At 74.3% G+C, this 47,400-nt stretch carries 44 protein-coding genes; 21 read left to right on the forward strand and 23 right to left on the reverse strand.

Annotated elements, in window-relative coordinates:
* The first annotated feature begins 308 nt into the window (after positions 1 to 308).
* Entirely contained in the window at positions 309 to 722 is a 414-nt protein-coding gene (locus IF01_RS0137945) for a universal stress protein (protein ID WP_045943418.1), read from the forward strand.
* A gap of 124 nt (positions 723 to 846) precedes the next feature.
* On the opposite strand, the gene IF01_RS0137950 is transcribed toward IF01_RS0137945, so the two are convergent.
* The gene (locus tag IF01_RS0137950; RefSeq protein WP_037782745.1) at positions 847 to 1,152 is read right to left on the reverse strand and encodes a chaplin; all 306 of its coding nucleotides are present in this window, start codon (positions 1,150 to 1,152) and stop codon (positions 847 to 849) included.
* 374 nt (positions 1,153 to 1,526) lie between these two features.
* Here IF01_RS0137950 and IF01_RS0137955 point away from each other — a divergent pair, with 374 nt between their 5' ends.
* The 8 genes from IF01_RS0137955 (at position 1,527) to yidD (ending at position 11,573) form a co-directional block, all read left to right on the forward strand.
* Positions 1,527 to 1,814, forward strand: a complete 288-nt coding sequence (locus IF01_RS0137955) for a hypothetical protein (RefSeq protein WP_030398194.1) — start codon at positions 1,527 to 1,529, stop codon at positions 1,812 to 1,814.
* 154 nt (positions 1,815 to 1,968) lie between these two features.
* Complete coding sequence (pdxR, locus tag IF01_RS0137960) at positions 1,969 to 3,648, forward strand: MocR-like pyridoxine biosynthesis transcription factor PdxR (protein ID WP_078880681.1); 1,680 nt, start codon at positions 1,969 to 1,971, stop codon at positions 3,646 to 3,648.
* A 163-nt stretch (positions 3,649 to 3,811) separates the two neighbouring features.
* Positions 3,812 to 4,321 (forward strand): hypothetical protein, encoded by a 510-nt coding sequence (locus IF01_RS0137965; protein WP_030398196.1) that lies wholly within the window; start codon positions 3,812 to 3,814, stop codon positions 4,319 to 4,321.
* Positions 4,322 to 4,615: 294 nt separating this feature from the next.
* The gene (locus tag IF01_RS44685; RefSeq protein WP_030398197.1) at positions 4,616 to 5,476 is read left to right on the forward strand and encodes a DUF1963 domain-containing protein; all 861 of its coding nucleotides are present in this window, start codon (positions 4,616 to 4,618) and stop codon (positions 5,474 to 5,476) included.
* A 134-nt stretch (positions 5,477 to 5,610) separates the two neighbouring features.
* A complete protein-coding gene (locus IF01_RS43005) occupies positions 5,611 to 6,693 on the forward strand; it encodes a hypothetical protein (protein WP_051757023.1) in 1,083 nt (360 codons plus the stop codon).
* A gap of 507 nt (positions 6,694 to 7,200) precedes the next feature.
* The gene (locus tag IF01_RS0137980; RefSeq protein ID WP_030398199.1) at positions 7,201 to 8,607 is read left to right on the forward strand and encodes a family 2B encapsulin nanocompartment shell protein; all 1,407 of its coding nucleotides are present in this window, start codon (positions 7,201 to 7,203) and stop codon (positions 8,605 to 8,607) included.
* 1,458 nt (positions 8,608 to 10,065) lie between these two features.
* Positions 10,066 to 10,839: a bestrophin-like domain gene (locus tag IF01_RS0137990; protein WP_030398201.1), complete on the forward strand. Its 774-nt coding sequence runs from the start codon at positions 10,066 to 10,068 to the stop codon at positions 10,837 to 10,839.
* Between the two features lie 113 nt (positions 10,840 to 10,952).
* Positions 10,953 to 11,573: a membrane protein insertion efficiency factor YidD gene (yidD, locus tag IF01_RS51480; protein WP_244215764.1), complete on the forward strand. Its 621-nt coding sequence runs from the start codon at positions 10,953 to 10,955 to the stop codon at positions 11,571 to 11,573.
* A gap of 95 nt (positions 11,574 to 11,668) precedes the next feature.
* On the opposite strand, the gene IF01_RS0138000 is transcribed toward yidD, so the two are convergent.
* The gene (locus IF01_RS0138000; protein WP_051742779.1) at positions 11,669 to 14,056 is read right to left on the reverse strand and encodes a glycosyl hydrolase family 18 protein; all 2,388 of its coding nucleotides are present in this window, start codon (positions 14,054 to 14,056) and stop codon (positions 11,669 to 11,671) included.
* Between the two features lie 398 nt (positions 14,057 to 14,454).
* On the opposite strand from IF01_RS0138000, the gene IF01_RS0138005 reads away from it, so the two are divergent.
* The 3 genes from IF01_RS0138005 (at position 14,455) to IF01_RS0138015 (ending at position 17,130) form a co-directional block, all read left to right on the forward strand.
* Positions 14,455 to 15,102, forward strand: a complete 648-nt coding sequence (locus tag IF01_RS0138005) for a class I SAM-dependent methyltransferase (protein ID WP_030398204.1) — start codon at positions 14,455 to 14,457, stop codon at positions 15,100 to 15,102.
* Positions 15,103 to 15,290: 188 nt separating this feature from the next.
* A complete protein-coding gene (locus IF01_RS0138010) occupies positions 15,291 to 15,875 on the forward strand; it encodes a TerD family protein (protein ID WP_030398205.1) in 585 nt (194 codons plus the stop codon).
* Positions 15,876 to 16,044: 169 nt separating this feature from the next.
* Complete coding sequence (locus IF01_RS0138015; protein ID WP_051757024.1) at positions 16,045 to 17,130, forward strand: DUF5954 family protein; 1,086 nt, start codon at positions 16,045 to 16,047, stop codon at positions 17,128 to 17,130.
* 181 nt (positions 17,131 to 17,311) lie between these two features.
* On the opposite strand, the gene IF01_RS0138020 is transcribed toward IF01_RS0138015, so the two are convergent.
* The 9 genes from IF01_RS0138020 to IF01_RS44690 all read right to left on the reverse strand — a co-directional run bounded on the left by IF01_RS0138020 (position 17,312) and on the right by IF01_RS44690 (position 27,706).
* Positions 17,312 to 17,962: an SIMPL domain-containing protein gene (locus IF01_RS0138020; RefSeq protein WP_030398207.1), complete on the reverse strand. Its 651-nt coding sequence runs from the start codon at positions 17,960 to 17,962 to the stop codon at positions 17,312 to 17,314.
* A 107-nt stretch (positions 17,963 to 18,069) separates the two neighbouring features.
* Complete coding sequence (locus IF01_RS51270; RefSeq protein ID WP_063764410.1) at positions 18,070 to 19,665, reverse strand: lytic transglycosylase domain-containing protein; 1,596 nt, start codon at positions 19,663 to 19,665, stop codon at positions 18,070 to 18,072.
* A gap of 232 nt (positions 19,666 to 19,897) precedes the next feature.
* Positions 19,898 to 20,956 carry a pyrroloquinoline quinone biosynthesis protein PqqB gene (gene pqqB, locus IF01_RS0138030; protein WP_244215766.1) on the reverse strand — a complete coding sequence of 353 codons (1,059 nt, stop codon included), beginning with the start codon at positions 20,954 to 20,956 and terminating at the stop codon, positions 19,898 to 19,900.
* Positions 20,868 to 22,430 carry a pyrroloquinoline quinone biosynthesis protein PqqE gene (gene pqqE / locus IF01_RS0138035; RefSeq protein WP_063764411.1) on the reverse strand — a complete coding sequence of 521 codons (1,563 nt, stop codon included), beginning with the start codon at positions 22,428 to 22,430 and terminating at the stop codon, positions 20,868 to 20,870. The genes pqqB and pqqE overlap by 89 nt, the downstream gene beginning before the upstream one ends.
* Positions 22,427 to 23,227 (reverse strand): pyrroloquinoline-quinone synthase PqqC, encoded by an 801-nt coding sequence (gene pqqC, locus IF01_RS0138040; protein ID WP_078880684.1) that lies wholly within the window; start codon positions 23,225 to 23,227, stop codon positions 22,427 to 22,429. The genes pqqE and pqqC overlap by 4 nt, the downstream gene beginning before the upstream one ends.
* Positions 23,224 to 23,382: a pyrroloquinoline quinone precursor peptide PqqA gene (gene pqqA / locus IF01_RS45100; protein ID WP_063764412.1), complete on the reverse strand. Its 159-nt coding sequence runs from the start codon at positions 23,380 to 23,382 to the stop codon at positions 23,224 to 23,226. The genes pqqC and pqqA overlap by 4 nt, the downstream gene beginning before the upstream one ends.
* Positions 23,383 to 23,668: 286 nt before the next feature.
* Entirely contained in the window at positions 23,669 to 25,327 is a 1,659-nt protein-coding gene (locus IF01_RS0138050; protein ID WP_030398212.1) for an outer membrane protein assembly factor BamB family protein, read from the reverse strand.
* Positions 25,328 to 25,626: 299 nt separating this feature from the next.
* Positions 25,627 to 26,655: a DUF4185 domain-containing protein gene (locus tag IF01_RS0138055; protein WP_208624399.1), complete on the reverse strand. Its 1,029-nt coding sequence runs from the start codon at positions 26,653 to 26,655 to the stop codon at positions 25,627 to 25,629.
* Between the two features lie 364 nt (positions 26,656 to 27,019).
* Positions 27,020 to 27,706 carry a hypothetical protein gene (locus tag IF01_RS44690; RefSeq protein WP_030398214.1) on the reverse strand — a complete coding sequence of 229 codons (687 nt, stop codon included), beginning with the start codon at positions 27,704 to 27,706 and terminating at the stop codon, positions 27,020 to 27,022.
* A gap of 453 nt (positions 27,707 to 28,159) precedes the next feature.
* On the opposite strand from IF01_RS44690, the gene IF01_RS0138065 reads away from it, so the two are divergent.
* Together IF01_RS0138065 and IF01_RS0138070 are read left to right on the forward strand one after the other, a co-directional pair.
* The gene (locus IF01_RS0138065) at positions 28,160 to 28,543 is read left to right on the forward strand and encodes a hypothetical protein (protein WP_030398215.1); all 384 of its coding nucleotides are present in this window, start codon (positions 28,160 to 28,162) and stop codon (positions 28,541 to 28,543) included.
* Between the two features lie 117 nt (positions 28,544 to 28,660).
* Positions 28,661 to 28,969, forward strand: coding sequence for a hypothetical protein (locus IF01_RS0138070; protein ID WP_157855464.1), 309 nt, complete (start codon positions 28,661 to 28,663; stop codon positions 28,967 to 28,969).
* A 61-nt stretch (positions 28,970 to 29,030) separates the two neighbouring features.
* Here IF01_RS0138070 and IF01_RS0138075 read toward each other — a convergent pair whose 3' ends face one another.
* The 5 genes from IF01_RS0138075 to IF01_RS0138095 all read right to left on the reverse strand — a co-directional run bounded on the left by IF01_RS0138075 (position 29,031) and on the right by IF01_RS0138095 (position 32,493).
* Complete coding sequence (locus tag IF01_RS0138075; RefSeq protein ID WP_030398217.1) at positions 29,031 to 29,762, reverse strand: ribonuclease H family protein; 732 nt, start codon at positions 29,760 to 29,762, stop codon at positions 29,031 to 29,033.
* Between the two features lie 55 nt (positions 29,763 to 29,817).
* A complete protein-coding gene (locus IF01_RS0138080; protein WP_051757027.1) occupies positions 29,818 to 30,531 on the reverse strand; it encodes an AAA family ATPase in 714 nt (237 codons plus the stop codon).
* Positions 30,532 to 30,612: 81 nt separating this feature from the next.
* The gene (locus IF01_RS0138085; RefSeq protein ID WP_051757029.1) at positions 30,613 to 31,428 is read right to left on the reverse strand and encodes a class I SAM-dependent methyltransferase; all 816 of its coding nucleotides are present in this window, start codon (positions 31,426 to 31,428) and stop codon (positions 30,613 to 30,615) included.
* Positions 31,371 to 31,787: a ribosomal protein L7/L12 gene (locus IF01_RS46425; protein WP_341845525.1), complete on the reverse strand. Its 417-nt coding sequence runs from the start codon at positions 31,785 to 31,787 to the stop codon at positions 31,371 to 31,373. Before IF01_RS46425 ends, IF01_RS0138085 begins: the two co-directional genes overlap by 58 nt.
* Positions 31,788 to 31,893: 106 nt before the next feature.
* The gene (locus IF01_RS0138095; protein ID WP_078880687.1) at positions 31,894 to 32,493 is read right to left on the reverse strand and encodes a MarR family winged helix-turn-helix transcriptional regulator; all 600 of its coding nucleotides are present in this window, start codon (positions 32,491 to 32,493) and stop codon (positions 31,894 to 31,896) included.
* A gap of 47 nt (positions 32,494 to 32,540) precedes the next feature.
* Here IF01_RS0138095 and IF01_RS0138100 point away from each other — a divergent pair, with 47 nt between their 5' ends.
* Together IF01_RS0138100 and IF01_RS0138105 are read left to right on the forward strand one after the other, a co-directional pair.
* Complete coding sequence (locus IF01_RS0138100; RefSeq protein WP_078880688.1) at positions 32,541 to 33,563, forward strand: DMT family transporter; 1,023 nt, start codon at positions 32,541 to 32,543, stop codon at positions 33,561 to 33,563.
* A 196-nt stretch (positions 33,564 to 33,759) separates the two neighbouring features.
* Entirely contained in the window at positions 33,760 to 34,659 is a 900-nt protein-coding gene (locus tag IF01_RS0138105) for a spherulation-specific family 4 protein (protein WP_030398222.1), read from the forward strand.
* 87 nt (positions 34,660 to 34,746) lie between these two features.
* On the opposite strand, the gene IF01_RS0138110 is transcribed toward IF01_RS0138105, so the two are convergent.
* Entirely contained in the window at positions 34,747 to 35,058 is a 312-nt protein-coding gene (locus tag IF01_RS0138110) for a hypothetical protein (protein WP_030398223.1), read from the reverse strand.
* 237 nt (positions 35,059 to 35,295) lie between these two features.
* Positions 35,296 to 36,081, reverse strand: coding sequence for a GNAT family N-acetyltransferase (locus IF01_RS0138115; protein ID WP_030398224.1), 786 nt, complete (start codon positions 36,079 to 36,081; stop codon positions 35,296 to 35,298).
* 646 nt (positions 36,082 to 36,727) lie between these two features.
* Here IF01_RS0138115 and fusA point away from each other — a divergent pair.
* From fusA to IF01_RS0138135, 3 genes are all read left to right on the forward strand, one after another.
* On the forward strand, positions 36,728 to 38,899 hold the full coding sequence (gene fusA, locus IF01_RS0138125) for an elongation factor G (RefSeq protein ID WP_078880689.1): 2,172 nt from the start codon (positions 36,728 to 36,730) through the stop codon (positions 38,897 to 38,899).
* 276 nt (positions 38,900 to 39,175) lie between these two features.
* A complete protein-coding gene (ypfJ, locus tag IF01_RS0138130) occupies positions 39,176 to 40,078 on the forward strand; it encodes a KPN_02809 family neutral zinc metallopeptidase (protein WP_030398226.1) in 903 nt (300 codons plus the stop codon).
* Positions 40,079 to 40,211: 133 nt separating this feature from the next.
* Positions 40,212 to 40,577, forward strand: a complete 366-nt coding sequence (locus tag IF01_RS0138135; RefSeq protein WP_030398227.1) for a hypothetical protein — start codon at positions 40,212 to 40,214, stop codon at positions 40,575 to 40,577.
* Positions 40,578 to 40,811: 234 nt separating this feature from the next.
* Here the strand turns inward: IF01_RS0138135 and IF01_RS0138140 are convergent, their stop codons facing one another.
* From IF01_RS0138140 to IF01_RS0138155, 4 genes are all read right to left on the reverse strand, one after another.
* Positions 40,812 to 41,810 (reverse strand): PLL family lectin, encoded by a 999-nt coding sequence (locus tag IF01_RS0138140; RefSeq protein ID WP_157855465.1) that lies wholly within the window; start codon positions 41,808 to 41,810, stop codon positions 40,812 to 40,814.
* Positions 41,811 to 41,914: 104 nt separating this feature from the next.
* Positions 41,915 to 43,519, reverse strand: a complete 1,605-nt coding sequence (locus tag IF01_RS0138145) for an alpha/beta hydrolase (protein ID WP_078880692.1) — start codon at positions 43,517 to 43,519, stop codon at positions 41,915 to 41,917.
* A gap of 233 nt (positions 43,520 to 43,752) precedes the next feature.
* Complete coding sequence (locus tag IF01_RS0138150; RefSeq protein WP_030398230.1) at positions 43,753 to 44,391, reverse strand: NAD(P)-dependent oxidoreductase; 639 nt, start codon at positions 44,389 to 44,391, stop codon at positions 43,753 to 43,755.
* 68 nt (positions 44,392 to 44,459) lie between these two features.
* Entirely contained in the window at positions 44,460 to 45,407 is a 948-nt protein-coding gene (locus tag IF01_RS0138155; RefSeq protein WP_051757035.1) for an EamA family transporter, read from the reverse strand.
* Between the two features lie 101 nt (positions 45,408 to 45,508).
* Between IF01_RS0138155 and IF01_RS0138160 the strand changes: the two genes are divergently transcribed.
* Complete coding sequence (locus IF01_RS0138160; protein WP_030398232.1) at positions 45,509 to 46,015, forward strand: MarR family winged helix-turn-helix transcriptional regulator; 507 nt, start codon at positions 45,509 to 45,511, stop codon at positions 46,013 to 46,015.
* Positions 46,016 to 46,039: 24 nt separating this feature from the next.
* Here IF01_RS0138160 and IF01_RS0138165 read toward each other — a convergent pair whose 3' ends face one another.
* The gene (locus IF01_RS0138165; protein WP_078880693.1) at positions 46,040 to 46,957 is read right to left on the reverse strand and encodes a methyltransferase domain-containing protein; all 918 of its coding nucleotides are present in this window, start codon (positions 46,955 to 46,957) and stop codon (positions 46,040 to 46,042) included.
* 28 nt (positions 46,958 to 46,985) lie between these two features.
* On the opposite strand from IF01_RS0138165, the gene IF01_RS0138170 reads away from it, so the two are divergent.
* A partial coding sequence (locus tag IF01_RS0138170; protein WP_244215765.1) for a GntR family transcriptional regulator occupies positions 46,986 to 47,400 on the forward strand: 415 nt, incomplete at its 3' end.

The raw sequence follows: 47,400 nt of genomic DNA on the forward strand, positions 1-47,400 counted from the left end.
CGGCGGAAAGTGGTCCGGGCCACTCCGGGGGGCCTGTGAGGCCGGGCACACGGTCGACGGGGCGTGGCGGTCCGGCTGCGGCGGGTGCCGGAATCGGGGTGCCGAGCGGGGTGCGGCGGTCGCGTCGGGTGGTCCGGGCCACAGCCCTCACCCGCCGTGCCCCGCGCCGTCACCCGCCGTGTCCGGCATAGCCTCGGGCCATGAGCAACGAGAGCGATGCGGAGCAGGGGTCGGCGGCCGACCGGGCCGAGGAGCCGGGCGCGGCCGTGGCGCCGTCCGGGTTCGAGCTGGGCACCGACGGGCCCAAGATGATCGTGGCGGGCCTGGACGGCTCTGATTCCTCCTGGCGGGCCACCGCCTACGCGGCGGGCCTGGCCCGGCGGCAGAACGCCACCCTGGCGATCGCGTACATCCAGCCGGTGCTGGGCGCGGCCACCGCGCTCGCGGGCGCCGCCGTCGAGGAGACCACCCAGGAGATCGCCGAGGAACTGCTCGCCGCCGTCCGCGAGGCCGAGCACCGGCTGCGCGACGTGTGGCGGGTGGAGTGGCGCTTCCTCACCGTGCGCGGTGACCCCTATACGGGCCTGGCCCGGCTGGCCGACGAGCTGCGGGCCGACGCGGTGGTGGTCGGCGCCTCCGAACAGGCCGGGCACCGGGTGATCGGCTCGGTCGCGGTCCGGCTGGTCAAGGCGGGCCGCTGGCCGGTCACCGTGGTGCCGTAACCCCCACGGGCGGGGAGCGGGGAAGAGGAGCGAGGGCTGCGGCCCCGGCGGGTGCCGGGGCCGCAGCCCTCGTGCGGTCGGTGCGGGGGCGCCGGGCGATCCTCGGGCGCGCGCCGGGTACCGGTCAGAGAATGGAGAGGCTGTTGCCGCAGATGTTGGTCTGGATGTTGATCGGGATCTGGATCTGGTTGCCGGAGAGCACGCCCGGCGAGTTGGCGACGATGCCGTTGGCGTAGGCGCCGCCCTCGTTGATGCAGACGGTGCCGCCGCCGCCTCCCGGGAGGCCGCCCGGGAGGCCGTTGTGGACCGGGGCGGTCGGGGCGTGGTGCACGGGGGTGTCGCAGTCGAGCGCGAGGGCCGGGCCGGCGGAGAGGACCGCCAGCGCGGTGCCGAGGCCGGCGGCGAGCAGGTACTTCCTGGTGTTGGTCATGGCGAAGGAATAGCCAGTCGACACGCCTGTGACGACATAATCCGACCATAAGGTCACCCGATCGCAGGCGTAACCGCACACCGATGCAGGAGTCCCGCCGCCCGCCCGGCGCACCGGAGGGGCGGTCCGGCCGCCGCTGTGGTGCGGCCCCGGCCCCGGAGTTGCCCTGAGCCGGTCCCGGAGTGCCCGCCGTTCGCCGCGTGCCGGGGTGTCCGCCGCGGGCCGCGCGCCGGTCCCGGTCGGAGAACCGGGCCGGAACGGGACCCCGGCCCCGTGCACCCGGGACAGCCGCTCCCCGACGCTCGAGGTACGGCCGCCACCGGGGTCGGACCACTCCGGCGGCGGCCGCCACCACGGCACGAACGGGAGACCGCATGTACGCACACTGGGGTACCTTCACCAAGAACGACACCCTCGGCGACTGCCTCGGCCTGGCCCAGACCGCGCTGCTGCGCCAGGGCTTCCAGGTCTGGGACCTCGCGGGCGACGGCGACTACCAGGTGATCGGCGGCAACGCGGACGTGATCGCGATCGTCGTCTGCGTCCCGCAGTCCGGGAACATCTGGCTGACCGTCAGCGCCTACTCCACCGACTCGGCGCTCGCCGAGCGCACCCGCAACGACGTGCGCTCGTTCATCGTCAGCTCGATCCGGATCGACTGACCGGCGCCGAACTGCACTGCACCGCACCGGACCGCGCCGAACCGGAGCCGAACCGGTACGGGACCGCGCCGGGCCGCGCCGGACGCTCCGGCGGCCCCGGGGGCGGCAGGCCCGCCCCCGGGGCTGCCGGGGCCCGGCGCTAGGCTGCGGAACCATGACGGACACTTCGGTCGATCCGCCCCGGACACCCCGCCGCAGTCCCGCCGGAGCGGCCGAGGGCCCGCGCCCGGCCGCCCGGCGGGGCCACCGGCCGGGCACCACCCGGCCGGACGACGGGAACTCCACCGCCGCCACCCGCCCCGCCGGCACCCGGCCCACCACCGCCCGCCCCGCCGAGGGCGCGACGGGCGCGGCCCACGCGGCTCCTCCGGCCGCCGAGCGCTCCGCCGCGGGAGCCGCAGGAGCGGAGGGAGCCGCGGGCCCCGCCGGGGCCGACCTCCACCTCGACCTGCCCGCTACCGGCAGCCGCCGGTCCGCCCTGATGGACGCCCTGCGCGAGGCGATCCGCAGCGGCCGGCTCGCCCCGGGCACCCGGCTGCCGCCCTACCGCGCGCTCGCCGCGGACCTCGGCATCGCCCGCAACACCGCCGCCGACGCCTACGCCGAACTGGTCGCCGAGGGCTGGCTCACCGCCCGGCAGGGCTCCGGCACCACCGTCGCCGAACGGGCCGAACCCGTCCCCCCGACCCGGGCCCGCCGTTCCTCCCGCCCGCCGCGCCCCGCCCACGACCTGCGGCAGGGCCAGCCCGACGCCGCCGCCTTCCCGCGCACCGCCTGGCTGGCCGCCGGGCGCCGGGCGCTCACCGCCGCGCCCAACGAGGCGTTCGGGCCCGGCGATCCGCAGGGCCGGCGCGAACTGCGCGAAGTGCTCGCCGACTACCTCGCCCGGGCCCGCGGGGTCCGCACCGACCCGGACCGGATCGTGGTCTGCTCCGGCTTCGCGCACGCGCTGCGGCTGCTGTTCGACGGCCCGCGCGCGGTGCTCCCGGCCCGGACGGCCGGGTCGCTCGCCGTCGAGGGCTACGGGCTGGCCTTCCACCGCGGGCTGCTGGCCGCCGCCGGGGCCACCACCCGCCCGCTCCCGCTCGACGAGCACGGCGCACGGGTGGGCGGACTGGCGGAGGACCCGGAGATCCGCACGGCGCTGCTGACGCCCGCCCACCAGTTCCCGACCGGTGGACCGCTGCACCCGGGCCGCCGCGCTGCGGTGGTCGACTGGGCGCGCGGCCGCGGCGGACTGGTCCTGGAGGACGACTACGACGGCGAGTTCCGCTACGACCGGCAGCCGGTCGGCGCCCTGCAGGGTCTGGACCCGGAGCGGGTGGTCTACCTGGGGACGGCCAGCAAGAGCCTCAGCCCCGCGCTGCGGCTCGGCTGGATGGTGCTGCCCGACCACCTGGTGGACCGGGTGCTCGCGGCGAAGGGCGAGCGGGAGGCCTGGGCCAGCGCCCTGGACCAGTTGACCCTCGCCGAGTTCATCGACTCCGGCGGCTACGACCGGCACGTCCGGCGGATGCGCCGCCGCTACCGCGACCGCCGGGACCGGCTGGTCGGCGCGCTGGCCGAGCACGCCCCGCACATCGAGGTCACCGGGATCGCGGCCGGGCTGCACGCGGTGCTCCGGCTCGCGCCCGGGACCGAGCGCTCGGTGCTCAAGGCCGCCGCCTACCGGGGGCTGGTCCTGGACGGCCTGGCCGACTACCGGCACCCGCTGCTCGCGGCGGAGGCGATGCCGGCGACGGACGGCCTGGTCGTCGGGTACGCGACCCCGCCGGACCACGCCTACCCGGCGGCGCTGGAGGCGCTCTGCGCCATCCTGCCGCCGCCGCTCTGAGGGGCGGGCACGGAGGGTAGGCGTCCGGCGGCCGGGGAGTGGGCGGAACCGGGGCGTAATCGGGAGGTTATGGTCCGGGGCGTCCGCTCCGCTGTCATATGCCAGTACGGACCGGTGCGGAGGCGGGCCCCGGCGCGGGCACGGCCGCCTACGCTCTTTGGTCATGCGCACTTCATTTCTGAGCCGTACCGGCCTGCCCGCGATCCTCGCCCTCCTCATCGGCCTGCTGCTGTCGGCCACCCCCGCCCACGCGGACACCCCGTTGCTGTCGGTCTCCGTCGACAAGACCACGGCCACCCCCGGCTCGGACGTCACCCTGACGCTGACGCTGACCAACCCGCACGACACCGCCGCGTACTTCGTCTACGAGTCCGTCCAGCCGACCTACACCACCACGCTGAACACCGGCCTGAAGTACGCCTTCTCCTCCTGCGGCGGCAACGTCACCGCCTGCGACACCGGCGCCACCAGCGGTCTGGTCCACCACTCCGTCCCGGTCGCCGCCGGCGCCACCACCACCGTCACCCTGACGTACACCGTCGGCACCGACTCGGTCTGCGGCAACGGCGCGCGGATCGACTTCTACACGTACCTCTACTACGAGTACGCCGCCGGTGCGGCCAGCGACTCGGGCATCTTCCAGGTCCCCGGCAACGAGGTCGTCTGCGCCTGAACCGCCCTGCTGAGCCGCCCTGCTGAGCCGCACTGCTGAACCGCACTGCTGAACCGCTCCGCCGAACCGCCCCCGTTGAACCGCTCCCACAGCCGGGCCGACCGGCCGACAGGTCGTCGGCCCGCTCCCCGTCAGGTGCCGATCATCCCCCCGTACCGGCACCTGACGGGGCCTTCGGCGTTCCCGCCCGCGGTTCCCGTCGTTACGCCCCGTCAGGTGCCGCCCGCCCTTCCCGCCCGCCGTGCGCCGGGGCGGCCGACCGGCGTTGTCGGACCCTCGTGGCAGGCTTGGCGCATGGCCGAACTCGTGACCACCGACAGCCCCGCGGCCGCGCCCGCCGAGGGCGCGCCGCCGATTCCGGGCGATGTCGCGGAGCTGATCCGGGCCCGGGTCGGCGAGCAGCCGGGTGCCCTGGTCGAGGGGCTGTTCCGCTCCTCCCTCGCCCTGGACCGACTGCCGGGCCCGGACTCCTCGAGGCCCGACTCCTCGGACCCCGCCGACGCGGCCGGCCTTCCCGCGCCGGACGCGGTGCCGGTCGGGCGGCTCGGCGGACTGCCCGCGCTCCCGGCGGGCACGGCCTGGCCGGAGGCCGGCGGCCGCCCGATGCAGCTGCTCGCCGAACTCGACTGCGCCGCCCTCGCCACGGCCTTCCGGTCCACCGGGCCGGGCGGGGAGGGCTGGCCGCTGCCCGCCGAAGGGCTGCTGCTCTTCTTCCACGACGAGTGGCTCTCCGACTTCACCGGCCGGGGCTGCCGGGTGCTGCACGTCCCCGCGGGTGCGGAGCCCCGGCCGGCCCCGGCCGTCGAGCAGGGCGCACCCGTCGTCCCCGCCGTTCCGGTCCGGGCCGCCTGGGCGCTCTCCGCGCCCTCCTACCAGGACCAGGAGCTGGAGCGGCTGTTCCCGGACGACTTCCTGGTCGCCTTCGATCTCGCCCAGGACCTCGCCGAGCGGATGCCCCGGCCCGAGGTCCGGCTGCTGGGCTGGTGCGACACGGACACCGGCCGGCCCGAGGGCCACCGCCCGCTGCTCCAGATCGGGAGTGGCGCGCTGGCCGTCGACTGGGGCGAGTGCGTCAACGTCTCCTTCTGGATCTCCGAGGAGGACTTCGCGGCCGGCCGCCTCGACCGGGTCCGGCACGGTTTCGAGGTCGCCTGACCCCGGCCGCCCGGCAGGCGGGAGCCGGAGGGCTGGGCCTAGGGTGGAGGAAGGCCCGGGTGAGCGGTCGGCCGCGCGCGGTCGGACGCCGGTCCGGGCACGGCCGGAGCGTGCGGCGGAGCGGTGGGACGAACGTGGCCCCGAAGACAGACGCGAACCCCGAGCACCCGGACCCGGCACGACCGGAACACCCCGGGCGCCCGGGGCCCACGGGCGAGCCCGACACCCCGGCGGCCGCCCCGGACGCGGTCCCCGGAGCGGTGAAGGAGAGCGCCCCCGTCGCCGAGCTGGTGCGCTCGATGCGGGCCCACCCCGACCGGCTGCCGGAACTGCTCGCCGTCTTCGCCGTCCGCCACCGGGGCCCCCGGGCCGCGCGCCGGGTCGCGGCACTCCGCGCCGCCCACCCCGAGGCCACCACCGGCGACCTCGCCGCGCGGGCCGTCGACCACGCCCGGCTGGTCAGCCAGAGCGAGGGCGCCTTCGTCGGCGGGCCGTTCCTCTGGCTCATCCCGTTCGCCTTCTGCACCGCCCTGCTGGCCCAGGCGCAGCTGCTGCTGGAGCTCGCCGCCCTCGCCGGGAAGGACCCGGCCGACCGGGCCCGCGCCCCCGAACTGCTCGTCCTCCAGGGCGCCCACCCCGACCTCGCCGCCGCCGAGCGGGCGCTCGCGGCAGGTCCGGAGCCCGATGCCTCCCGTCCCCCCGGCCGCCTCCGGGGGTTCTGGGACGTGGTCCGGCGGATGGCCCGGCTGCTCGGCATCACCAGCGAGGACACCGACCCGCCGCCGTCCCGCTGGCGGTCGGCGGGGGAGTGGTCCCTGCTGGCGCTGGTCCTCCTGATGGGTACCGTCGCCCCGCTGGTCTGGCTCCCCTACATGGCGCTGTCCTACACCTGGGCCACCGACCGGCTCGCGGTCCGCGGGGTCGCCCACTACTTCGGCGGCGACCCGTTCGGCTGGCCCGGTCTGCACCGGGCCCGCGCCGACCCCGGGGTGGTGGCCGCGACGGGCCGGGCCCTGGCCGCGCTGCTCGTCCCGGTCGCGGCGGTGGCCGGGCTGCTGCTGGCCGACATCCGGCTCGCCGACAGCCGCTGGCCGGTGCTGGCCCTGGTCCTGATCGTCCTGTCCGTCACGGTGGGCACGCTCTGGTGGGTCGTGCACCGGCGCAACCTGCGGGCGGCCAGGTGCGCGGCCCGGTCGGAGCACGGTCCCGGGGGGTGACGACCTGCTTCCCTGCGCGGCGGCCCTGGTTCGGCGGCGGGGCGGGGCGCGCGGAGGTGCCCGCGGCGGGCCGATCGGCACCCGGATTCGCACTGTGTTCGAGCATCGAACAGATGTCCGCAAGGCCCGTACCCCATCGGTCGGGGTGCGGGCCTTCGCGCTGCTCCGTTCGGGTGGGGTGAATCGTTCCTACGTCTGGACGATTCGCATGCGCAGAAACGTGACGGCCCACCGGTGCAAGGGCGACGGATTCAAACCTTCCGATCGGAGAGATTCACCCAATCGGGGGGCACTCGGTTGTCGTACGGGATGGGCCGTGTGGTGGTGATCTAGGGTTCCGGTGGATCGCCCGAGCGGGCGCACCACATCGCGAAGACAGTCAACACCCGCACCGATACGCGTATCTGATGATCCGTCGACACCTGGTCCCCGGCTGCCGCCGGTCGCGCGACGGGTCGGCGTGACTGATCACACGTGACTGATCACACGAAATGGAGAACCCTGCCGATGACCGTGGAGACGGCCCCGGAGACACCGCAGGTGGCGCAGTCGAGCCTGACGACGGCTGCTGCCCGCAATCTCGCCACCACCACGAAGTCCGCGCCGCAGATGCAGGAGATCACCTCCCGCTGGCTGCTCAAGGTGCTGCCCTGGGTGCAGGCCGCCGGTGGTGCCTACCGGGTCAACCGCCGACTCACCTACACCGTCGGTGACGGCCGGGTCGAGTTCATCAAGACCGGTTCCCAGGTCCGGGTCATCCCCCAGGAGTTGGGTGAGCTGGCGCTGCTGCGCGGGTTCGAGGACGACGAGGTGCTGACCGCGCTGGCCGACCGCTGCGAGCAGCGCGACTTCGGTCCGGGCGAGGTGCTCGCCGAGCGCGGTGAGGCGGCGGACCGGATCTTCCTGATCGCGCACGGCAAGATCAACCAGATCGGCACCGGCAAGTACGGTGACGAGACGGTGGTCGGCGTGCTCGGTGACGGCGACCGCTTCGGCGAGCAGTCCGTGCTGGACCAGGACGCCGTCTGGGAGTTCACCGCGAAGACGGTGACCGCGGGCACCGTGCTGTCGCTGCCCCGCCGTGACTTCGAGCAGATCCGGGACAACTCGCCCGCGCTCCAGGAGCACCTCACCGCCTTCCTGGCCCTGCCGCTCCAGCGCCAGAACGAGCGCGGCGAGGCCGAGATCGCGATGTCCGCCGGCCACCACGGCGAGTACCAGCTGCCGGGCGCCTTCGTGGACTACGAGCTGAAGCCGCGCGAGTACGAGCTGAGCGTCGCGCAGACGATCCTCAAGGTGCACACCCGGGTCGCCGACCTCTACAACCAGCCGATGAACCAGATCGAGCACCAGCTCCGGCTGACCATCGAGGCGCTGCGCGAGCGCCAGGAACACGAGCTGGTCAACAACCCGGAGTTCGGCCTGCTCAACAACGCCGACTTCGCCCAGCGGATCCAGACCCACTCCGGCCCGCCCACCCCGGACGACCTGGACGAGCTGCTCAGCCGTCGCCGGGACCCGGACTACCTGCTCGCCCACCCGCGGGCGATCGCCGCGATCGGCCGTGAGCTGAACGCCCGCGGGATCTACCCGCACCACGTCGACCTCGGCGGCCAGCAGGTGCCGGCCTGGCGCGGCGTGCCGATCCTGCCCTGCAACAAGATCCCGATCAGCAAGGAGAACACCAGCTCCATCCTGGTGATCCGGACCGGCGAGGACAACCAGGGCGTCATCGGCCTGCACCAGACCGGCCTGCCGGACGAGTACCAGCCCGGCCTGTCGGTCCGTTTCATGGGCATCGACGAGAAGGCGATCATCTCCTACCTGGTCAGCGCCTACTACTCGGCCGCGATCCTGGTGCCGGACGCCGTCGGTGTCCTGGAGAACGTCGAGATCGCGCACGGCCGCCACTGAGTGGCCTGCCACTGAGCCGCGCGCCACGGCGTGGCGTCGCAGCGTCGGTCCGCTCGCACGCCCCGGGGCGCGCGCCCCGGGGCGGCCGTAACCGGCTCTCCGCATGATCGTTTCACCTGATGCCGGACGGCCCGCCCACTGCGGCGGGCCGTCCGGTGTCGGCCCCCCTTCCGGCGTGGGCCGGTCCTCCTGACGACACGAGAGGTGCATGGAGCCCATGCCGCAGCACCAGCCGCCCCGGCGGATACCGATGGACGGGGCACCGTGACCGCGGACCGGGCGTCGGCGGACGGCGCCCCCCGCAGCCGCGCCGTCTTACCCGGAACCGGCCCCGCCAAGGGCGTCGACCCGCGGGCGCGGAGGGTCCGACTGGCCGGAGCGGCCGCCGGTGTGGTCGCGCTCTGCGCGCTGCTGACCGGCTCGGCCACCGCCCGCTCCTCGACGGACCGGCAGGGCGGGCACCCGCACGGTCCGGTCGTCCACACCTGTGTCCACACCGGTACGGACGTTTCGGTCGGGGTGGGCCGGGACGGCGTGGACACCGAGGTGGACGTGGACGTGGAGGTCGGCGTGGACGTCGACCTCTCCGGAATCCTGCACCACCCGAAGCCGTGGCCCACCAAGCCCTGGCCGCCGAGGCCGACGCACCACCACCCCTGCCCCACGCCGACGCCCACACCCACCCCGACTCCCACGCCGACGCGGACGACGCCAACGCCGACTCCGACGCCCACGCACAGCCCCACCGTGACGCCCACGCCGACGCCCACACCCACGCCGAAGCCGACCGTCACTCCCACGACCACCCCCACCCCGGTGCCGACACCGCCGCCGACTCCGACTCCGACCCCGGCCCCGGTTCCGCCCGCGCCGACGCCGCAGCCCACCCCGCCGCCGGCGTCGCCCAGGCCGCCCGCGCCCACTCCGCCGCCACCGCCCTCGCCGAAACCGGTGAGCCCGCGGCCGTCGACGGCCCCGGCGGTCCCGCCCCCGGCGCCGCCCGCCCCCGCACCGCCGGCCCCGGTCCCGACGCCGACCCCGGTGTCCCCGGCGCCCGGCCCGGTGCGTCCGGCCCCGACGCTGCGGCCCGTTCCGAGGGCCCAGCCCGTGCCGGCGCCGCCCGTGCACCACGGCAACTCGCCGACGCGGACCATGCTGGTGGTCACCGTGCCCGCCGTACTCGCCGTGGCGGCGCTGCGCCCGCGCGGTGGGGGAGGCGGCCGGGGTCGTGCCGGCGGCCGGGCCGGAGCCGGTGGTTCCGCCGGTTCGAGCGGCTCCGGTGGTTCGAGCGGCTCCTGACGTCGCCGCGGTCCCCGTTCCGTTCCCCCTTTCCCGCCTCCTTGCGACTCGCTCGTAGGCGTTCCTGTTCCCCGTGTGCCGGGCCCGGAACGGCCCGACCCATCTGTCCGACTGATTCCGATCGACTCCTGTCGATCCCCGACCGAGAGAGGAGTCCCGATGTCCGAATGGTTGGCGCTGGCCATCGCCATGCTGGCGGCCTGTGCCGTGGTGGTGGCGGTGGTGCTGCTGAGGCACCGCCGCGCCGGTGCGGACGAGGACACCGACGAGACACCCGACGTCATCGAGTACATGACGATGATGATCGGCGTGGTCTACGCGATCGTGCTCGGCCTGGCCATCGCCGGAGTCTGGGAGACCCGCGGCGCGGCGCAGGACGACGTCTTCCGCGAGGCGCAGGCGCTGCACGAGGTGAGCGAGCGCGCGCAGGTCTACCCGGTGGAGTTCCGCGACAGGATCCGGGCCGACGTCGACGCCTACGTCTCCTACGTGGTCGACGTGGAGTGGACGTACATGCGCGAGAACGGCGAGATCTCCGACCGGGGCACCGAACTGCTGGACAAGCTGCGCACCGACGTCGCGACCCGCCCCCCGGCCTCCGACCTGGAGGCCCAGTCGTACCAGCCGATCCTGGACCGGATCAGCGTCGTCGACGACGCCCGCAACGCGCGCGGCCAGAACGCCGGCCCGAGCATGCCCGGCGTGGTCTGGTTCGGCCTGATCGTCGGCGCCGTGGTGACGGTGGGCATGGTGTTCTTCCTCCAGATCCGGCGCTCCCCGAGGGAGTTGATCCTGGCCGGTGCGTTCAGTGCGCTGATCGCCTTCCTGCTGTTCCTGATCTGGGACTTCGACGACCCGTTCGGCCGGAGCGTCTCGGTCACCACCCAGACGTTCACCGACCTGTTCCCCACCCTGGGTGGCGGTAGCGGCTGAGCGCACCGCGCGGGATCCTCCTGCGGGCCGACCCCCACGATCCGGGCCTTCGATAATCTGATCGGGCCGTTGGGGGTCGGCCCCGGCGTGCGCGCCGAGAGGAATCGAGAGCAGTGGCGTACCAGCAGCCCGGCCAGGGTGAACAGTTCCCGACGACCCAGCGTCCCGGACGTGCCTGGTGGTGGCTGCCGGCCGAGGAACGGCGCGACCGCAAGCGCCGGCAGCAGGAGTGGAAGGCCTACCTGCGCAGGCACGGGGAGCGGAAGAAGGACGACGACCTCGACAACTGTCTGCCTTCCGGCTGCGGCAACGGCGGTGGTGGCAACGGCGGTTGCGGTGGCGGCAACGGCGGCTGCGGCGGGGGAGGCGGCGGGTGCGACGGGCCCTGCCTGCTCGCGCTGCTCCCGATGGCCCTGGCCGCCGGCCTCCGGTTCGCCCTCACCGGCGGCCGGGGAGGCGGCGCCGGGCCGCGTACGGCCGACCGGGCCGCGCCCGTGCCGCAGGGCCTGGTGGCCGGGGTGCTCTACGGCGCGGTGCGCCACTACCGCACCGAGATCAGCCCGGAGCGCCCCGCCTGCTGCCTGTACACGCCGAGCTGCTCCACCTACGCCGTGCAGGCGCTGCACCGGCACGGCGCGGTGCGCGGCGCCCGCCTCACGGCCGGCCGGCTGCTGCGCTGCCGCCCCGCGGCCGCCCGGCGGCGGAACGGCGTGGACCCGGTGCCGGAGCGCTGAGCAGTCCAGGTGTGCCGACTCGGACGGGAAACACCGAGTCGCACGCGGGGCCCGGCCGGAATCGTCCCGGCCGGGCCCCGCGTTCCGGTCCTGCGTCAGTTCAGGCTGCTGCTCATCGCGTTGAGCATCGACCCGGCGGCGTCGTCGTTCTCCAGCGAGAAGGCGAACATCCCGGCCAGCCCCTTGCTCCTGGCGTACGCACCGCGGGCCTGGACGGCCTGCGGGGTGTCACCGGTCCAGAAGTTGGTGCCGTCGTACACCCAGGAGGACTCCGTCACCGGGTCCCAGTGGGTGTTGGCGGCGGTGGCGTTGAGCTCCTTCCAGGCGGCCAGACCGGCCTCCGCGCTCAGCGGCTTGGCCGGGGTCGGACCGGTCGCGCTCTGGTACAGGCCGAAGTTGGAGCCGGCCGGCACGCCGGTCCAGCCGCGCCAGTAGAACGGCACGCCCAGCACCAGCTTGGCCGCCGGGAACCCGCCCGCGATGCCGTACTCCGGCAGGCCGGTGGTGTACGCGGTGAGCGTGGTGTCGATGTTGTACTTCCGGTTGCCCGGGGTGATCGGCGTGGTCGGGTCGGCCGGGCTGTCGTGCAGCGGGTCCTGGTGGTTGGTCGGGCCCTTGGCGTCCCACGCGCCGTGCATGTCGTAGGTCATGATGTCGGCGTAGTCGAGGTACGCGCCGATCTTGTCGGTCTCCAGCTGGGCGATCTTGTCCTGGCCGCTGGGCAGTGCGGCCGTGAGCAGGAACCGCTTGCCCTGGGCGTTGCCGAGGGCGTCCAGCTGGGTGCGGAACTCCTTCAGCAGCAGGGTGAAGTTCTGCTTGTCGGCGGGCGAGGTGTGGTTGCCGGTGTGGCCGCCGGCCGAACCCGGGTACTCCCAGTCGAGGTCGACGCCGTCGAAGAGCCCGGCCGCCGTGGCCGCGCCGCCCGCCGGGTCACCGGCGACGTTCGCGGGCAGGTTGCCCTTGAGGAACATGTCCAGGCAGGAGGAGACGAACTTCTTGCGGGAGGCGTCGGAGGCCGCCGCGTCCGAGAAGTACTTGGAGTAGGTCCAGCCGCCGATCGAGATGGTGAACCTCAGGTTCGGGTACTTGGCCTTGAGCTGGCGCAGCTGGTTGAAGTTGCCCTTGAGCGGCTGCTCCCAGGTGTCGGCGCTGCCGTCCACGCTGGTCGCGCCGTTGTAGTCGGCCTGGTAGTCGGCGTACGCGTCACCGGCGCCGTCACCGGCGTTGGGGTTGTTCTCGTTCGCGGAGTCCGAGGCCTTGACCGCCTGGAAGCAGGTGAGGTTCGTCGGGTGGATGTTGGCGAACGCGTAGTTGATGACGTCCAGCTTGCCGGCGGCGCCGCTGGTGTCGACGTTCTTCGCGTGGTACGCGTTCTCGTAGACGCCCCACTGGTCGAAGTAGGCCGAGCGGAACGGGCTGGTGGCGGGCGCCGCGGCGGTGGTGGTGCTCACCCGGGCCGACTGGGCGGAGGCGTGGCTGCCGGAGTAGCCCTGGACGGTGAAGGTGTAGCCGCGGGTCGGCAGCAGCGAGCTGACCGCCACCGAGGTGCCCATCGAGGTGGCCACCAACTGGTCGCCGGCGTAGACCTTGTAGGCGACCGGGGCGTCACCGGCGGTCGCGGTGGACGGCTGCCACTGGAGCACCACGGCGTTGTGGGTGACCTTGGTGACGGTGACGCCGGCCGGCGTGGTGACCTTGCCGTCCCCGGCGGGGCCGGTGGCCGTGGAGGTGGCGGTGGGCGTCGCCGTCGCGGTACCGGTGGCGGTGGGGCTGCCGGTGGCCGTCGGGCTGTTCGTCGCCGTCGGGCTGCTGGTCACGGTGGGGCTGCTCGTGGGGCTGCCGGTCGCGGTCGGGCTGGTCGTCGGGCTGCCGGTCGCCGTCGGGCTGCTGGTGGCGGTCGGGCTGTTCGTCGCGGTCGGGCTGGCGGTGCCGGTGGGCCCGGCCGGGCCGGTCAGGCTCAGGTCGTCGGCCTGGTAGGCACCGGTGCCGTACCAGCCGTGGGTGAAGACCGTCACCGAGGTGGTGCCCGCGCCCGTGGTGAAGGTGCTGCTCAGCTGCGTCCAGCCGCCCGTGCCGGGCGTCCAGCTCTGGGAGTTGACGCCGGTCCCGGTCGCGCCGAGGTAGACGTAGTTGCCCCGGACCCAGCCGGCCAGGGTGTAGGTGGTGTTCGGCAGGACGGTGACCGTCTGCCGGCACTCGGCGGTGTCGGAGGCCGAGGCGGCGCCGTTGAGCGCGTAACCGCCGCCGTGGACCGGGGTGCTGACCACGGAGCCGTTGGCACAGGTCCAGCCGGCCAGGGTGCCGGTCTCCAGGTCCGCGTTGGTCAGCAGGTTGACGGCGGCGGCCGAGGCGGTGTCGAGCGTGAGCGCGAGGGCGGCGCCGCCGGTACTGAGCGTGGCGGCCAGGGCGAGTGCGAGCGCTCGGCGGCGCGGCGCGACGGCCCGGCGCTCTTCAGGGCGCGCGGACATGACACGGTCGTGCATGCGGTTGTCCTCCGGAGGAGTGGGGTTTCCGGCGGTGCGACGGCCCGGTTGGGCCTGGGGAGCCGGGCCGGGCGCTGTGGGGGCGCGCGGCCGGGTGAAGGCGGTGCGGCAGTGCGGTGGTGCAGTGCGGTGCAGTGCAGTGCAGTGCCGTGCGGCAGTGCGGTGCGGTGCGGCAGGAGGTGCGGACGTACGGAGTTGCAGGCGTACGGGTGTGCGGAAGCCCGGACGCGGACCGGCCGGGGCCGGCGCATCACGACATCACAGATTGGACTGGACCAATCTTCGCCGTCAAGGGTGCCCGGTGGATGAATCGCGGACCGGTCGTGCACCCGGTGGGTCGGCCGGGAGACCGGTACGGTGGCCTCCCGAGTAGTCCCCGCGTCGAACGGAGAACGGCCATGGACAGCCGCGCCTGGGACGAGCGCTACGCCGCCAGCGAGCTGGTCTGGGGCACCGAGCCCAATCGCTGGGTGGTCCGTGAACTGGCCGGACTCGCACCGGGACGGGCCCTGGACCTGGCCGCCGGGGAGGGCCGCAACAGCATCTGGCTCGCCGGCCTCGGCTGGGAGGTCACCGGGCTCGACTTCTCCACCGTCGCCCTCGGCCGCGCGGAACGGCTCACCGCCTCGCTGCCCGACGAGGTCGCCGACCGGCTGACCTGGCGGCACGGCGACGCCCGGGACTTCGAGGCGCCGCCGGAGGGCTACGACCTGGTCCTGGTCGCCTACCTCCAGCTCCCGGCCGAGGACCGCCGGGCGGCCCTGCGGCGCGCCGCGGCGGCGCTCGCGTCCGGCGGCACCCTGCTGGTGGTCGGGCACGACTCCACCAATCTGACCGAGGGGGTCGGCGGCCCGCAGGACCCGGCCGTGCTCTACACCCCCGAGGACGTGCTCGCCGACCTGGCCGGCGCCGGTCTGCGCACCGTCCGGGCCGAACGGGCCCTCCGACCGCTCGCCGCCGAGGCCGGCCACCGGGACCGGGGCGGGTCGGAGGACGGCGGCGCGGTGGCGGTGGACGCCCTGGTCCGACTGGAGCGGACGGCCTGACCGGACCCGCCTGTCCGCCCGCCCGCCCGGGCCGCTCGCCACCGATGCGGGCGCGGCGCGGTGTCGCCCGCATCCGCGGCGGTCGCGCGGGGTATGCAGGTGTCCCGGGACGAAGGCGTCCCGCAGCGCCAAAAAGATCTACAGTGCTGTAGATTCAAGGCGCGAGTGCGATCAACGAGGAGGGCGCGATGAGCGTTTCGCTGGCGAAGGGGCAGAAGCTCAGCCTGGAGAAGCCGGGCGGAGGCCGCCTGGGCGTGGTACGGATGGGCCTCGGCTGGCGGGCGGCACAGCGCAAGGGCTTCCTCGCCAAGCTGTTCGCCTCCCAGGAGATCGACCTGGACGCCTCGGCGGTGCTGTTCTCCGCGGGCAAGCCGGTCGACGTGGTCTTCTTCCAGCACCTCACCAGTAACGACGGCTCGGTGCGCCACAGCGGCGACAACCTGACCGGCGGCGCCGGGGACGCGACCGACGACGAGACCATCACCGTCGACCTCAACGCCGTACCGGCCGAGGTGGACCAGATCCTCTTCACCGTGAACTCCTTCACCGGCCAGACCTTCCAGGAGGTCGAGAACGCCTTCTGCCGCCTGGTCGACACCCAGACCGGCACCGAGCTGGCCCGGTACACGCTCACCGGCGGCGGCGCGTACACCGCGCAGATCATGGCCAAGATGCAGCGCACCCAGGCCGGTTGGCAGATGACCGCGATCGGGCAGCCGGCCGGCGGCCGCACCTTCCAGGACCTCATGCCGGAGCTGGTCAAGTACCTCTGAACCATCCTCGGAACCACCTCCGAACCGGCTCGGCCGCACGGCCCGCCCGGGTCTCCCGGACGGGCCGGTCCGGGTGCCCGGGCACCCGGCCGACCGCGGTCGGGTCCGGTCGGGTGGAGTTCCGCGATAACCCTGCGGGGTTCTCGGCGGGTCCGCTAACACTGGCCGCATGGACGATGACGCTGCGCAGCTGCCGGAGCACCTGACGATCCGGGTCACCCACACGGACGACCCGGTGGCCGCGGTGGCCGGTCTGGAGGCCTGGGCATCCCGCGAGAAGTACCCGAACCTGATGATGATGCCGCCGGTCTTCGGCAGCCTGGAGCGCACCGGCTCGGGCACCTGGCGGATCGTCGAATTCCATGCCACCACCCCGCAGGCCGCCCGGGACGACCTGGGCCACGCGTTCCGGTCCTGGGCGCTCGCCGAGCCCGGTTCGGGCCGGGCCGCCGACCGCGACCTCGACGAGGGGGAGCGCGCCTCCTACCGCGCGGCCCACGAGCGGCTGGAGTGGGAGGCGCTCGACGAGATCTCCGCCGGCGGGCGCGACTACCGGATCTTCCGTGCCGAGCAGGTGCTGCGCTCCGGCCCGGACGGCATCGAGCCGCCCCGGCCGACCGACCCGGACCCGGCCGCCGTCGGCGAGGGGCACCGGCTGCCGCCCCGGACGACCGGGTTCGTGATCGACCCGGCGGCGGGCGTCACCCTGGTCGACGGGATCCTGCGGCTGGACATGATGTCCCTGGTGCCGACCGGCCGTTCCATCCCGGAGGACGTCCGGGAGCAGGCGCGACGCTCCTCCCAGCTCTACCCGAACGTGCTGGTGCTGCCCGTGCACTGCGCGGTCGCGGAGTACCGGGACGGCGGCTGGGGCCCGATGACCGGCGCCTGCGAGACCCCCCAGCACGCCCGCGACACCCTGGCCGCCTACCTCCGGGAGTTCGCCCCCCGGCTGGACCCGCACCTCGGCGAGGAGGAACTCGCCCGCTACGCGGAGGCCGCCGACCGCCTGGACGCCGAGCGCTCCGACGAACTCCGCGCCGCGGACCGCCACTTCCGACTGGTCCGGGTCGAGCCCGTGGTCCGCCTCGGCCCCGACGGCCCGGAACTGCCCCGCAGTTCGGACTGGGACCCGGAACTCCCGCTGCGCGTCCAGGAACAGCGCGGCCGCGAGGCGGGCATCCGCTACGCCGACGAGGACGAGAACGAGGGCCAGGACCAGGGCACCGCGGAGGAGCCCGGGAGCCCGGTCTGACGAACGTCCGCACCGCCCCCGGCACCGAGGCCGCCGTCAGTCAGCGGTACGGGCAGGGGAGAACGGCCGTCGTCACTGTCCGACGGTGCCGGGCTGCGCGGTCGTGCGGGAGCTGATCGTGAGTGTCGACGGTGCCCGGCCGTAGGCGTGGCCGGGCACCGCGAACCGGCCGGGAGTGCGGTCAGCCCCCGATGAGCGAGAAGCCGACGACCACGCCCGCGGTGACGCTGATCCTGCCCGGCGTCAGGTCGCCGTCGCCGTCGCCACCCGCGCCGCCGCCGCGGTGACTGCGGTAGCTGTTCGGCATCTGCTCGGAGTCCACGTCCTTGATGTGGACGACCGGACCGAGCCGGACCTGGGCGGCCTCCGCGTACAGCTCGGCCTTCTCCCGCGCGGCGGCCACCGCGGCCCTGCGGGCCTGCGCGCGCAGTTCCTTCTTGGCGCTCACGTCGAACTCGACACCGTCGACCTGGTTCGCCCCGGCCTCGACGACGTCGACGAGCACGGACTCCAGCAGGTCGAGCTCGCGCAGCTCGATCACGAACGAGGCGGTGCACTCGTAACCGAGGAACTTGCGCTCGCCGCCGTAGTCCCACGAGGACTTCAGATCCAGTCGGGAGGTCGAGACCGCCGTGTCGGGGATCCCGTGACCGCGCAGCACGTCCCGGATCCGGTTGACCCCGCCCCGGGTGGCCTCGAACGCCTCACCCGGCTTCGGCCGCGTCTCCGCGATCGCCACCCGGAGCCGGGCCAGGTCCGGCGCCGCGTCCACGCTCGCCGCGCCGAACACGGATGCGCCCCAGGGGGCGTCTATGGAGTGACTGCCATACATGCGCTCATCCGATCAGCTCGATGACCGATGAGGGCCCGGCGGTCGCGCCGGGCCCTCGTGTATCGCTTCCGTGCCACCGCGCCCCGCAGGCGCGGGTCGGACAACCCCTAGTGGGCCGAAGGGGACGGCGCGGCGGACGGGGAGGTGGTGGCGCTCGGGGCGCTCGGGGTGGTGCTCGCGGACGGGGTGTCCGACGGCGTGGGGGTGGGAGTGGGGCAACCCGGGGCGGTCGGGGTGGCCGTCGCGCCGGGGGTGGCCGAAGGGGTGCCGGACGGCGTCGCGGTGGGGCTCGCGGTCGCGGTCGGCGTGCCGGTCGGGGTGGGGCAGGTGCTCGGGGCGTCCGTGGGCGTCGCCGTCGGCGTGGCGGTGGGCGTCGTGGACGGGGTGCCGGTCGGCGTGGCGGTGGGCGTGGCCGTCGGCGTCGCGGTCGCGCTGGGGCTCGGGCTTCCCGACGGCGTGGTGGTGGGTGCGGTGGTGGGCGTGCCGCTCGGGGTGCCGCTCGGCTCGGCGGACGGCGAGGCGGACGCGGAGGGCGAGGGGGTGCCGGAGGGTGTCGCGTTCGGCGAGGGCTCGCCCGACGGCGTGCTGGGGGTGGTGCTCGGGGTGCCCGGGGCGGTCGGCGTGCTGCTCTGGCTCGGTGTCGGCGCCGTGGTGGGCGTCGTGGCCGGTGTCGTGGCCGTGGTCGGCGTGACCGGGGCCGGCGGGGTGGTCGGCACGAGCGGTGCCACCGGCACGACCGGGAGCAGCGGCGTCAGCGGGCTCGGGGTGCCCGGGCGGTCGGGGGTGGTGACCGGGCTGCCGGTGCCGAAGTGGGCCATCCAGTTCCGGACCGTGCGCAGGTACTCGGCGGAGTGGTTGTAGCCGAGGATCGCCCGGTCCAGCTGGGCCGGGTCGGACAGGTCGCGGCCGACCGCGCACAGGTACCGGCCGGCCGCCTCGGCGGCGTCGTAGATGTTGTTCGGGTCGGCCTTGCCGTCCCCGTTGGCGTCCACGCCCCAGGAGGCCCAGGTGGAGGGGATGAACTGCATCGGTCCGACGGCGCGGTCCCACTGGCTGTCGCCGTCGAAGCGGCCGCCGTCGGTGTCGCCGATCGCCGCGAAGCCGGCGCCGTTGAGCACCGGGCCGAGGATCGGACGGAACGTCGTCCCGCCGGCGTCGACCGCGCCGCGGCCGGCCTGGCCGGACTCCACCTCGCCGATCGCGGCGAGCAGTTGCCAGGGCAGGTGGCAGCCGGGGGAGCGCAGGAGCAGCGCGGCCTCGGCCTTGCGGTAGGCGGCGAACACCGTCTCCGGCAGGGCCGGCCCGGAGCGCAGCGGATCGGCGAAGGGCGAGGTGAGCGGCGCGAGCGGCGGCTGGGCGAGCGGCAGGGTGCCGCCGCCGTCGACCGGCGCGGTGCCGAGGGTGCCCGGGAGCGGGGTGGCGCCGGTGCCGAACGGCGCGGCGGTGCCGTCGGCGCCGAGCCCCGGGAAGAGCGCGGCGCTGCCACCGGGCTGGTCCGGCACGGGCTCGGCCGCGGCGGCCGGGGCGAGCCGGAGGCCGGTCACCTGGGAGCCGGTCAGCGCCGCGAGGGCGGTGAAGACCGCCAGCATGCCGGTGAGCCGCTTGCCGAGCCGCAGCCGGCGGCCGGTCGTCCGACCGGTCCGTCGCTCCGTCCCCGTGGGTCCGCCGTCGCCTCGCGTGGCCGTGCCGTTCCTGGTCACCATGCTCTGCCCCTCCCCGTCACCGTCCGGTCCCGTGGGAACGGACAGGCTGTCACCATCGTGCCTGCCGGTGCATGACAGATCTCATCACCCGAATGATTAGTATCACGACGATCTGACAGGCCCACGGTGGCCTGGGGCAATACCGGGCGCCACCGTTCGGTGAACGGACGGTGGAGCAGTTCGACCGGACACGGTCACGCGCCGCCGGGGCGGGACGGGACGGGGCCGCGTTTCAGAGGTCGAGGAGCATCCCGTCCTCGGCCACGGCCGCCCCGGCCGCCGCCAGTGCCGGGGCCAGGGCGGTGGCCTCCGGCGAACCCGGGTGGGCCAGCGGGTTGGTGTTGTTGAGGTGGGTGTAGAGGTAGCGCGGCCCGGGCCGGCCGGCCAGGTGGGGGAGCGAGTCGGCGACCGCCAGGTGTCCCATGCCGCGCGAGCCGCGGGCGCCGCCGGTGCGTTCGGCGAGCTCGTCGTCCGTCGCGAAGGTGCCGTCCAGGATCACCACGTCCGCGTCGGCCACGGCCCGGTCGACGGCGGGCGTCCAGGCGGCCAGACCGGGGGCGTAGACGGCGCGGGCACGGCCGCCGGCCTCGGTGAAGCGGTAGCCGATCACCCAGTCCGTGCGGCCGCCGGCCGGTTCCCCCGCCCCTTCGCCCGCCGGCAGGGCGGCCAGGTCGGCGGCGTACCGGGGCCGCTTGCCGCCGAGGGCAAGTGCCTCGGCCACCAGCCCTCCGGCCAGTTCGACCGGCTCCCCGGGGACGACGGTGTGCCAGCGCGCCTTGGTGTAGGGGGCGAGCAGCGGACCGACCGGGAACGCCTCGTGCAGCGCGGCCCGGACCGGGGCGGTCGCGTGCACCGTCAGCTCGGCGGCCTCGCGCAGGGTCACCAGCCCCAGGGTGTGGTCGAGTTCGCCGCTGGTCAGCAGGACACCGCGGAGCGGGGTGTCCCGGGTGCCCGGCGGGGGCGCCAGCTCGGGGGTGGCGAGCAGCTGGGACCGCAGGTCGGGGGAGGCGTTGACCAGGTACCAGGCGGCGCCGTCGGCGCTGACCGCGAGGCAGTCCTGGCTGCGGGCGGCGCCGGTGCGGCGGGCGGTGGCGCAGCCCGCGCAGCCGCAGTTCCACTGGGGCAGGCCGCCGCCGGCGGCGGTGCCGAGGATCCTGATCTTCAGTGCGTGCTCCGAGGGACGGGTCCCGGGCCGGGGGCGCTCACGCCGGGCCCGGCACGGACGGGTCGGGCGACAGGGCCGGATCGGTCGACAGGGCCGGATCGGTCGACAAGGTCGACAAGGTCGGATCGGTCGACAGGGCCGGGACGGCCGGGACCGGCAGCACCGACGGCATCGGGGGGACGGGCGCGGTGAACCGGCGCGCCCGCGGCGCCGGGTCGGCCTCCGGCGCGGGTGCGTGCACCAGGTGGTGCTGCGGGGAGAGCCGGCAGGCGGGGTCGGTGGCGCCCGCGTCGCCGGTGAACTGGAAGGCCTGGCAGCGGCAGCCGCCGAAGTCCTGCTCGCGCAGGTCGCAGCTGCGGCACGGCTCGGGCATCCAGTCGGTGCCCCGGTAGCGGTTGAACGCGGGCGAGTCGTGCCAGCTCGCGGCCAGACCGTCGGTGACCGCGTTCGGCACCGGCAGCCCGGGCAGCTGGGCGGCGGCCAGGCAGGGCAGCACGGCACCGTCGGGCGCGACCACCAACTGCTCGTTCCCCCAGCCGTTCATGCACGGCTTGGCGGTGCCGCTGTGGTGGTCGGCGACGACATGGGTGATCTCGATCCGGTCGCCGTGCCGCGCCCGGGCGGCGGCGACGTCCTGCTCGGCCTGCCGGACCTGCGCGTCGCTCGGCGCGAGGTGGGCCCGGTTGACCCAGGCCCAGCCGTAGAACTGGGTGTGCGCGAGCTCCACCCGGTCGGCGCCGAGCTCGACCGCGAGGTCGGCGATCTCGCCGAGGCGCTCGACGTTGGCACGGTGCAGCACGGCGTTGACGGTGAGCGGCAGTCCGGCGCCGGTGAGCAGGGCGGCCGCGGCGAGCTTGCGCTCGTGCCCGGTGGGGCCGTTGAGCCGGGTCAGGCCGGCGATGGTGTCGGCCTGCCGCGGGTCGGCGTCCTGGACGGACAGCTGCACGTGGTCCAGCCCGGCCGCGGCGAGTTCGGCGGCGCGGGGGCCGTCCAGCGGCAGCCCGCTGGTGATCAGGTTGGTGTAGAGGCCGAGCCCCCGGGCGTGCGCGACGATGGTGGCCAGATCGCGTCGGAGCAGCGGCTCGCCGCCGGTGAGGTGGACCTGGAGCACACCGAGTCCGCGCGCCTGGTCGAGTACCCGCAGCCACTGCCCGGTGTCCAGTTCGTCCCGCTGCCGGATGAGTTCGACCGGGTTGGCGCAGTAGTGGCACTGCAGGGGGCAGCGGTGGGTGAGTTCGGCGACCAGGCCGAGGGGGGCGGGGGCGCGCTTGCCGACCGCGGCCCCGGGTAGTCCGGCGGCCGGCTGCGGGTCGGCCGGGCCGCCGGTGCCGTCCAGGGCGAGCAGCCGCCGTTCGGCGAGGTCGGCCAGCAGGGCGAGCACCTGGCCGGCGTCCACGCCCTCGTACTCCTCCGCGAGCCGGGCGGTGACCCCGGCGGCGTCGCGCCGTCCGTCGCAGTGCCGCAGCACGGCGGCGGCGGTCCCGTTGAGCAGCAGCACGCCCTCCGGGTAGAGCAGGGCGTCCTGTTGGCGGACCGGGTCGTGGACCAGCCGCACCCCGCGCCGCAGCCCGGGGGCCGCGGCGGCGGGTGCGGCGTTCACCGGCCGGCCCCGGCGGGCACGGGAGCGGTGGCGGTCTCGGTGGTGGCGGCCCCGGTTCCGGTGGCCTCCACGGTGGCGGCGGCCCCGGCGGTGGCGGCGGTCTCCGGGCCGTAGTCGACCGCGTCGAGCATCGCCCGCAGCACCTCGCACTTGAAGGCGAGCGCCGACACCGCGGCGCTCTGCTGCTCGGCCGTCACACAGTGGTCCAGCACCACGTCGAGCGTCCGGGCGCTGTCCCGGCGGGCGTCGGGGATCCGGTGCTCGAAGTAGGCGTAGCCGGCCGGGTCGATCCAGTCGTAGTGCTTCTGCCAGGCGATCACCCGCTCGGCCATGTGGTCGGGCGAGAACATCTCGGTCAGCGCGGCCGCAACACCCTCGGTCCACGGCCGGGTCTGACAGAAGTGCAGGTAGCCGTCGACGGCGAAGCGCACCCCGCGCGCCACGTGCCGCTCGTCCAGGACCTCGGCGCGGTCCAGGCCGACGGCCTCGGCGAGCACCAGCCAGTCGGCCAGCCCGCCCTCGCCCTCCTGCGGCCCGTCCTGCTGGCCCAGCCGCCGGGTCCACTCCCGACGGACCTCCGGGAGCGGGCAGTTGGCGATGATCGCGGCGTTCTTCCGGGTCAGGCACAGCTGGTAGTACCAGCGGTTGGCGACCCAGCGCCGCAACTCCGGTGGCGTGCAGCCACCGGAGTGCAGGCGCAGATGGAACGGGTGGGTGTCCCAGTACCGTCCCCGCAGGCCGTACAGCCTGGCCGCGAACTCCTCGCGGGTCGACGCGATGGTGGAAGCCTGGGTCACCGAGTGGTCCGCGCGGCGTACGCGGTGACCTCTGCGCCGGTGCGGTGGCACTGCACCGACGGGGCGGACCAGGCGGGCTTGGCGGCGGCCGCCGGAGCGGCCGGCGCGACGGTGGCGGTGGTGACGTTCAGCTGGGGCGTGAGCGTGGACTTCATGGGAGTTGCCCTCCTCGGTGAAGTGGGGGTGGGGGTCGGGGTCCGGCGGCCCCTGGAGCAGGACGCTACGAGCCGCCGGGTCCGCCCGCCGGTCCGGACCGTGCGATCGTGTGACATTCGCGATCGAACGGGTGACGCGACGGACTCCGCACCCGGGCGGGGCCCGGGAGGGAAACCGGTGTCGAGTGTGCCGGTCCGGCAGTGCCGTGTCGAGTGGGCGTCACGGGGTGTGTCGGGGTGCGGCGGGGGGTTTCGGACAGGGCGTGTCGGGCGCGGACGGACCGGCTCAGGCGGACCGGCCGAAGGCCACCAGGTGGCCGTCCTTGGTGCCGACGAACACCCGTCCGCCGTCCGTCGCCGGGACGGAGAACCTGGTCACCGTGCCGAGCGCGAAGCTGCGCCGCAGCTTGAGCGAGCCGTTGACCGGAAGCGCGTCGTAGACCCGCAGTTCGCCGTTCTGGCCGCCCGGTCCGGTGCCCGAGTAGACCGACCACACCAGGGCCGAGCCGGCCGCCGTCCCGTTGGAGGTGACGACGGGGGAGCCGGAGGCGTAGCCGAAGCCCTCGGCGCTGGTCGCGGCACTGGTCAGCTGGGGGTTCCCGGCGCTGTTCACCGAGTACTTGAGGGCGCGCAGCGAGCCGTAGTTCTCGACCAGGTAGACGTAGCCGCCGTCGCCGCCCCAGACACCGGCGTGGCCCCAGATGCCCTTGAACGGGCCGGTGGTGCCGACCACGCCGTCCGTGCCGTTGGGGCCCTGGCCCATGCCGCCGAGCTTGTCCCGGTCGAGCAGGAAGATCCGGCCGTCCTTGCCGACCTGCACCATCAGGTGCGGGTGCGCGGCGTTGCCGAAACCGGACGGCAGGGCGACCGGTCCGCCGGAGCCGAGGTCCACGTCGCCGTGGTCCATCTCGCGGTTGTTGGTGGGGCTGAAGAAGTCGCGCGGGGCCAGGCTGCCGTCGCTGTTGACGCCGAGCCGGACGACGGACTCGGCGAAGTGGCCGCCGGGCTTGTCGCCCGGGCCCTTCAGCGGCGAGGAGCCCTCGCCCGCGCCGTTGCCGGTCGCGATGAAGATCCGCCCGGAGCCGTCCGAGACCAGGCCGCCGCCGCTCATCCAGACCCCCGCGTTCTGCGAGGCGGAGCCGGACTCGGTGGACCAGAGGGTGAGTTTGCGGGTGCTGGTGTTGACGCCCGCGACCGTGCCGACGTACGTGCCGAGCCCGCAGTCCGAGGCGAAGCCGAAGTAGACCGCGCCGTCGAGCAGCAGCAGCCCGGCCCGCTGGGCGGAGGTGTTGGTGTTGAACGGCACCCCGGGGCTGTTCACCGGTGAGCCCGAGACGGTGACCGGCCAGCCGCTGCGCGAGGCGCCCGTGGTGGCGTCCAGGGCGTGCACCGAGAAGTGCGCGCCGCCCTCGCTGGACTTGCTCACCAGGTAGACGGTCTTGGTCGCCTTGTCGTAGACCGGGGTCGAGATGATGCCGGTGCCCGGGGAGAGGCAGGCGCTGGAGGACGCCACCGGGGTGCCGAGCGCGCGCTGCCAGACGATCTTCCCGTCCGCCGCGTTGACGCCGTAGACGTGGTTGGTCGCTGTCGCGACGATCACGGTCGAACCGGCCACCAGCGGTTGGGCGTACACCGCGCCGTCGACGGCGGTTGACCAGCGGCGCCCGAAGTCGGAGCCGGACACCTGGGCGGGCGCGAGGCCGGGTTCGTTGGCGTCCCAGGCGGTGCGCATGGTGTTGACCGAGACGGTCGGGCTGTCGGCCCGGGCGGGGAGCGCGCCGCCGAGCGCGCCGGCGGCGAGGGCCGGGGCGAGCAGCGCGAAGCCGGAGAGCAGGGCCGCCCCGGTGCGCCTCCGCCGGGGGCCCGCCGGCGGCGCCGCGGGGCCCGGGGGCGGGGAGGACGGACCCCGGGACGTCGAGCCCCTGGGCTCCGGACCCCGGGACATCGGACTCCGGGACACCGGACCCGGGGGTATCGGCTCCGGGTGCGGTCCGGCGGGCTGCGGTCCGGTGGAGTGGGCGGGTGGGTGCGATCGGCTCATGCGATCCGCCTTGGCTGTCGGGGGGAGTACGGCTGCGGCGCCGTCGCGTCATTCTGCGAACGCCCGCGCCGGACCCGCATCCGCCCGAACCCCGGAGCCCGCCCCGTTCACGCCCCGGGGGGAACGCACTGCGCCGGGCGGCGGCGCCCGCTGCCTGCTTCCGGCCTGCTCCCGGCCGGAAGCAGGCCGGGGACCCGGCCCGGTCAGGACAGCAGGGCGCTGCGGTACTGCATGATCCGGTAGTTCGTCGGGTCGTACCACTGGCTGACGACGATGTGGAAGTTGCCGAAGGTCGAGCCGGGGACGACGAAGCCGCCGTACGGGGCGGCGACCAGGTTGCCGACCTCCTGGCCCGGGTTGCCGGGGAGGATCATGGTCTGCTCCAGCGTCCTGGTCAGGTCCGAGGTCGGGAGCGGGAAGACCATCGCCCTGATCGACAGCGGGTCCATGTTGAGCCAGGTGAGGACGTACTTGCCGTCCATGGCGCGGAAGCACAGCTCGCCCCACCTGCGGGTGCCGAACACGGTCGTCGGGGCGGGCGCGTTCCACCGCCAGGCACCGTCGGCCCAGCCCCACGGCTCGTAGGCGTCCGGCTCGCCGAGGCGGTCCTGCCGCACCCGGTGCAGCAGCATGCCCGACTGCACGTCACGGTTGAAGACCGTGGACAGCACGTAGCAGTAGCCGTCGTCGGCCACGGCGTAGGTCTTCTGCTGGAACTGTCCGCCGTGCAGGTCGCCCGGCCACTGGCAGAGGTACTCCCAGGTCCGGCCGTTGTCGGTGGAGCGCCAGAAGTCGGTGTGGTGGGTGTCGTAGATGACGCCGCGCATGAGGTGCATGTACATCACGCCGTCGACTACGAAGGCGTCGGACGGGATCGCCGTGGTGTGCGCGGTGTCGCCGACCGGGTTGTGCGGCTCCTCGACCAGGCTGATGCCGTGGTCGCCGCGGACGACGTCGTCGATGCGGAGGTTGCCGAGGTCCGCGCTGCTGGACCGCAGGCCGACCGGGGCGTTCCAGTCGGGCGCGCCCACCTCGGCGCCGCCGAAGGTGTCGCCGCAGACGAAGAGCAGGGTGCCGTCGGGGCAGCGGACGGGGATGCCGAGGTCCGTCCACGGGGCCCCGAACCGCCCGGTCTCGGCCGGGCCGCTGAGGTTCTTCACCTTGACCGTGATCGTCGGGCTGGTCGGGTCGTACGGCCCGTTGGCGACCGCGGCCGGGGCGCCCGCACTCATCGCCCCCGCTCCCACCGCGACTCCGAGGCCGATCCTCAGGAGCTCGCGGCGGGAGGGCCCGCCGGTGGTCGCCTCGTGTCCGGCGGTCGTCGCTCCGGACCCGCCGGTCGTCGCTACGTGTTCGTCCGATGAGTGTGTCATGGTGCCGATGGCCCTTCCGGAGAGCCGCGTTCCCGCGGCTGCGAACGGACCGTGGACATCCGGGTGGTGACGGTGACGGTCCGTCACCGAGACTATGGCGCGGGGCGCGGGCCGCATCGGTCGGTGGACGGACCTTCACCCGAACTGAGTAGACCGGGGGCGGTGGTTCGCTCCCGGTCGGTCCTGGCGCTGGCCCCGGCCCCGGCGCTGGCCCCGGCGCCCGCTAGACCAGCTTGGACAGGGCGAGCGCCAGTCCGCTCGCGGCCGCCGCCTCGGCCGGGGCGTTGGCGTCGTCGTTCGGGCCGCGGTCCTTGACCACCTCGACGGAGTAGAGGTGTCCGGAGGAGACGAAGTACACCTCGGGCCGCAGGCCGTCCTTGCGCTGGACCAGGTAGGCCTCCTCGCCCACGCCCGGGAGCGGGGTGAGCGTGTACTCCGGGTTGGTCCTCAGGCCGGCGAGGACGGTGGGGGAGGTCTCCCGGATGTGGGCGTAGGACTGCCGGGAGCCCCAGGTGCAGCCCCAGACCTCCTTGCCGTCCACCTTGTCGGGGTGGGTGCCGTTGAACGGTCCGGAGGTGCCGACAGCGGCGACGACCTGCATCGAGGTGAGGAGGGTGCAGGCGTCCGCGGGGCGCTTGCCGGTGCCGGCCGGGGTGGTGGCGGCCGTGGGCGCGGGGGTGGCGGTGGCCGAGGGCGGTGCGGCGGGGGTGGTGGCCGCCGGACTGTTCGGGGTGCCGGGCGCGGTGCCGGTGCCGGGGGCCGTGGCGGTGCCGGCGGTGCTCGGCGGCGCGGAGGCCGCGGTGGATCCGCCGCCCGAGGACGAGCAGCCGGCCACCGCGACGGCCGCGAGGGCCAGCGCCGGCAGCCAGGTGTACCGGCGGCCGGGCGTGATCGGTGTCCTGCGGTCCATGGAACCCCCTCCGAAGGTCGTCCACCGGTGCGGCGGACTGCGTGGTGGCAGGATCCTACGGCCGGGAACGGGTCGATATTTCCCGTTCCGGCTACGGGAGTTGGACAACCCTGTCACGGGCACAGGGACGCCCCGGTCGCGGGCGCGGAGTCGGCGCCTCCGGAGGCCGGGACGGCGGTCCGGGGCACGGGGGTGGTACGCGCACGTGCGGCCGGGCTCCGGGCGGCGCCCTCGGCCGACCGACTGACCAGGCCGGATGCGGAACCCTTCAATACCAGTGCGGTCGGGTCGCTGTCGAGGACCGGAGGGCGTCTTCCCCGGACGGGTGACGTTCTGGTGAAAGTGGTCATGCCAGGAACGGCGGCCCGTCATCCTGAGCCCGTGATCAGGCGGATCCCGGGACGGGGCGGGTCGCGCGACCAGTGGGACACCTGAGGGACGGAGGCCCTGACAATGAGCACCAACCTGCCGGAGACCGTGGTCGAGGCCCCGGCCGCGCTGCCCGCGCCGCCCAGAGTCGTCGACGACCTCGCCCGCGACCTCACCCGTGCGGCCGCCGCCGTCCGGGCCGCGTCCCGGGGCGGCCGGAGCGGAGGGGACCTCGCGGTGGCCGCGTACACCGCGGTGGTGTGCACCGGGCGGTCGGCGGCCCGCGCGCTGGAGGAGGCCGCCGCCTGGTGCCGGCAGGCACCGGAGGCCGAGGTGCACTCGCTGGCCTGGGCACGTGTCCCCGGCCATCGCGACGACGTCTTCGAGTACCGGGTCACCCTCGCCGTCAGCTTCCCCGACCACGAGACCGGCGAGCATGCCGGGGACACCCACCACGCCCGGCGCTGACACCGGGGGAGGCTCGCAGGAGGCCGGGCGGGAGGGGCCGATCGGCGGGGCCCGGGCGTGGTGGGAGCGGCCGATCGGCGGGGACCGGGCCGGGCGGCCCGTCGTTAGACTCACCGCATGAACAGTGGGGGAACGAACGAGCCGGCGCCGGAGGCCCGGGAGCTGTTGACCGAGGACCGCGGCCCGGAGCCGGAGGAGCGCGAACTGCCGACCGGCCTGGCCGTCCTGGTCACCGTCCTCGCCGCGGTCTGCGGCGCGCTGGTGCTGCTGCTCGTACTGCACGGGCTGGGCTGGACGGCTCCCGGCCTGGGCTGGCTGGTCGCCAAGGGCGCCGTGAAGATCGGCGTCGGCGGCACGGTCGGACTGGTCGCCGCCCTCGGCTGGCTCAGGGCCCGCCGCGCGGAGCGGCGGACGGACGCCGCCTGAGGCGCGCCCGGGCCGCTGGGGGCTCTTCGACAACCCCTGGGATCGGCCCGGGCGCGGGAGTTCAGTCCTGCGCGGCCGCCGCGCACTCGGGGTGGCCCCAACTGCCGCCCACCTTGGTGATCTTGTCCCCCTTGGCATAGGGACGCGAGCACGGGCAGGTGCCGGGGAAGCGCGCGGACAGCGTCGGAGCGCCGCCCGAGGACCGACGCTTCGCGGCGGCCGGGGCGGCAGCGCCCGCGCTTCGGGCGCCGCTCCGGGCCGCGCCGCCGCGGGAGGCTCCCCCGCGGGCGGGTCCGCTCGCGGCCGGGTCCGGCACGGGGAGGTCGGCGGCCGTCCCGCCGGCGGCCTCCTGGGTGCGGGCGGCATCACTGGCGGCCTTGTCGGCGACGGCGTTCAGGGGATCGCCGTCGACCTGGTGGGCGGGCACGTAGACGAAGGTGACGTCCCGCCCGTCGAGCAGCTCGTCGATCCGCTGGATCAGCTCCTGGTTGGCGACCGGCTTGCCCGCGGCGGTCTTCCAGCCGTTGCGCTTCCAGCCCTTCAGCCACTTGGTGACCGAATCGCGGGTGTAGGTGCTGTCCAGCCGGACCTCCAGCGGCACGGCTGCGTCCGTGGCGGACAGCAGCCGCTCCAGCGCGGTGAGTTCGCCCACGTTGTTGGTGCTGTGTCCCAGCGGTCCGGCCTGCCAGCGCTGCGGCACTCCGGCGCTGTCCGCCACCACGTAGGCCCAGGCCGCCGGGCCCGGGTTTCCCTTGGCCGCCCCGTCACAGGCGGCGATGATTCGGTCGTTCATACGCCGATCATGCCAGGACGGGCGGTGTCCCCCGGACCACGGCGGGCCGCGTGGGCTACGGCGCCTCCTGCGGCCGCACGACGGTCCTGTTGGTCGCTGCGGCGGACGGTGGGGCGTCCGGAGCCGCGTCCGGAGCGGCGTCCGGAGCCGCATCCGGAGTGGCGTCCAGAGCCGCGTCCAGGCGTTCGGCGAGCGTGCTCCACGGGCGGCAGTCGACCACCGGGAGCGCGTGGCGGCGGGCCTCGTCGGCGAGCCAGTGCGAGTACCGGGCACCGACCTCGGCGCGCCCCGTCTGCTCGCCGCTCGCCGGTTCGCGCGCCGCGTAGTTGGCGGCGATCCGCTCCGCGTCGCCCTCGTGCAGGAACACCGCGCGGACGTCCCGGCCCGTCGCCCGCCCGAGCGCGACGGCCCGCGCGCAGACGGCGGGGGTGAGGTAGTCGCCCTCGACCACGGCCGGGACGGGGACGGTCAAGCGGTTGCGCACCACGCCCAGCGCGGCCGGCTCCAACGCCTCGGCGGTGGCGATCTGCAGCTCCAGTACGCGTTCGGGCGGCCAGCTGTCCTCCGGCCGCTCGGGCGCGGTGGGCCCGTCGAAATGGTGCAGGGCCGGGTGCTGCTCGACGGTGGTGAGCTCCTGGACGGCGGAGACCACGTCGTCGAACTCCACGACGAAGGCACCGGTCGCCCCGGCGATCCGGGCGGCCGCCACGCTCTTCCCGACGCCGGAGGCGCCACCGAGCAGTACGAGCTCCCAAGTCCGTTTCGGCATCCGGTGACACTATCGCGCGGGATCAGGAGGGATCATCCGGATTTCCCCGACAGCCCGACAGCCCGACGGCCCATTGGTCCGTCACGGCCGGCCGGGGAGCCCGGGTGCAACGGAACCGCTGTCCGTACCACCGCGCCGGGCGGTGAGCACGGGCTGGTAGTACCCGCTGGACTCCGGGCTGTGCCAGGTGATGTCGGTGAAACCGGCCCCGGCCACGAACTCCGTCAACTGCGAGCGCGTCAGCGCCCAGTAGGTGGTCCGGCGGACCCGGACGTCCCAGGTGCTCCCGGCGGGGACGAGCTGGAAGTGCTCCAGGTCGTAGCGCTCACCGTCCTCGTGCCACTGCCAGAGCTGGAAGGTGACCACCTTCCCGTCGTTCGATTCCGAGACCTGCGGAGGCGTCGCGGTCGGCCTGGCCCGCCGCGCCTCGTCGTAGTCCCGGACGGTGAGCAGCAGCAGTCCGTCCTCCCGGAGGACCCGCCCCATACCGAGGAGCGCCGCCCCGACGTCCTCGCCGGAGAGCAGGTGCGGCAGCGAGTTGTCCGCGCAGACGATCACATCGAAGGCCCCGTCCGCGAACGGCAGTCGGCGCATGTCCGCCGCAACCGTCGGAAGCCGGCCGCCCCCGGCCGCCGCCTCGGCCGCGGCCCGAGCGGCGGCGGCCGGGCTCAGGTCACTGCCGACCACCCGATGCCCGGCCGAGGCCAGCCCGATCGCCTGGGTGCCGATCCCGCACGAGCAGTCCAGCACCCGCTGCGCCCCGGGCCCGAGCCCCTGACGGACCAACTCGCCCAGCACCCCGGCCTGATAGGCCACACTCGCGCCCCAGTCCCGGAACATCAGGTGGTAGTCACGGGCCAACTCGTCGTAGAAATCCCGCACGGAGAACTCGGACATGCGCCCACCCTTGAGTCGTCGAGGTGATGAGGATCGGCTCGTGGAGAGCGGCGTCGCCCGCGCGTTCCGCCACGAGTGTCCAGCAGCTGTGTCAGTTGTCGCACTTCGGCCTTGGCCCCCACCTCGACGAGTGCACGGACCATGGCTTCGGCCATCTCCTGTGACACGTCCTCGAGGACGGTTGCCGGAAGACGATCCAGGAGCGACCTGCCCTGCCACAGGCTCAGCCCGGCCCGCCGACGGAGCACTTTCACGACCTCGATCACCCTGGGGCCGAAGTCGGTCAGAACCACCGCGTTGGGCACGTTGTCGCAGATCAGCTGGTAGGAGTAGCCCGCCAAGGTGCCTCCTCGGTCCACGGGTTGGAGAGCAGCCTAGAACGCACGTCCAATGATCCGCAGGCATTATTCGTCCTGGGCCGGGTCCCGGCGGTCCGGTCGCCGTGGTGGCCGCCGGGGCGGCCGCTCATGGGTGAGGGTGCCCGGTCGGGGGTGCTTCGGAGTGGTCGAGGCGGTGCTGCCAGGTGGTGAGCAGGGCCTCCAGGGCGGATGTCTCCTCGGGGGTGAGGACGCTCAGCAGGCGGTGCTCGTTGCGCATGTGGGCCGTGAAGGCCTCGTCGAAGAGCCGTCGGCCGGCTTCGGTGAGTGCCACCACCCGGCCTCGGCCGTCGGCCTCGCTGCGGCGGCGGGTGACCAGGCCGGCCCGTTCCAGTCGGTCGATCCGCTTGGTCATGGCGCCGGTGGTGACCATGGTGTGGGCGGCCAGTTCCCCGGGGGCCCGTTCGAACGGTGCGCCCGCCCGGCGGAGGGCGGCGAGCACGTCGAACTCGCCCTCGCCGAGGCCGTAGCGGCCGTAGACCAGGCAGAGTTCCTCGGTCAGCCGGCCGGACAGCCGGTGCAGGCGCCCGATCACGGCCTGCGGGGAGACGTCGAGGTCGGGCCGTTCCCGGCGCCACTCGGCCTGGATGGTCGCCACATGGTCGGGGGCTGCGGGGGAGGTGGTCACGGGGTCGGGGGCCGCGGGGTCGGTGGGGCCGTGTTCGGGGCCGGTGGGCGTCGGTGCCATGGCCCCATCCTAGCGCAGTAGCTTCCATGGAAGTTATATTGTCTTCCATGGAAGCCAATTTTCGGTGGGTGCTGCTGACCGCCGTCGCGCCGGTGGCGTGGGGCGCGAACTACTACGTCACCCGCGAGTTCCTCCCGGCGGACCGCCCGCTCTGGGGAGCCGCCCTGCGGGCCCTGCCCGCCGGACTGCTCCTGCTCGCGCTGCGCCCGCGGCTGCCGCGAGGGGCCTGGTGGTGGCGGACGGCCGTCCTCGGGCTGCTCAACACGGCGGGATTCTTCGTCCTGCTCTACATCGCCTCGCAGTCCCTGGCCACCAGCGTCGCCTCCACCGTGATGGCGACCTCGCCGCTCGCGATGCTGCTCCTGGCCTGGGCGCTGACCGCCGCCCGCCCCGCCCGGGCGCACCTGCTCGGCGCCCTGGTCGGCCTGGCCGGTGTCGGGCTGATGCTGCTGACCAGGAGCGAACCGGTCAGCCTGCCGGGCCTGGCCGCCTCGGCGGCGGCGATGCTGGTCTCCTCCTTCGGCTACGTCCTGGCCGCCCGGTGGCGGGAGGGTGCGGACGTCCTCGCCACCACCGCCTGGCAGCTGCTGGCGGGCGGACTGGTCCTGCTGCCCCTGGCCGCGGTGTTCGAGGGTCCGCCCGTGGTGCCCGCCGGGCGGGAGCTGGCGGCCTTCGGCTATGTCGCGGTGGTGGCGACCGCGCTGGCCTTCGCCGCCTGGTTCGCGGGCCTGCGCCGGCTGCCGGCGGGCACGGTCGGGCTGCTGGGGCTGCTCAATCCGCTGACCGGTGTGCTGCTCGGCACGGTGGTGGCGGGCGAGCGGCTCGGCCCGCCGCAGTTCGCCGGGCTGGTGCTGGTGCTGGCGGGGGTCGCGCTCGGCCGTCCGCGTGGCGGTTCGGGGGGTGGCTCGGAGGATGCTGCGGAGGGCGTTTCGGAGGGCCGCCAGGCGGGCCGCCCGGGGAGTGGCCCGCTCGGGCGTGTCGCGGCAGCAGGTGTGGCCGGAGGGGGTGGGAGCGGCGCCGGTGACGGTGGTGGCGGTAGTGGCCGGAGTGCTCCAAGCGGTTCCGAGTGACGTCGGTGCTTGCGCGAACTTCCGTGCGTTCACCAGAAGTTGGCCACCGGGACCGGATCGGACCGGTAGGAATGGGAACGCCCGACCCGGCCGGGGCGGGTGGAGGGGACGGGGCGCGAGGGGCTGGACGGACCGTGCCCGGGCGCCGCGGGGGAGCCCCCTCCGGTTTTCCTGTCTTCTGCGAGCAAGGGACCCGATGCGTTCGTTCACCAAGACCCTGCCCGTCCTGCTGGCCGGCGTGGCGCTCACCGCAGCCGCGCTGGCGTCCCCCAGCGGGGCCGACGCGGCGACCGCCGAAAGACCCCACGGTCTGGAGGTCGCCGTTCCGGCCTATGTCCTTCCCGGTGAGCCCATGCTGGCCGCCGCGGCGAGTGCCCACCCGGCACCGTCGATCGTCGTTCTCAACCCGTCCAACGGCTACGCCCCCTTCGACGCGGCCTGGCAGGCGCAGGCCGACGCGCTGCGCGCCGGGGTCACCGCGCACGGCACCGCCACCCGGGTGCTGGGCTACGTCGACACGGGCCACGGCTCGCTCCCGCAGTCCGCCGTCCGCGCGGTCGTCGACAACTACCTCAGGACCGCCGACCACCGGCTGCACGTCGACGGCATCTTCTTCGACCAGACCGGGCGCGACTGCGGCCCCGGCAACACCGCCCGCGACTACTACGCGGATCTGCGCCGCTACGTCCAGGAGACCGTCTACGCCGTCGCCCCGCAGACCCAGGACCTGGTGGTGAACAACCCGGGCACCGCCGTCGCCGACTGCTACCTCGAACCCGGCCACCGCACGGCCGACGTCTTCGTGACCTTCGAGGGCGACTTCGACGACTACACCGGCGCCTGGCTGGGCGGCAACGTCTTCAACCCCACGGCGGGCTACTACTCCGGCGCGGCCCTCGACACCAGCGGCACGGCCTTCTGGCACCTGGTGTACGACACCCCGGACCGGGCCGCGATGCGCACCGCCCTCGACGCCGCCTTCACCCGGGGCGCCGGCTACGTCTACGCCACGGACGACGCGCTGCTGGTGCCCTGGGACGCCGCCCCGGGCTGGGGCTTCACCGCCGAGACCGCGTACGCGGCCGCGAAGGGCTGACGGGCGTCACTCCGGCCGCTCCCGCAGGGCTTCCGTGCCCCTGCGGGAGCGGTTGGGTGCGACGCGAAGGGCGGAGCGTGATCGGCCTCAGTACTCCCGGTCCTGACGGGCGGCGGTGACGGTCCAGGAGATCGTGATCACGACCGCGAGTGCCAGCAGGACGACGCCGAAGCCGATCGCCGTCCAGCCACCGCTGGTCAGACCGTCCAACTGCTCCTGGTAGGTGGTGTCGTGAGGTTCCGGCATGCCGTCACCGAAGGAGCCCTTCACCTGGACGTGGCAGACGTCGCCGGGTGACATGGGCCGGCCGTAGCAGGTGGGCTCGGCGCCGTTCAGCTTGTTGACGCCCACGAGGACGAGGCCGACACCGGCGATCAGCAGGACGAGTGGGATCAACATCTGGAGAGCCTCCCCGGATTGCTCCGACTCCGCCGTGTCCGCCGATTCTGCTGTCTCCGCGCAGCCGTGGCGGGCGGCCGCTGCTCACACACACGCGCTTCGACGCGCGGGAGGCGCGGGGCGGTTCCGTCCGGGGGCGGTTCTGTTCGGAAGCGGTTCTGTTCGGAACCGGTTCCGTTCGGGTGGCTGTGGTCGGGCGGCTCTGTTCGGGGACGGTGCTCCGACGGGTGCGGGGTCTCAGTGCAGGGGGACGGCGTAGACGGGTTCCGGGCCGAATGCCGTGAAGCCGGTCCTGCGCAGGATCGGGCCGGACGTGGTGCTGTTGGCCTTGACCAGGGCCATTGTCGCGCCGTGCGTCGCCGCGTAGGAGAGCCGGGCGGCGAGCACCGCGCGGTACACGCCCCGGCCCCGCCAGGGCGGTGCGACCACTCCCCCCGTCAGCCGCGCGACCCCGTCCACGACGGAGACGCCGCCGCAACCGGCCGGTTCACCGTCCACGTACGCGACAACCGTGCCGCCTTCGCCGGCCGGAAGGGCCTTCGCGACCTTGACCGCGGTCGCTTCGATCCGCGCCTCGGGTGGGAGCGCGCCGCCGAACCCGGTGACCTCGACCGCCGCCGCGTCCCGCGCCGTCGCGACGTCCGTCGCCCAGCGGAGCGACACGTCCACCGTCGGCGGTCGCAACGGGGGCGCGCCCCCGCTCAGGTCCGCGGCCAGGAGCTCCAGGCCGAGCTTCACCCGCCCGCCCCGGCCCGCGAGTTCGGCGGCCAGACCGGCCGGGGAGCCGACCAGTACCTGCCAGTCCAGGATCGGCGGCCCGAAGGCACGGGCCCGGTCGAGGACGGCGTCGACCGCCGCGGGGAGCGGACCGGCCGGGGTGAAGGAGACCACCGAGAGGTCGAAGGCGACATGCTCGGGCAGTCGCAGGATCGTGTACTCGGCGGTCTCGACCACCTCGGCGTCGTCCGGTGTCCACACCCAGGCCGCACCGGCGGCGGCGACAGCGGTCGTTGAAAGAGTCATGCGGCGGAGCCTAGGTGTCCCGATCGGTGCGTACGCGGTGCTGTTGCAGAATCAGGACCCTTCTGTCGCACGGCCGGTGCACCGTCGGCCGGGGGAGGGCGAATCGGGAAAACCACGTGACCCGGCGGCGGTCCGCTCCCTACACTCGGCACCCAGAGACGCACCGCCGTGGTTCCGTGGCGGTGCGCGCCGTGATGAGTCGAGGGAGGACCGGTCGTGCGACACCGCACCGCTGCCGTCGTCCCCTCGTCCCGGTACGAGGTGATCCTGGTGTCCTCGTCCCTCCGGTGCCCGCTGCGCGGCCGGCACCGGATCCGCGCGACGCACCGCTGACCTCGGGTCACCCCTCCGGTCGTCCGCCGCCTTCCGGCTCTTCTGCCTTCCTGTTGCCTTCTGCCCGTCCGAGTGCCCGGCTCCCTGTGTGCCCTGAGTGCCCTGAGTGCCCTGTGTGCCCTGTGTGCCCTGTGTGCCCTGGGTTCTGTGGTTCGGGCACTCGACCCGCCTCCATGCCTGCGTTGACCGGGCTGGGCCGGGCGGGGTGAAGGCGAGTCAGCGGTTGGGCCGGACGGGGGAGGCAGGGCCGGGCGCGTCGTCGCCGCAATCGCGCTGCCCCAGCACCTCGCTCCACCTCGAAAGGCACCGGGCCATGCGCGCCGACGTCCGCCGTACGCACAACGCCGTCACCACCACCAGCAGCGCTGCTGCCGCCGCCGTCCTGGCCGGCATCACCACCGTCCGCAACCTGGGCATCCTCGCCCACGTGGACGCGGGCAAGACCACCGTCACCGAGCGGATCCTCTTCCTGGCCGGCGAGACCCACAAGCGCGGCGAGGTCCACGACGGGACCACCGTCACCGACTGCCACCCGCAGGAGCGCGAACGCGGCATCACCATCTTCGCCGCCGCCGTCAGCTGCCTCTGGGACGGCCATCGGATCAACCTCATCGACACCCCCGGGCACGTCGACTTCGCCGACGAGGTCGAACGTTCGCTGCGGGTGCTGGACGGGGCGGTCGCGGTGTTCGACGCCGTCGCCGGGGTGGAACCGCAGAGCGAGAGCGTCTGGCGCCAGGCCGACCGGCACGGCGTGCCCCGGATCGCCTTCGTCAACAAGATGGACCGGGCCGGCGCCGACCTGGACGCGGCCGTCGCCTCCATCCGGGAACGGCTGCACCCGGTCCCGCTCGCCGTCCAACTGCCCGTCGGACGGGAGGGCGACTTCACCGGTGTCGTCGACCTGCTGACGATGCGTGCTCTGACCTGGGACGACGGCCCAGGACGGGACGGCCTGCGGGAGGGGCCGGTACCGGAGGAGCTCCGGGCCGAGGCCGAGCACCGGCGCCGACGGCTGGACGAGGCGGTGGCCGGGCTCCATCCGGCCGCACTGGAGGAGTACTACGAGCACACGGCACTCTCCACCGCGACCCTGGCCGCAGCGCTGCGGGACCTCACCCACAGCGGCGAGGCCGTGGTCGTGCTGTGCGGATCGGCCTACCGCAACCGCGGTGTCGAACCGCTGCTGGCCGCCGTCACGGCCTACCTGCCCTCGCCGCTGGACGTTCCCGCGGTGCGCGGATCGGCCATGGGCGCAGAGGGTGCCGAAGGTGTTGGGGGCGCCGAGGGAGCCGAGGGTGCCGAGGTGGAGCGGGCCGCCGATCCCGCCGGGCCGCTCACCGCGCTGGTGTTCAAGGTGAACGTCACCGCCTCCGGTCGACTGACCTATCTGCGCCTCTACACCGGAACACTGCGAAAGGGGGACACCGTGCTGGACGCCACGACCGGCCGTACCGAGCGGATCGCCCGGATCCTGCGGGTGCAGGCCGACAGCCACACCGAGACGGACTCGGCGGTCGCCGGTGACATCGTCGCGGTGGTCGGGGTCAAGGCCGCGCGCACGGGCGCCACGCTCTGCGCGCCCGGTGCACCGCTGGTCCTCGAACCACCCGTCACCGCCGAGCCGGTGGTGACGGTCGCGGTCGAGGCACGGCGCTCGGTCGACACCGACCGGCTGGCGGTCGCGCTGGCCCGGCTCGCCGAGGAGGACCCGTCGCTGGTCGTCCGCACCGACCCGGAGACCGGGCAGCGGGTGCTGTCGGGTCTGGGCGAACTGCACCTGGAGGTGGCGGTGGAGAAGATCCGCCGCGACCACAACGGTCTGGAGGTCGTCGTCGGCCGCCCGCAGGTCGCCCATCGGGAGACTGTCGAACGCGGAGTCACCGGCCACGTCCACCGCCACGTCAAGCAGGACGGCGGTGCCGGCCAGTTCGCCCAGGTCGTGATCGACGTGGCGCCGCTGGACGGACCGGTCGGCGCGCAGGAGGGCGGGGGCTTCGTGTTCGCGTCCACCGTGACCGGCGGGCGGGTGCCCAAGGAGTACGTCCAGGCGGTCGAGGCGGGCTGCCGGGACGCACTCGCCGAGGGCCCGCTGGGCGGCCACCCGGTCACCGGCCTGCGGGTCACCCTGACCGACGGGGCCACCCACAGCAAGGACTCCTCGGACCTCGCCTTCCGCACCGCCGGGCGGACGGCGCTTCGGGACGCGATGCGGGCCTGCCGGATGGTGCTGCTGGAACCGGTCGTCGAGGTGACGGTGACCTTGCCGCAGGAGGCGGTGGGCGGGGTGCTCGGTGACCTCGCCGCCCGCCGCGGCCGGGTCCAGGGCTCGGACCCGCACGGTGCCACGGCGGCGGTGACGGCGGTCGTGCCGCTGGCCGAGCTGTTCGGCTACGCGACCGCCCTGCGCAGCCGCACCCAGGGCCGGGGCACGTTCACCACCCGGCCGGCCGGGTACGCCCCGGCACCGGTCGCCGCCCGGTAGGCGGGCCGGCCGCCGGACCTGCCTCCGGGTGGGTCCGGCGGCACCGCCGGCGGCAGGTTCGGCGCGGTGGCGGGCGGGTGGTGGTGGCCGGGTGCGGGCGGCAGAGCGGGGCGGGCCGGTCCGTTCGGCGGCTCTCCACCCGGGGAGGACGAGAACCACCTCTGACCTGCGCGTCCTTCCTCTGCGCCGGCAGGTCGAGCGGTTAGCGTGGCCGGGCGGCCGGGGTCGGCCGCGCGGCGTCGTGGGGCGTCGTCGGCACCACGAGGGACGGCAGGCATGCAGTTCGACGACCAGGGCGACCTCGACACCTCGCAGGTCGACGACCGGCGCCGCATCCCCGGCGGGAAGGTCGCCGTCGGGGGCGGTGCGGCCGGTCTGATCGCCGTCCTGATCGCGGTGCTCTTCGGCGTCGACCCGAGCGTCCTCGGGCTCTCCGACAGCGGGGGAGACGCGGGTGCCGGGTCCGGCCGGGGCACCACGGCGGGCGAGGTCCAGCAGGTCTGCCGGACCGGTGCCGACGCCAACAGCCGTCAGGACTGCCGGATCGTCGCCGTCACCAACAGCCTCCAGGACTACTGGGGCGGCCAGCTGCCCCGGTCCGGCGTGGCCTACCGTCCCGCCGAGACGGTCCTGTTCACCGGGCGGGTGTCCACCGGCTGCGGCGCGGCAAGCTCGGCGGTGGGCCCGTTCTACTGCCCGGCCGACCGGCGGGCCTACTTCGACCTCGGTTTCTTCGACGAGCTGGCCACCCGCTTCGGGGCCTCCGGCGGCCCGTTCGCCGAGGCCTACGTCGTCGCGCACGAGTACGGGCACCACATCCAGAACCTGACCGGCACCATGCAGAAGGTCGGCCGCGACCGGCAGGGCGCCAACAGCGCCTCGGTGAAGCTCGAACTCCAGGCGGACTGCTACGCCGGAGTCTGGGCGCACCACGCCACCACCACCCCGCAGGCCTCCACCGGGCGGCCGCTGATCCGCACCCTGACCGACCAGGACATCGCCCAGGGCCTGGACGCGGCGGCGGCCGTCGGTGACGACCGGATCCAGAAGCAGTCGACCGGCCGGATCGACCCGGACACCTGGACCCACGGCTCCTCGGACCAGCGCAAGGCCTGGTTCACCGCCGGCTACCGCTCCGGCGACCCGGCCCGCTGCGACACCTTCGCGACGCCGAGCTGATCCGTGCTCCGGGCCGTGCGGCCCGGCCTCGCGCCACCCTGTCATCTGTCAGGGACCGCTGCGAGCGGTGGCTTCCTACGCTGCTGAACACCGGCCGAATCCGGGCCGGACCGGCAACTGGAAGAGAACCGCTATGCGCAAGATCATGCACACCTTCGCCGCGCTCGCCCTCGCGGCGGCCGCCGTCACCACGATGGGGAGCTCCGGCGCCCAGGCGGCCGACGGCTCCTGGGACGGGTGTCCGTACGGGGCGGTCTGCATCTACCCCCAGGACTCCGACACCAGCCGGCCGCCGACCGATGTCTTCTACAGCTACGGTCCCCACAACCTCCGCAACCAGTACGGCTGGCACTGGGTGCTCAACAACCAGTCCGGCGGGGCCCACGCCCACCTGTGCACCGGCTACAACGGTGGCGGCTGCGGCTACGACATCGCCGCCCAGGCCGGCGTCTACGCCGACCTCGGCCCGATCAACTCCATCACCCTGGACCGCCCCTGAGTCCCCGACCTCCGAGCCACTCCGGCTCCCTCACCTCCTGACCTTCTGAGCCTCTGAATCGGCGGGCCGCCCACCCGCACCCGCCGTTTGCACCGTCGCCGGGTCCTCCGGGGGGAGACCCGGCGACGGCGGTCGCGATCTGGGTCGGGTCAGGGTCGGGTCACGGTCGGGCTGCCGGTGACCGGGGTCGCCGTCAGCGGTTCCCCGCCGGCGGGGCCGGGACGCGCAGGGCGGTCAGCTGTACCATCCGTGCTCGATCTGCTGCTGCTTGCCGAAGGTGAACAGGTCGATCCGGTTCGGCCCCCAGGAGACGGCACCCACGGTCGGAATGCCGACGCCCCCGAGGTCGTCCCACTGGTCCCAGCCGGTGGAGTCGTAGGAGAGCTGCCAGATGTGGTTGTCGGCGATCGGGGCGAAGACGTCCAGGCGCCCGATTCCCCGGGAGGAGATCGCCGGCCTGCCGTCGGTCCGCGCGGCGAGGGTCTCCCAACCGGCCCAGGCCCCGTTGCTGTACCAGTTGTGGCGCAGTCGGCCGTCGGTGGCGCGGCCGACGAGGTCGATGCGGCCGGGACCCCAGGAGACAGCGGCCGGGGAGCTGACGGCCTCGGTGCCGATGCTTCCCCACTGCGTCCAGGCGCCGTTGCTGTACGAGCGGTGGAGCAGCGACCCGCCATTGGTGATGAAGAGGTCGAGCTTGCCGAGGCCCTGGGAGGAGACGGCCGGGTTCACCGTCGTCAGGCCTTCGCTGAGGTCCTCCCAGGCGTACCAGGTGCCGTTGTCGTACCAGCGGTGAACCAGGTGGAAGCTGCTGGCATCGGCACCGACGACGTCGATGCGGCCGGGCCCCCAGGAGACGGCGGACACGTTGCCGGTCAGGTTGCCGCCGAGCGGTTCCCAGGCGTTCCAGGTGCCGTTGTCGTACCAGCGGTGCCAGAGGCCGTTGTCCCCGCCGACGACGAACAGGTCGAGCCGGCCGGTGGCCCAGGACGACACGGTCGGGGCGCTGAGTGCGTAGCCACCGAGGTCCTGCCAGCCGGTCCAGCCGGCTGCGAGGGTGGGATTGGTCGCGGGGTCGAGGTTGTTCGTCGGTGCGGGTGCGGGTGCGGGTGCGGGTGCGGGTGCGGGTGCGGGTGCGGTGGCGGGCGCGGCCGAGGCCGCGGCCGGAGCGAGTGCCGCCGTGCCGAGCAGTGCGAGCACAGCCGCGAGGAGTACGGACAGTGGACGTCGTGGCATCTTTCCAAGCCCCCCTTGGACGATGGACAAGTACCTTTTCGATCAGAGCAGTTGGTGATGCCGGTACAAACTAGCAGCGGGTCGGGGGAAGAGTCGGGAGAGCGTCAGGATGTGGTGGGGGAGGGGCAGGTGAGGTCGTCGGCGGGGGTCGCGCCGGTCAGGAGGTAGGACTCGACGGCGTTGCGAACGCAGAGGTTGGGGCCGGGGTACTGGCCGTGGTCGCCGTTGTCGGTGACGGTCACCAGGCGGGAGCCGCGCAGGGCTCGGTGGGCGGAGAGGGCGGCTTCGTAGTACGTCGAGGGGTCGTACACCGAGTTGAGCATCAGGGTGGGGGGCAGTCCCGCGCCGGTGACGTGGACTCGGGGTGCGGTCGGGGTCGGCCAGGAGGCGCAGACGGCGGCGAAGGCGAGGGTGCGGGCCCCGACCAGCGGCCAGCGGGCAGCGTTCTCGGCGCCCCGGGCGGCCCAGAGGGAGAGGTCGCGGGTCCAGGGGGTGTCGCCGCAGGTGACGGCGAAGAACTCGGCCAGGAACTCCGGGCTGAGGTAGTCGCCGAAGACCCGCCGGGCGGTGGTGCGGGCGGCCGGGTCGGCGGCCGGCCAGTCGTCGAGTGCGGTCAGCGCGGTGGCCAGCAGGGTGAAGCCGTTGTTCTCGCGGTAGATGCCCTGGATGGTGCCGTTGTCCAACTGGTTCGGGCCGAGGGTGAGCTGCCCGTCGACGATCGGGTGCTCGCGCAGCGCGGCGCGGCGGGCCTCCCAGCGGGCCTTCGCCTCGGCGGGGGTCGTGCCGTAGTGGTAGGTGGCGTCGCGGGCGGCGAGCCACGGCAGGAAGTCCTCCTCGAAGCGCCGCTGGAAGCTCATCGGCTGGCCCAGCTGGAACCTCTCCCAGGTGCCGTCGAAGCCGATGTTGCTGTCCAGCACCATCCGCTCGATCCGGTGCGGGAAGAGCGTGGCGTAGTAGGCGCCGATCATCGTGGCGTAGGACGGTCCGTAGTAGCTGATCCGGCGCTCGCCGAGGAGGGCGCGCAGCAGGTCGATGTCCCGGGCGGTCTGCTCGGTGGTCAGGAAGGGCAGCAGGCCGCCGCTGCGCTGCTCGCAGCCGGCGGCGAGGGCAGCCGAGTTGGCGATCACGCGGGCGCGGCCGGCCGGCGTGTCGTCCCGGAAGTCCCCGGAGAAGAAGGAGCGGAACTCCTCGGGGGTTTGGCAGACGGCCCGGGTGCTGTGGCCGACGCCGCGCTGGTCGAAGCCGATGATGTCGTAGGAGGCGCCGAGGGCGGGCGCGTTGCGCGCGTGGTCCGCCGGGCGGAGCAGTCCCTGGCCGCCGGGGCCGCCCGCGGCCGTGAGCAGGGTGCCGATCCGCCGGGCCGGATCGGTCGCGCGGTGCCGGGAGACCGCGACGGTGATGTCCGGTCCGCGGCCCGGATGGTGCCAGTCCCTGGGCGCGGTCATGGTGGCGCACTCCAACGTGGCCTCCTCCGCACAGGTCTGCCAGGTGAGTTGCTGGTGGGTGTAGCGGGCGGGGACGGCCGGGGCGGCCGCCCCGGTGGGCGCCGCAAGGGCGCCGGTGGTGCCGGTCGCGGAGGCGAGGGTGAGGAGGGCGAGCAGTGCGGCGGTGCGCCGGCCGAACGTGGTGCGGCGGGTGCGATTGGTCCGGCGGGTGGAGGTGCCGGTGGTGGGGGTGCTGGTGGTTCGGTTCAGGTCTCGTGTGGTCATGGCACGATCCTGACGGTCGGATCGATCGTGGTCGATCAGGCGTGCACCCGTCTTTCCGGTGGTGCTTGCACCACCCCGACCCGGTTGCCCAGTGCAGCCCCGCACTCTCCTGATCTACTGCGCTGTCGAGCAGTTGACGCGGCGTCATGCCTCTCCGCCCGAAACACCCCATCGTGTCGGTGATGGGGCGTTTCGGGCGGAGAGGGCGGGGGAGTGATGCCGGTGGGCGGCACTCAGTAGCCGGCGGTGAAGCGGGTGCGGCGGTGGGCGGGCCGCTCGGCCTCGTCGAGGAGGGCGACGGCGAGGTCCTCCATGGAGATGGTCGAGCTGCCGTCGGCGGCGACGAGGAGTTCGTCGCGGCCGAGCCGGAAGAGTCCGGTGCGCTCGCCCGGTGCGAGGAGGGCGGAGGGGCTGAGGTAGGTCCAGTCGACCTCGGTCTCGGCGAGGTAGAGGGAGAACTGCTCGCCGCAGGCGTTGGCGATGGGCAGCAGGCCTGCGGGGAAGTCCGGGGAGTCGGCGAGGGTGACGCCGTCGCCGCCGGGCAGGGTGAGACTTCCGGCGCCGCCGACGACCAGCAGTCGGACGCCGGTGCCGGCCAGTCCGGCGAGCAGACCCTTGGTGGCGACGGCCAGTTCGTCCTCCCGCCCGGGGGCCGGGCGGGTGGCCGTGACCAGCAGGTCCTGGCCGGCGGCGAGGCGGCGGACGTCCTCGGGGTCGCGGGCGTCCCCGGTGGCGATCCGGACGGTGGCGGGGAACGGGTGCGGGCGGTGGGGGTCGCGCAGCACGGCGGTGACCTGGTGGCCGCGGGCGACGGCCTCGGCCACGACCCGGCTGCCGACGTTGCCGGTGGCGCCGAAGACGGTGATGTTCATGGGTGGTTCTCCTTGAGGCGGGTCGGACGGATCGGAAACGAAGGGAAGGAGGTGGGGCGGCCGCTCGGTCAGGCGGACTGGCGGGTGCGGTCGTTGGTCGGTCGACCGCTGTGGTCGGAGGGTACGCCGACGGGCGGGCCGGTCACCGTCCCCGACGGGGTGCGCGGGCGCTGGGTCTGGGCGGCGACGAGGGAGCCGAGCACGATCAGCGCGCCGAGGGCCTGGACGGGCGAGAGGTCCTGGCCGAGGACGAGCCAGCCGAGCGCGGTGGCGACGACGGGGCTGAGCAGCCCGAGGAAGGTGACCGAGGTCGGAGGGAGGGCGCGGATGCCGCGGAACCAGAGCGCGTAGGCGACGGCCGCGCCGATGAGGCTCAGGTAGCCGTAGCCGAGCAGGTTGGCACCGGTGAGGTGGGACGGGGGCGGTCCCTCGACCAGGAAGGCGACCGGGAGCAGCAGCAGGCCGCCGGCGGTGAGCTGCCAGCCGGTGGTGGCGAGCAGCGGCGCCGGGGAGGTCCAGCGCTTGGAGAGGACGACGCCGGTCGCCATGACCACCGCGCCGCCCAGTGCGGCCACGATGCCGAGGGCGTCCAACTGGGCGCCGGCCCGCAGGACCAGCAGGCTGACGCCGGCCACCCCGGCTATGCCGGAGAGGAGGGTGCGAGGGGAGAGCCGGTCGCCGAGCAGGGCGGCCGAGAGGCCGGCGGCGATCAGTGGTTGTACGGCGCCGACGGTGGCGGCGACCCCGCCGGGGAGGCGGTACGCGGCGACGAAGAGGAGGGCGAAGAAGGCACCGATGTTCAGGGCGCCGAGGACGAGCGAGCGCCACCACCAACTGCCGGTCGGCAGGCGGCGGGTGAGGGCGATCAGCAGCAGTCCGGCGGGCAGGGCGCGGAGCACGCCGGCGAGCAGCGGGCGTCCCGGCGGCAGCAGTTCGGTGGTGACGAGGTAGGTGGAGCCCCAGATGGCGGGGGCCAGGGCGGTCAGCAGCACGATGGCGAGTCGATTCCTTAGCACTAAGCCAATATATCTCAGCGCTAAGGAATCTCCGCAAGGTCCGGCAGAGGGGCGGGTGCTGTGAGGTATCTCACCGCTAAGGCATCGTTTAGGCTGGAGGTATGGCAGAGCGCGTGGATCATGTGGACCGGATCGTGCAGCAGTGGGGTGCCGAGCGCCCCGACCTGGATGTCTCGCCGATGGAGGTGATCGGCCGCCTCAAGCGGTTGTCCCGACTGGTCGACGCCGAGCTGAAGGAGACCTTCGCCCGGCACGACCTCGACTTCGCCTCCTTCGACGTGCTCGCCACCCTGCGCCGCAGCGGCCCGCCGTACCGGCTCACACCGACCATGCTGATGCAGTGCGCGATGGTCACCTCCGGGGCGATCAGCCAGCGCCTCGACCGGCTGGAGGCGCGCGGCCTGGTCACCCGCACCCCGAGCGGCTCCGACCGCCGGAGCCGCGAGGTCGAGCTGACCGAGGAGGGCTACGCCCTGATCGACCGGGCCCTGCCGGACCACCTGGCGACCGAGCGCCGCATCCTGGGCGACCTCGACGAGCCGAGGACCGCCGCCTTCGTGGCCGCCCTGCGGACGCTCCTCGGCACCCTCGGGGACGACCCGGAGTGACCGCGCCGCACCGCCGACGGCCGGTCACGGGTTGACCGCCACCGCCTTGAAGAAGGTGTAGTGGAACGACCCGTCCGGCTCGGCCGTGCGGCGTAGCTCGGCGACGCCGCGGTCGAAGTCCTCGGCCGTGTCGAGGCCGGCCGCGAGCGCGTCGGCGCGGACCGCCTCGACCATCGCGACGAAGGTGCGCCGGGTGAACCCCTCGGCCAGGTCGGGCCGGCCGCCGTCCGCGTACACCGTGCGCGGCGCGACCGAGACGTCGCGGAACCCGGCCCCGGCGAGCAGCGGGTACAGCCGCCGCCCGACCAGGCTGTCCCCGCCGCCGTCCGCCTGGAGCCGGACCAGGTGGCCGACGACCCGCTGCGCGGCCTCGCCGCGGGGGTGGAAGAACGCCGAGCCGTGGTCGCCCTCGATCACCGTGATGGTGCCGCCCGGGCGCAGCACCCGGCGCAGTGCCGTCAGCGCCGCCGCCGGGTCGGCGAGGTGTTCCAGTACGAAGCAGACGAAGAGGTGGTCGAAGGAACCGTCGGGGAAGGGGAGCCGGTGCAGATCACCGTGGTGCCAGGAGACCTGGGCCTCCGGCAACTGTTCCGCGACCCGGGCCCGGGCCCGGGCCAGCGAGTCGGCCGAGATGTCGGTGGCCGTCAGCAGCAGGCCCGGGCTGGCCTCCAGCAGGTGCACCGTCTGGGCGCCGACCCCGCAGCCGGCCTCCAGGACCCGGCTGCCGGGCGGGTACACCGTTCCGGCGTGCAGCAGTCCGGCGAGGGTGTCGGCCTGGTCGCCCAGGCGGCGGGCCTCGGCGGGGGAGTAGCCGTGCACATAGGCCTGGTCGGGGCGCGACGGGGAAGCAGCCGCGGGCGAAGCGTCCGAGGGGGCAGCGTCCGAGGGGGCAGCGTCCGAGGGGGAAGTGGCGGTGGCGGTCGGGGCGGTGGTGGTCGTCATGCCTTCACCCTCCCGGCACAATGGACCGGTGCACAGGTCCAATGATCATTCGATCGACAGGTCCATAGCGGCGGGTGCGGACTTCCTCCAGCTCGACCCCGGGCAGGCGCCCGCCGGTGGACTCGCGGACTGGCTGGCGCGGCGGCTCCGGGAGGCGATCGGTGACGGCCGGCTCCCCGTCGGCAGCCGGCTGCCCGCCACCCGGGTGCTCGCCGCCGACCTGCGGGTCTCGCGCGGCGTGGTGACCGACGCCTACCGCCGCCTCGCCGAGGAGGGGCGGATCGCGGGCCTGGGCCGGGGCGGCACCGTCGTGGTCGACCAGTTCGCTCCGGGGACCGTTCCGCCGCCCCTGCCGCCCGCCGCCCGGTCGACGCCCGCCCAACGGACGGCCGCTCGCCCCGACGGCTCCCGACCCACCCCCGCCGACGACACCGCCACCACCC

Source organism: Kitasatospora purpeofusca (assembly GCF_000718025.1).
GTDB lineage: Bacteria > Actinomycetota > Actinomycetes > Streptomycetales > Streptomycetaceae > Kitasatospora > Kitasatospora purpeofusca.

Coding starts and splice junctions, on each gene's coding strand:
- IF01_RS0138115 (WP_030398224.1), bottom strand. CDS start 36,081: ATGACTCTTTCAACGACCGCTGTCGCCGCCGCCGGTGCGGCCTGGGTG.
- IF01_RS0138145 (WP_078880692.1), bottom strand. CDS start 43,519: ATGACCACACGAGACCTGAACCGAACCACCAGCACCCCCACCACCGGC.
- IF01_RS0138150 (WP_030398230.1), bottom strand. CDS start 44,391: ATGAACATCACCGTCTTCGGCGCCACCGGCAACGTCGGCAGCCGGGTC.
- IF01_RS0137965 (WP_030398196.1), top strand. CDS start 3,812: ATGCGCACTTCATTTCTGAGCCGTACCGGCCTGCCCGCGATCCTCGCC.
- IF01_RS44690 (WP_030398214.1), bottom strand. CDS start 27,706: ATGGACCGCAGGACACCGATCACGCCCGGCCGCCGGTACACCTGGCTG.
- IF01_RS0138050 (WP_030398212.1), bottom strand. CDS start 25,327: ATGTCCCGGGGTCCGGAGCCCAGGGGCTCGACGTCCCGGGGTCCGTCC.
- IF01_RS0138055 (WP_208624399.1), bottom strand. CDS start 26,655: ATGAGTGCGGGCGCCCCGGCCGCGGTCGCCAACGGGCCGTACGACCCG.
- IF01_RS0138140 (WP_157855465.1), bottom strand. CDS start 41,810: ATGCCACGACGTCCACTGTCCGTACTCCTCGCGGCTGTGCTCGCACTG.
- IF01_RS0137945 (WP_045943418.1), top strand. CDS start 309: ATGATCGTGGCGGGCCTGGACGGCTCTGATTCCTCCTGGCGGGCCACC.
- pqqA (WP_063764412.1), bottom strand. CDS start 23,382: ATGAAGTCCACGCTCACGCCCCAGCTGAACGTCACCACCGCCACCGTC.
- IF01_RS0138135 (WP_030398227.1), top strand. CDS start 40,212: ATGCGCAAGATCATGCACACCTTCGCCGCGCTCGCCCTCGCGGCGGCC.
- IF01_RS0137980 (WP_030398199.1), top strand. CDS start 7,201: ATGACCGTGGAGACGGCCCCGGAGACACCGCAGGTGGCGCAGTCGAGC.
- IF01_RS44685 (WP_030398197.1), top strand. CDS start 4,616: ATGGCCGAACTCGTGACCACCGACAGCCCCGCGGCCGCGCCCGCCGAG.
- IF01_RS0138020 (WP_030398207.1), bottom strand. CDS start 17,962: ATGTATGGCAGTCACTCCATAGACGCCCCCTGGGGCGCATCCGTGTTC.
- IF01_RS0138005 (WP_030398204.1), top strand. CDS start 14,455: ATGGACAGCCGCGCCTGGGACGAGCGCTACGCCGCCAGCGAGCTGGTC.
- IF01_RS0138165 (WP_078880693.1), bottom strand. CDS start 46,957: ATGACGACCACCACCGCCCCGACCGCCACCGCCACTTCCCCCTCGGAC.
- IF01_RS0138085 (WP_051757029.1), bottom strand. CDS start 31,428: ATGTCCGAGTTCTCCGTGCGGGATTTCTACGACGAGTTGGCCCGTGAC.
- IF01_RS0138095 (WP_078880687.1), bottom strand. CDS start 32,493: ATGGCACCGACGCCCACCGGCCCCGAACACGGCCCCACCGACCCCGCG.
- IF01_RS0138160 (WP_030398232.1), top strand. CDS start 45,509: ATGGCAGAGCGCGTGGATCATGTGGACCGGATCGTGCAGCAGTGGGGT.
- IF01_RS0137950 (WP_037782745.1), bottom strand. CDS start 1,152: ATGACCAACACCAGGAAGTACCTGCTCGCCGCCGGCCTCGGCACCGCG.
- pdxR (WP_078880681.1), top strand. CDS start 1,969: ATGACGGACACTTCGGTCGATCCGCCCCGGACACCCCGCCGCAGTCCC.
- ypfJ (WP_030398226.1), top strand. CDS start 39,176: ATGCAGTTCGACGACCAGGGCGACCTCGACACCTCGCAGGTCGACGAC.
- IF01_RS0137990 (WP_030398201.1), top strand. CDS start 10,066: ATGTCCGAATGGTTGGCGCTGGCCATCGCCATGCTGGCGGCCTGTGCC.
- IF01_RS0138080 (WP_051757027.1), bottom strand. CDS start 30,531: ATGCCGAAACGGACTTGGGAGCTCGTACTGCTCGGTGGCGCCTCCGGC.
- IF01_RS51270 (WP_063764410.1), bottom strand. CDS start 19,665: ATGGTGACCAGGAACGGCACGGCCACGCGAGGCGACGGCGGACCCACG.
- IF01_RS0138070 (WP_157855464.1), top strand. CDS start 28,661: ATGAACAGTGGGGGAACGAACGAGCCGGCGCCGGAGGCCCGGGAGCTG.
- IF01_RS0138075 (WP_030398217.1), bottom strand. CDS start 29,762: ATGAACGACCGAATCATCGCCGCCTGTGACGGGGCGGCCAAGGGAAAC.
- IF01_RS0138010 (WP_030398205.1), top strand. CDS start 15,291: ATGAGCGTTTCGCTGGCGAAGGGGCAGAAGCTCAGCCTGGAGAAGCCG.
- IF01_RS0138015 (WP_051757024.1), top strand. CDS start 16,045: ATGGACGATGACGCTGCGCAGCTGCCGGAGCACCTGACGATCCGGGTC.
- IF01_RS0137955 (WP_030398194.1), top strand. CDS start 1,527: ATGTACGCACACTGGGGTACCTTCACCAAGAACGACACCCTCGGCGAC.
- IF01_RS0138065 (WP_030398215.1), top strand. CDS start 28,160: ATGAGCACCAACCTGCCGGAGACCGTGGTCGAGGCCCCGGCCGCGCTG.
- IF01_RS0138100 (WP_078880688.1), top strand. CDS start 32,541: ATGGAAGCCAATTTTCGGTGGGTGCTGCTGACCGCCGTCGCGCCGGTG.
- IF01_RS0138000 (WP_051742779.1), bottom strand. CDS start 14,056: ATGCACGACCGTGTCATGTCCGCGCGCCCTGAAGAGCGCCGGGCCGTC.
- IF01_RS0138105 (WP_030398222.1), top strand. CDS start 33,760: ATGCGTTCGTTCACCAAGACCCTGCCCGTCCTGCTGGCCGGCGTGGCG.
- IF01_RS0138110 (WP_030398223.1), bottom strand. CDS start 35,058: ATGTTGATCCCACTCGTCCTGCTGATCGCCGGTGTCGGCCTCGTCCTC.
- fusA (WP_078880689.1), top strand. CDS start 36,728: ATGCGCGCCGACGTCCGCCGTACGCACAACGCCGTCACCACCACCAGC.